We start from the raw sequence: 56,347 nt of genomic DNA, 5'->3' as shown, positions 1-56,347 counted from the left end.
ATGCTGCCGGTCGCCGAGCAGACCGACCCGCCGCTGACCACGATCCGTCAGGACATAGAGGAGATGGGCCGGCTGATGGCCGGGTTGTTGTTGCGTGGCCTCGACCGGCGCGGCGGCGGGCCGGGTGGGGACGGCGCCGGCGGCGCTCCGGGCGTGGGCGACGGGCCGTCCAGCGTGGTCCTGCCGACGACCCTGGTGCGGCGCGCGTCCGCGTGAGCGCCCCGCGCGCCACCGGTCAGGAGCCGCGCGTCACCGGTCAGGAGCCGACCGTCAGCGGTCAGGAGCCGACCGTCACCGTGAAGCGCCTCGGGTTTCCGTCGTACGCCGCCCCCGACACATCGGGCTGGCCGTCCGGGCGCACGTCGTCGTACGGGAACGCGTACCCGATCGGCGAGTTGGCGTGCACGACACGCGCCCAGTGGTTGGTCACGCCGCCCTGGTAGTAGTCGGCACCGGTCGCGCCGCCGGGCTGGTCGGGGTGGGTGAGCATGAGCGAGCGGTTGAAGCCGGCGGCGAGGCGGGCGAGCAGGGCCTTCTTGTCGTCGGGGTCACCGGGGTTGTTGGCGAACGGCCCGTGGTTGCAGGTTAAGATGTCCTTCGAGGTGGGTTTGACGAAGGTGTGGCCGCCGGTGAAGGCGAGCGTGTCACCGGTGACCCGGCCGGTGAACACCCCCCGGCCGCCCTGGAGGTCGATCCTCAGGTCGGTGCCGCGGTACTTGTCCCAGACCTGGTCGGCATAGGCGGTCCACAGTTCACGGAACGGCATCCGGTCCGGCTGGTCGAAGTACGGTGCCATCAGGTTCTGCGGGGAGATGACCCGCAGCACCTTTCCGTCGACGCGGACCACGAGCTGGTCCCAGGGCTGTTGGTCCTTCGCGGCCTGCGCCGTCAGGTCCGAGGCGATCCTGTCCACGGCGCCGCCGGGAAGCGGCGCGACCGTGTGCGTGGCGTCGCCCTCCAGCGTCAGCCCGATCGGCAGGGCGGTCACCAGGTCGACGTAGCTGATGTTCGCGTACAGCTGGGCGGAGTTGAAGGTGAACTCGCAGAACGACCAGGTCTTCTTGTAGTTGGGGTCCGCGGGCGTCGCGAACGCGGGCTCGACGAGGGCCGGGCCCGGGTTCAGGAAGAAGTCGAGGGTGTCGTCGCGCACGAAGTAGATCCGCGCGCCGAACATCTGCGGCAGCGTCAGCACCGTCGGCGCGGAACCCGCGGGTCCCAGCGGGATGGCGCAGTCGACGGGCAGCGGGGTCTGGGGTGCGGAGGGTGAGGCCGGCCGGTGGACGCTGCCGTCGGCCCGCAGCAGCATCCAGGCGCCCGTCGACTGCTCGTGTCCGGTGACGTAGGCGCGGACCGTGCCCGGCAACGAGGCGTTGCGCAGTGCGAGTTCGCAGGTGGCAGGGGCCGCCTGGGCGGCACCCCGGCCGAGGGCGCCGGCCCAGGCGGGGGAGGTGGCGGCGACGGCGGTTGAGGTCAGAAACACTCGGCGCGATATCACGAGTCGTCTCCTGGGGTGTGGGGGGGAGCGCAGGAAGGTCCGTGCCCGCGGGCTCCTGCGGTGTTCCACACTGTCTCCAGGGGAAGTTGAGGCGTCAAGGGTTATGACTGAGAGCGCTCTCAGGAATTCTCGGCCTTCAAGAGATGAAGGACGGCTCCCTCAAGCGTCAGTCCTGCCGCGGGGCGCTCCTGAGCACCGCGAAGCGCGCTCCGTAGGGGTCGGCGAGTCTGGCGACGCGGCCCACGCCCTCGAGGTCCGTCGGCGGCATCCGGAGGCTGCCGCCGAGCTCCTGTGCCCGGCTCACCGTGGCGTCCGTGTCCGTGACGTCGAAGTACGGCAACCAGTGGGCGGCGGACCGCGCCTCCGTGGGATCGTCGGCCAGGGGCACCAGTCCGCCGAACATGGAGTCGGCGCCCGCTCCCTCGGGGTTGACGCAGGTGTAGGTGCCGCCGGGGAAGGGCACCCCTTCGGTCTCCCAGCCGAGCACCCGGTGGTAGAAGGCGGCGGCACGGGCGATGTCCAGCGTGTGCAGCTCGACCCAGCACAGCGAGCCGGGGGCGCCGGCCACCTCGATGCCCGAGGTCCGGCCCGGCTGCCAGATGCCGAACGGCACGCCGGCCGGGTCGGCGAGGACGGCCATGTGGCCTTCTCCCATCACGTCCATGGGCCGGACGAGCACGCTGCCGCCGGCCTGCTCGGCCGCCTTCGCGGTGGCCTGCGCGTCGGGGCTCTGGAAGTAGACGGTCCAGGACGGCGGGCCCTGCTCGGGGGTGGTCCGCATGACGCCGGCAGCGGTCTCGCCGGAGAGCTGGAAGAAGCCGTAGCCGCCCGCCTCGGGGCCCGCCGACCGGAACCGCCAGCCGAAGAGACCGCCGTAGAAGGAGAGGGCGCCGTCGAGGTCGGAGGTGCCGACATCCAGCCAGTTCGGGGCGCCGTTGACGAAACGGGTGGTGAGCATGAGTGCCCTCCTCGAAGGTTCCCGTTGCCTGCAGTGCCGAGTCTCGCACCGCCCACTGCCAGGCGCCGCCGGAGCGGCACGACCGGGCCGAGTGACGTTCGGAGCAAGCGGATCCGGCTTCTCGCGGGCCGCCGCGCGCCGCCGTGCGTCCCCCGGTCGCCGGGGGCATCATCGAGAGTCGTACGACACGACGGCCGTACGACACGACGGCCGTACGACACGACGGCCGTACGGCACGGCGGTACGGGGCCACCGGAGGGGCGCGGCGGGCGAGCCGTTGATCCCGCGTTGATCGAACGTTTGTCGCCGCTCGGCACGATTCGGCCATGCACAGAGAAGCGATCACTGCGTCCGACATCGCCTGGCAGGAGCAGGCGCTGTGCGCGCAGACGGGGGCCGACTTCTTCTTTCCCGAGCCGGGCAGCTCGGTACGGGAGGCCAAGCGCATCTGCGGACTCTGCGGGATCCGTTCCGCATGTCTCGCCTACGCCCTGGAGAACGACGAACGGTTCGGCGTCTGGGGCGGGCTGTCCGAGAAGGAGCGGATGAACCTGCGGCGTACGCAGGGGTGCCGATGAGCGGGTGACCGCCTCCGGGCTCGTCCCGGAGCTGTCCCCGGGAGGTACGAGGGCCGGTCGTGGCCGTCCGCCCGGATGCGCCCCGCGGCCCGGGGGACGATGCTGGAGTCATGACCGGACGGGCCCCTGTCATCGTTCATCCGCCGTCGGGCACCGGCGGCCGCCGGGTCACGGCGCGCGGGGAGAGCCTGGGCGTGGCGTTCTCCGACGAGGACGTGATCGAGTTCCTCGGCCGGGCGGGACTGCCCGATGCCGAGGACCTGCTCGACGATCCGGCGTGGGTGAAGTGGCGCGGCGCGGACGCGCACCACTACGAGGCCGCGTAGGAGCTTCCCGGTGGCCGGGCGGGTGCCGCGGCGCCCCCGGCACGGCCGGACCGCCCACTGCGGTTCGCCCCGCTGGCCCGCCGCCCAGCCGCCCCGTCGGGCCGCCGTGCACCGCCGTGCCGCCCCCCGGGAGCCCGGCGCGACACCGTGGGAACCGGTGCGGCCACGGCCCCCGGCGGAGGGTGCGACGGAGGGTATGACGACGGCCCCGGACTACGCGCCGATCCGTGCCGCCATCCTGGCCTTGCGTGCCGCCAGCTTCTCGTCGAACTTCGCGGCCTCGGCGTCCAGCCCGCCCAGGAACCGGCCCAGTTCCTCCTGCGCCCGCCGGCCGTCGGGGCCGAGGCCGTCGATCTCCATGATCTTCAGGAAGCGGAGCACCGGCTGGAGCACGTCGTCGTGGTGGATCCGCAGGTTGTAGACCTCCCCGATCGCCATCTGGGCGGCCGCGCGCTCGAAGCCGGGAATGCCGTGACCTGGCATCCGGAAGTTCACCACGACGTCCCGGACGGCCTGCATGGTCACGTCGGGCGCGAGCTCGAACGCCGCCTTCAGCAGGTTCCGGTAGAACACCATGTGCAGGTTCTCGTCGGTCGCGATGCGGGCCAGCATCCGGTCGCAGACGGGATCGCCGGACTGGTGCCCGGTGTTGCGGTGCGAGATGCGGGTGGCCAGTTCCTGGAAGGAGACGTACGCCACGGAGTGCAGCATCGAGTGCCGGTTGTCCGACTCGAAGCCCTCGCTCATGTGGGCCATGCGGAACTGCTCCAGCCGGTCGGGGTCGACCGCGCGCGAGGCGAGCAGGTAGTCGCGCATCACGATGCCGTGCCGGCCCTCCTCGGCGGTCCAGCGGTGCACCCAGGTGCCCCAGGCGCCGTCACGGCCGAAGAGGGTGGCGATCTCGTGGTGGTAGCTGGGGAGGTTGTCCTCGGTCAGCAGGTTCACGACCAGTGCGGTCCGGCCGATCTCGGTGACCTTGGACTGGTTCTTCTCCCATGCCTCCCCGTCCTCGAAGAGGCCCGGGAAGTTGCGGCCGTCGCTCCAGGGGACGTACTCGTGCGGCATCCAGTCCTTGGCGACCGCCAGATGCCGGTTCAGCTCCGTCTCGACCACTTCTTCCAGCGCGCACAGCAGCCGCGTGTCGGTCCAGACGGAGGGGCTGCCGAGATGGGGAGAGGTGATCGTCACGGGAACTCCAGGGAGACGGCGAGGCAAGAGCGGGTGGCCGGCGAGCGGTGCCGGAAACTTACGGGATCGTAGGCTACGAAACCGTAGGTTACGAAGCCGTAGGTTAAGCGCGCTGTAAAGGCCGCTGATCAGCGGATGCCTGCCGGGAGCGGGGACGCGGCCGTACCGGTCGCCGGGATGCCGGTGATCCCGTGGATTCCGTGGATTCCGAGGTTCGGGACCGCGGGAGGAACGGTTCGGCGGATCAGGCGTACAACTCCCGCAGACGCACCGAGAGGCATGTCACACAGCCCTCGAGCTTCTCGAACTCGCCGATGTCCACCAGGACCGGTTCGTGCCCGAGGTCGGCGAGCAGCTCCGCCGTCTTCGGCGCACTGGCCGCCATGAGCAGTTTGCCGCCGCCCAGCAGCACGACGTGCGAGCCGGACTCCTCCGGCACCGGCAGGAAGCGGGGGAACAACGCGGGCTTGTCCACGAGCGGCACATGGCCGATGACCGTGCCGTCGGGCAGCGCGGTGACGGCCGACTTCAGGTGCAGCACCTTGGTGACGGGCACGGACACCACACGGGCGCCCAGCGGTTCGAAGACCGCGCGCACCTGCTGGACGGCGGCCGGGTTGGTGCGCCCGCTGCGGCCCACGTAGATCGTGTCGTCGATCTTCAGGACGTCGCCGCCGTCGAGCGTGCCCGGCTCCCAGATCCAGTTGACCGAACAGCCCAGCCGCGCCACGGCCTCCTCGACGCCCCCGGTCTCCTCGCGCCGCGACTCCGCGCCCGGCCGCGCGATGAGGGCGACGTTCTTGTACATCACCACGGTGTCCTCGACGAACACCGAGTCGGGGCAGTCGTCGGCCGGATCCACCTCGATCGTCTCCCAGCCGTGCGCACGCAGTGCCTCTGCGTACGCTTCCCACTGTTCGAGCGCGAGATCGACGTCGACCTTCTCGCGCTCGATGTGCGTCACCAGCCCCTCGGCGAGGCGTGGACTCGGACGGCGGATGAGGGCCTTCTTGCTGGGCACGTGGGACTCCGTCTCGGCTGATGCTGTCGCCCGCCATCATGCAGGGCCGATGCGCGCGGACAAAGCCCCGGGTTCGGGCTCCTTCCCGGGGACGGCCGGGCGCGGCTCGCCCACGGCGCCCCGTGCGCCGGACCACCCGTACGCCCGGGCGGTCCGGCACCTGCCACGGCGCGGGCCTGTCGCCGCGTCCCGTCCCTCGACGGCAGGGCCTACCGGGCGGCGGGACCGCCGAGGGCATCAGGTGTGGTCTCCCGGAACCCGCCGTCCAGCAGCAGCCAGCGCGTGACCCCGATCGACTCCAGGAAGGGCAGGTCGTGGCCGGCCACGATCAGCGCGCCCTGGTACGACTCCAGGGCCGTGACGAGCTGCCGCACACTCGCCAGGTCGAGGTTGTTCGTCGGTTCGTCCAGCATCAGCAACTGCGGCGCCGGCTCCGCGAGCATCAGCGCGGCCAGGGCGGCGCGGAAGCGTTCGCCGCCCGACAGCGTCCCGGCCGGCTGGTCGGCCCGCGCGCCACGGAACAGGAAGCGGGCCAGACGCGCCCGGATCCGGTTGTTGGTGGCTCCCGGGGCGAACCGGGCCACGTTCTCCGCGACCGTGAGGCCGTCGTCGAGGACGTCCAGCCGCTGTGGCAGGAAACGCAGCGGCACGTGCGCCGTGACCTCGCCCGCCACCGGCTCCAGCTCGCCCGCGATCGTGCGCAGCAGCGTGGTCTTGCCCGCGCCGTTGCGTCCGACGAGCGCGATCCGCTCCGGGCCGTGCACGTCGAAGCCGCCCTCGAGGCGGGCACCGTACGTCAGCCGCAGGTCCCGCAGCGTCAGGACGGACCGACCCGGCGGCACCGCCGTGTGGGGCAGGTCGACACGGATCTCGTCGTCGTCCCGTACCGCCTCGACCGCCTCGTCGAGTCGCTCCCTCGCCTCGGCGAGCCGCTCCTCGTGCAGGATGCGGTGCTTGCCCGCGGACTCCTGGGCCGCACGTTTCCGCCCGCCCATGACGATCTTCGGTTCGCGCCTGCTGTCCCACATCTTCTGGCCGTACCGCTTGCGGCGGGCCAACTTGACCTGGGCTTCGGCCAGCTCGCGCTTCTGCCTGCGCAGGTCGGACTCGGCGACGCGCACCATGCGCTCGGCCGCCTCCTGCTCGACGCCCAGGGCCTCCTCGTACGCGGAGAAGGTGCCGCCGAACCAGGTGACCTCCCCGGCGCGCAGATCCGCGACCTGGTCGACCAGATCGAGGAGTTCACGGTCATGGCTGACCACGACCATCACGCCCGTCCATGCCTCGACCGCCGCGTACAGCCGCCGGCGGGCGTACAGGTCGAGATTGTTGGTCGGCTCGTCCAGCAGCAGCACGTCCGGGCGCCGCAGCAGCAGCGCGGCCAGCCGCAGCAGGACGGACTCGCCGCCGGAGACCTCGCCGATCGTGCGGTCCAGACCGATGTGGCCCAGGCCCAGTTCGCCGAGCATCGCCTCGGCGCGCTCCTCCACGTCCCAGTCGTCGCCGACGGCCGCGAAGTGCTCCTCGGCCGCGTCGCCCGCCTCGATGGCGTGCAGCGCGGCGCGCCGCGCGGCGATGCCGAGCGCCTCGTCGACCCGCAGGGTGGTGTCGAGCGTGATGTTCTGCGGCAGGTAGCCGATCTCGCCGTGGACGTGCACGGTGCCGTCGGACGGGGTGAGTTCACCCGCGATCAGTTTCAGCAGGGTGGACTTTCCCGCTCCGTTGACGCCGACGAGGCCGGTCCTGCCGGAGCCGAAGGCGATCTGGAGGCCGTCGAAGACACGGGTGCCGTCGGGCCAGGAGAAGGACAGGGACGTACAGGTGAGGGAAGGTGAAGGTGACATGCGGGCCTCGCGACTGCTCGGAACGGGCGGGGGCGACGCGTAGGAGACACCGCAGAGGGCGACGGTCCGCTGGGAGGACGGGTCCTGCACCGGGGGACGGCTCGAATGCCGAGGTCGCACGCAACGCACACGGACGCGAACAGCGCCGTGTGACGCGGTGTCTCAAGACCTCAGACGAGCAACGTCCTTCTCCCCTCGGCGGCGACAGAACCGCTGTACACCGTAGGAAGGGGCCCGAGGGGTGTCAACGCATTAACGTGGTCGGCGGCCGGGGCGTGTCCGCGGCCGCCGAGGCGAGCCCGGACCGGCCGAGCACGCCCGACCGTGCAAGGAGACCCCGTGCCCGACGGCTCCCCCTCGCTGGCCGCGCTGCTCTATCTGCTGGCCTGGGACACCACCAGGCTCAGGCTGAGCGGCGCGGCCCGGCTCGCGCACCTGGTGCGGGCCGGCGCGCTCACCGAACTGGCCCAGCGCGGGCTGCTCGTCGACGTGGACGGCGTCGCCACCCCGGCGGACCCCGACGCCCGCACCGGCGACCCCGTACTCGACGGTCTTCTGGAACTGGTCGAGGAGTCCCGGCCCCGCCGCTGGAAGACCTGGGTCACCCTGCGCGCCGGCGTCACCCTCGACGCCGTCCGCGCCCAGCTCACCGCGGGCGGCTGGCTGCGGACCGGGAAGAAGCGGATGCTCGGGGTCTTCCCGTCCGTGGAGTACGAGCTGGAGCGGGTGCCGCAGGTGGAGGCGCTGCAGCGGGAGGTGCGGCAGGTGATCGAGGGCCCGGTGCCCGTCACGGAGGTCTCCGACCGCGACGCCGCCCTCGCGGCCCTGGCCGCGGCGGCCGAACTGGGCACGGTCGTGACCGCCGCCGACCGCAAGCGCCACAAGGAGCGCATCGAGGCGCTGACGGAGCGCGGCGGCGCCGCCGCACCGGCGCTGCGGAAGGTCGTCCACGAGGTGCGCACGGCCGTGGTCGTCGCGGCGACGGCCGGCGGGGCGGGGGCGACGGCCGGCAGCTGACGCCGACGGTGCGGAGAGGGCCGCCTCCGCCTCACGCACCGGCCGGATGTCCGCCGGCCGGCGCCCGGCGCACGCCGGCCGAGGAGGCCGGCGCCTCCGCCGTCGCCACGACCGGCGCCGGGTCAGCCCACGGGGGGCTCAACGGGCTGCCGGGCGCCGCACGTCACCCCCTGCGGGGCGCGTCCGGCCGCCGAGCGGCCGCGTCCGGCCGGCCTTCAGCAGGCGTCCCGGATCAACTCGGCCAGGTCGCGGTCGAGGTCCACGTGCAGATGCTCCACACCGACGGGCACCAGCTCCGTGGTCCGCTCCAGGAAGCGCCGGACCTCGTCGGAGTGGACGTGCACCACGGCCGTGCCCTCCGGGGCGTGGAACTCCAGGACGGTGCGGTCGTAGCCGTACGGCCGCACCCGCACGTCGCCGTGGCCCTCCGGGCCCTCCAGGCCCGCCGTGAGCAACTCGCGGGCGAACGTCCAGCAGACCTCCACGCCTTCCAGGGTGGCCGGGGCCGGGAAGGTCATGCGGACGGCGAACGGGTCGCGCCGGTCGTAGTGGAGCATGGCCGGAATGCGCGGCATCCGCGGCGCGGCGGCGACGAGGCGGGCCTCCACGGGCTGCTCGATGACGGTGGACAACGCCTTGCTCCCTTGCGACGGCTGGACGGGCTGGGTGCGGATGCGGCCGGGCACTTGAAGAGACGATGGATCGAGCCAATCCGTGCACATGAAACTCGAGTGACCTCTGTCACCGAGACCATGTCTACGGGCGATCCGCGGTGACGGGCGGCCCCGTCCCGGGATCACCGGGATCACCGGGATCACCGGGATCACCGGGATCACCGGGATCACCGGGACACCGAGGAGGACACCGGGAACGGGCGTACGGTTCCCGGGCGAGGCCGTCTGGACGGCATCGGGGGAGTGGGCTAGCTTCGCGCGCCATGACGGGCATGGAGAACACGAGACGTACGGCTCGGACGGTCGCCGCGGGTCTGTGCGCGGCGGCGCTCCTCGCGCTGCCGGCGCCCGCGCAGGCCCACGGGCCGCAGCGGCCGGTGCCGCACTGGCAGATCAAGGACAGCGGCACGGACGTACGCTTCCGTGGTCTGTCGGCGGTCGGCCGGGACACCGCGTGGCTGGCCGGATCCAAGGGCACCGTGTTGCGCACCACCGACGCCGGCGCCCACTGGCGGGACGTCTCCCCGCCGGGCGCCGCGGACCTGGAGCTGCGCGACGTCGAGGCGTTCGACGCGCGGCACGCGGTGGTCCTGGCCGTCGGCGAGGGCGAGGCGTCCCGGGTGCTGCGCACCGACGACGGGGGCGCCACCTGGACCGAGGCGTTCCGCAACACCGACGCCAGGGCCTTCTACGACTGCCTCGCGTTCTTCGACCGGCGCCACGGTCTCGCGGTGAGCGACCCGGTCGACGGCCGGTTCCGCATCCTGTCCACCGGCGACGGCGGCCGCACCTGGACCGTCCTGCCCGGCGAGGGGATGCCCGCCGCCCAGGACGGCGAGGCCGGCTTCGCGGCCGGCGGCCAGTGCCTGGTCGCCTCGGGCCCGCACGACGTGTGGCTCGCCACCGGCGGCGGCGCACGCGCGCGTGTGCTGCACTCCGCCGACCGCGGACTGACCTGGACCGCCTCCGACACGCCGGTTCCGGCGGGCGATCCGGCGCGGGGCGTGTTCGCCGTCGCCTTCCGCGACCGCACGCACGGTCTCGCGGTCGGCGGGGACTACCGCGCCGGCCTGCCGTCACCCCGGGCCGCGGCGGTCAGCGGGAACGGCGGCCGCACCTGGGCGCCCGCCGCATCGCCCCCGCCCGCCTACCGTTCCGGGGTCACCTGGCTGCCGGGCAGCCGCACCGCCGCGCTCGCCGTCGGCCCCACCGGCACGGATCTGACCACGGACGGCGGCCGCACCTGGAGGACCGTCGACACGGGCTCGTACGACACCGTGGACTGCGCCCCCGACCGTGGGTGCTGGGCAGCCGGGGAACAGGGGCGCGTGGCGCGCCTGGAGCCCTGAGACCTGCGGCCGCGGGGCGACGTCGCGCACGCCGGCACGGTGATCCCGGTCAGAACGGGTACTCGACGGTCCCGCACCCCGAAAGGAAGTGACCGGCCATGCCACGCGGCTCCAGCCCGAAGCGGGAACGCCAGTACGAGCACATCAAGGAGAGCGCCCTCGACCGCGGAGAGGGCAAGCAGCGCGCCGAGGAGATCGCCGCGCGGACCGTGAACAAGGAGCGCGCCCGCTCCGGCGAGTCCAAGACCGCGAGCCGCACGTCCACGCAGGACATGTCGTCCGGCAAGCGGGGCGGCCAGCGCTCGGGGAAGGGCGCGCAGGGGCCCACGTACGACCAGCTGTACGAGGAGGCGAAGCGGCGCAACATCCGCGGCCGCTCGGACATGAACAAGAGCGAACTGCGGCGCGCGCTGGGCGGTAAGTGACGGCGGACCGCGGGGTCGTACGCTCGACATCGCCATGACGACCGTACACATCCCCGCGGGCTGGCCCGCGACCGAAGACGAAGCCCGCGCCGTGCAGGACGAGTTGCGCGGCAGGGTCATCCTCGACGAACCGGGGCCGCCGCCCGGGACCGGCACCGTGACGGGGGTCGACGTCGCCTACGACGACGAACGGGGCGTGGTCGCGGCGGCAGCCGTCGCACTGGACGCGGCCACGCTCGGCCGGATCGCCGAGGCCACCGCCGTCGGAGAGGTCTCCTTCCCCTACGTGCCCGGTTTGCTGGCCTTCCGTGAGATCCCCACCGTGCTGGCCGCCCTGGCGGCCCTGGACCGCGACCCGGGCCTGGTCGTCTGCGACGGCTACGGCCTCGCCCACCCGCGCCGGTTCGGTCTCGCCTGCCACCTCGGCGTCCTCACCGGGCTGCCCACCATCGGTGTCGCCAAGAACCCCTTCACCTCCACCTACCAGGAGCCCGACGCGCCGCGCGGCAGCAGCAGTCCCCTGCTCGCGGAGGGCGAGGAGGTCGGCCGGGCCCTGCGCACCCGGGCGGGCGTCAAGCCGGTCTTCGTCTCCGTGGGCCACCGGGTCGGCATCGACAACGCCTGCGCGCACACCCTCGCGCTCGCCCCGAAGTACCGCATCCCCGAGACCACGCGGCACGCCGACGCCCTGTGCCGGCTGGCCCTGCGGGCCGCCGTCGGCCGGACGGGCACCCCGGGCTGACCCGGCGCCCGACGTCCCGTCCCGGGGTGCCCGGGCCCGCTGAGGCCCGCTGAGCACCCGTACTGAGTACCCGTACTGAGTACCCGTACGGATGTGGCGGTGGCGTCGCATCGGCAGGCTGGGCCCATGACGACGCACCGTTCCGCCAAGGCCATGAGCAACCCCGCCCAGCCCGTCGAGCGCGCCGTGACGGCCGCGCTCCTGCTCGCCGTGATCGCCAGGCTCGCCTGGATCGGCGGGATGATCTACACCGTCCTGGGGTGACGGTTCCGGTGGCCCGGCGGGCGACGTTCGCCGTGTCGGGGCACCGGGAGCCCTACCGCAGGGCGGCCACCCGGAAGGTGATGCCGGCCGCGCGGAGGCGCTCGATGAGCGCGTTGCCCATCGCCTGTGCCGTGGTGACCTGGCCGGACGTGTGCGGCAGATCGTCGAGGGCGAGGGACAGGGCCGACTCGGCGAACATCTTCGCCGTCTCGTCGTACCCCGGGTCACCGCCCGAGACCTCCGTGAACACCCGCCGGCCGCCGCCCTCGCCCACGAACCGCACCGTGAACCAGCTCTTCGCCCGCTTCTCGGGTCCCGGCCCCTCCCCGGGCCTGAGCCGGTCCGACAGCCATCGCCGCGCGGGTGGCACCTGTGCTGCCGTGAACAGCGCGCCGACGGCCGCGACCCCTCCCAGGGCGTACGGCAGGGTCTCGACCGCCGCGTAGTGCCGGTAGCGGAAGTCGGGGCCGTAGCGCTCCAGCACCCGCGCCGACCGGCGTACCACCTGCGGGTCGATGGTGGGCAGCGGCAGCGCCCAGGTCCCCACCTCCGCCGCGTACCTGGGCGCGCCGAGCGGCGCCCGCGCCCGCCGCCCCAGCAGCCGGGGCTCGTGGCGGGTGCGGTCGCGGGCCGCGGCCATCATCTGCGGGCCGCGCGCGAACTGGCCGAGCGCGGAGGCGAACGTGCCGCCCGAGAACATCGCCCGCGAACGGACGTATCCGTCGACCGTGAGCGGCACCCCTTCGGGCAACTGCTGCACGGTGAAGTACACCCCCAGGTCATGGGGCACCGAGTCGAAGCCGCAGGAGTGCACGAGCCGTGCCCCCGTCTCCCGCGCGCGGGCGTCGTGCCGCACGTACATGAGGTCCACGAATTCGGGTTCGCCGGTCAGGTCCAGGTAGTCGGTGCCCGCGTCGGCGCAGGCGGCCACCAGTTCCTCGCCGTACTTCAGATAGGGCCCGACGGTGGTGGCCAGCACGCGCCCCTGGTGGGCGAGGGCGGCCAGCGACTCCGGGTCCCGGGCGTCCGCCCGGAGCAGGCCGGGCCGGTTACCGCCCGCGAGCCGTTCCCGCAGCCGCTCCAGCTTCCGGGGGCTGCGGCCCGCGATCGCCCAGCGCAGTCCCTCGGGCGCGTGCGCGGCGAGGTAGTGCGCGGTCAGCGCGCCCACGAAACCGGTGGCCCCGAAGAGCACGATGTCGTACGCGCGATCCGCTCTCAGCCTGTCCATGACACCTCTCCGCCCAGCGCCGTTGCCGGGCCCGAGGCTAGCGCGAGGCGGCGGCCGACGGGCGGTGAGGTCGGCGTGGCAGCACCCGGCCACCCCCGCTCCCCCCCTTTGTCTGTGGTATGAGACGGTTTGACGGCGGGAATTCGACTAAGCGCTTGCTCGTTCGGGTCTTGCCCGCGCTGCAACCTGTTCTTAACATCACTGATGTCACATCAGTTGTGTCACAGAGAGCTTGGGGGCTTGATGACAGGTCCAGGGACGCCGGGGCGCGGCCCGCTCGCCGGCGTGCGCGTCATCGAGCTTGCGGGCATCGGGCCCGGCCCGTTCGCCGCGATGCTCCTTGCCGACCTGGGCGCCGACGTGGTGCGCGTGGACCGGCCGGACGCCTCGGGGCTCGCCATCGATCCGGAGTACGACGTCACCAACCGCAACAAGCGCTCGGTCGTCGTCGACCTGAAGGCCCAGGACGGCCCGGCCCGCGTCCTGGACCTGGTCGAGCGTGCCGACATCCTCGTCGAGGGCTACCGCCCCGGCGTCGCGGAACGCCTCGGCGTCGGCCCCGAGAGCTGTCATGCCCGCAACCCGAGACTCGTGTACGGCCGCATGACCGGCTGGGGCCAGGAGGGTCCGCTCGCCCCGCGCGCCGGACACGACATCGCGTACATCGCACCCACCGGCACGCTCGGCCTGATCGGTGACCCCGACGCGCCGCCCGCGATCCCCGCCAACCTCGTCGGCGACTTCGCGGGCGGCTCGCTCTACCTGGTCGTCGGCGTCCTCGCCGCCCTCCACCACGCGCGGGGGACGGGCACCGGACAGGTCGTGGACGCGGCCATCGTCGACGGCGCGGCGCACCTGGCCTCGATGATCCACGGCATGCTCGCCGCCGGCAGCTGGCAGGACCGGCGGGGCGCCAACCTCCTGGACGGCGGCTGCCCCTTCTACGGCACCTACGAGACGGCCGACGGCCGGTACATGGCGGTCGGCGCCCTGGAGCGGCAGTTCTTCGAGGAGTTCGTGGAGCTGCTGGGCATCGGGCACCTGGCCCCGGCCCGCAAGGACGTCGCCCGCTGGGCGGAACTGCGCGAGGCGGTCGCGGCCCGCTTCAGGACGCGCACACGGGACGAGTGGACCGCCGTCTTCGAGGGCACCGACGCGTGCGTCGCGCCCGTCCTCTCGCTCCGCGAGGCCCCGGCACACCCCCACCTCGCCGCCCGCGGCACGTTCGTCGACCACGGCGGCATCACCCAGCCGGCGCCGGCGCCGCGTTTCTCGGGCACCCGCACGTCGGTACGCAGCGGACCCGCGCAGCCCGGCGCCGACACCGCCGACGTCGCACGGGACTGGGACGTGCCCCGGCTCCTCGAGGACGGTGCCTGATGAAGCCGCCGACCCCGGCCGGCCGCGAGCACGCGGCGCCGGGGACCACCGCGCCGCGGCCCGCGGTCCGAAAGCGTCGAGAACCGGCTCCCAGGAGGGCGTGCACGACATGAAGCGGCAGATCTTCACCGCCGACCACGAGGCGTTCCGCGAGACGGTGCGCACCTTCCTCGCCAAGGAGGTGCTGCCGCACTACGAGCAGTGGGAGAAGGACGGCATCGCCACCCGCGACGCCTGGCGGGCGGCCGGGAAGCAGGGCCTGCTCGGGCTCGCCGTGCCGGAGGAGTACGGCGGCGGCGGCACCCCCGACTTCCGCTACAGCGCGGTCCTCGTGGAGGAGTTCACCCGTGCGGGGGCCTCCGGGCTCGCGCTCGGGCTGCACAACGACATCATCGGGCCCTATCTGACGGGTCTCGCCACCGAGGAGCAGAAGCGGCGCTGGCTGCCCGGCTTCTGCGACGGCTCGATCATCACCGCCATCGCCATGACCGAGCCGGGCGCGGGCTCCGACCTCCAGGGCATCAGGACCCGTGCCGAGGACAGGGGCGACCACTGGCTGCTCAACGGCTCCAAGACCTTCATCTCCAACGGGATCCTCGCCGACCTGGTGATCGTCGTGGCCCGGACGACCCCCGAGGGCGGGGCGCACGGGCTGTCGCTGCTCGTCGTCGAGCGGGGCATGGAAGGCTTCGAACGCGGGCGCAATCTGGACAAGATCGGCCAGAAGGCGCAGGACACGGCCGAGCTGTTCTTCCACGACGTGCGCGTCCCCAAGGAGAACCTGCTCGGCGAGCTCAACGGCGCCTTCGTGCACCTGATGACGAACCTCGCCCAGGAGCGGCTGAACATCGCCGTAGCCGGGATCGCCGCCGCCGAGCACCTGCTGGAGATCACCACCGAGTACGTCAAGGAGCGCGAGGCGTTCGGAAGGCCCCTCGCCAGACTCCAGCACATCCGCTTCGAGATAGCCGAGATGGCGACCGAGTGCGCCGTCACCCGCGCCTTCCTCGACCGCTGCGTCACCGACCACACGAACGGCGAACTCGACGCGGTGCACGCCTCCATGGCCAAGTGGTGGGCGACCGAACTGCAGAAGCGGGTCGCGGACCGCTGCCTGCAACTGCACGGCGGCTACGGCTACATGACGGAGCACCGCGTCGCCAGGGCCTTCACCGACGGCCGCATCCAGACCATCTACGGCGGGACCACCGAGATCATGAAGGAGATCATCGGTCGTTCCCTGCTCGGCTGACCCTCCCCGAAAGGCTTACCAGTGACCACCGAAGCGTACGTGTACGACGCGATCCGCACCCCGCGCGGGCGCGGCAAGGCCGGCGGCGCCCTGCACGGCACCAAGCCCATCGACCTCGTGGTGGGACTCATCCACGAGATGCGGCGGCGGTTCCCGGACCTCGACCCGGCCGCGATCGACGACATCGTCCTCGGCGTCGTCGGGCCGGTCGGTGACCAGGGCTCCGACATCGCCCGCATCGCCGCGATCGCCGCCGGTCTGCCCGACACGGTGGCCGGCGTCCAGGAGAACCGCTTCTGTGCGTCCGGTCTCGAGGCGGTCAACCTGGCCGCCGCCAAGGTCCGCTCCGGCTGGGAGGACCTGGTGCTCGCGGGCGGCGTCGAGTCGATGTCGCGGGTCCCCATGGCCTCGGACGGCGGCGCCTGGTTCGCCGACCCGATGACCAACATGGACACCAACTTCGTGCCGCAGGGCATCGGCGCCGACCTGATCGCCACGATCGAGGGCTTCTCCCGCAGGGACGTCGACGAGTACGCGGCGCTGTCCCAGGAGCGGGCCGCGACCGCCTGGAAGGAAGGCCGCTTCGACAAGTCCGTGGTGCCCGTGAAGGACCGCAGCGGACTCGTCGTCCTGGACCACGACGAGCACATGCGGCCCGGTACCACCGCCGACTCGCTCGCCAGGCTCAAGCCGTCCTTCGCGGACATCGGCGACCTGGGCGGCTTCGACGCCGTGGCGCTGCAGAAGTACCACTGGATCGAGCAGATCGACCATGTGCACCACGCGGGCAACTCCTCCGGCATCGTCGACGGGGCGTCGCTCGTCGCCATCGGCTCCAAGGAGGTCGGCGAGCGCTACGGACTGCGGCCGCGGGCCCGGATCGTGGCGGGCGCGGTGTCCGGCTCCGAGCCGACCATCATGCTGACCGGACCGGCTCCCGCGACGCGCAAGGCGCTCGCCAAGGCCGGGCTGACGATCGACGACATCGACCTGGTCGAGATCAACGAAGCGTTCGCCGCGGTCGTCCTGCGCTTCGCGAAGGACATGGGGCTGCCGCTCGACAAGATCAACGTCAACGGCGGCGCCATCGCGCTGGGTCACCCGCTCGGCGCGACCGGTGCGATGATCCTCGGCACACTGGTGGACGAGCTGGAGCGGCAGGACAAGCGGTACGGGCTGGCCACGCTGTGCGTGGGCGGCGGCATGGGCATCGCCACCGTCGTCGAGCGCCTCTGACCTTCCCCAACGGATCCTACGGAGCACCCCTGATGAGCACTGAGTCCACGACCATCCGCTGGGAGCAGGACGACACCGGCATCGTCACCCTCGTTCTCGACGACCCCAACCAGTCCGCGAACACCATGAACCAGGCGTTCAAGGAGTCCATCGCGGCGATCGCCGAGCGCGCCGAGGCCGAGAAGGACTCCATCCGCGGCGTCATCTACACCTCCGCCAAGAAGACGTTCTTCGCGGGCGGAGACCTGAAGGACATGATGAAGGCCGGCCCCGAGGACGCCCAGCAGGCGTTCGAGACGGGTGTGGCGATCAAGAACTCCCTGCGCCGCATCGAGACCCTCGGCAAGCCGGTCGTCGCCGCCATCAACGGGGCGGCCCTGGGCGGCGGCTACGAGATCGCGCTCGCCTGCCACCACCGCATCGCCCTCGACGCCCCCGGCTCCAAGATCGGCCTTCCGGAGGTCACGCTCGGCCTGCTCCCCGCGGGCGGCGGCGTCACCCGCACCGTACGCCTGATGGGCATCGCCGACGCCCTGCTGAAGGTGCTCCTCCAGGGCACCCAGTACTCGCCGCGGCGTGCCCAGGAGAACGGCCTGGTGCACGAGCTGGCCGCCACCCGCGAGGAGATGCTGGACAAGGCCCGCGCCTTCATCGACGCCAACCCGGTCTCGCAGCAGCCCTGGGACAAGCCGGGCTACCGGATCCCGGGCGGTACGCCGTCCAACCCGAAGTTCGCCGCCAACCTGCCCGCCTTCCCGGCCAACCTGAGGAAGCAGCTGGGCGGCGCGCCCTACCCCGCCCCGCGCAACATCCTCGCGGCGGCCGTGGAGGGCTCCCAGGTCGACTTCGAGACCGCCCTGACCATCGAGGCCCGCTACTTCACCGAGCTGGTCACCGGCCAGACGGCGAAGAACATGATCCAGGCGTTCTTCTTCGACCTCCAGGCCGTCAACTCCGGCGCCAACCGGCCCAAGGGGGTCGAGCCGCGCCAGGTCCGCAAGGTCGCCGTCCTCGGCGCCGGGATGATGGGCGCGGGCATCGCCTACTCGTGCGCCCGCGCGGGCATCGAGGTCGTCCTCAAGGACGTGTCCGCCCAGGCGGCCGCCAAGGGGAAGAACTACTCCGAGAAGCTGTGTGCCAAGGCGGTCGCGAAGGGGCGTACGACCCAGGAGAAGGCGGACGCGCTGCTCGCCCGCATCACCCCCACCGCGGAGGCCGCCGACCTCGCGGGCTGCGACGCCGTGATCGAGGCCGTCTTCGAGGACCCGGCGCTCAAGCACAAGGTGTTCCAGGAGATCGAGCACATCGTCGAGCCCGACGCGCTGCTGTGCTCCAACACCTCCACCCTGCCGATCAGCGTGCTCGCCGAGGGTGTGGAGCGGCAGGCCGACTTCATCGGCCTGCACTTCTTCTCGCCCGTCGACAAGATGCCGCTCGTCGAGATCATCAAGGGGGAGCGGACCGGCGAGGAGGCCCTGGCGCGCGCCTTTGACCTGGTCCGGCAGATCAACAAGACGCCGATCGTCGTCAACGACTCGCGCGGCTTCTTCACCTCGCGGGTCATCGGCCACTTCATCAACGAGGGCGTCGCGATGGTGGGCGAGGGCATCGAGCCCGCGTCCGTGGAGCAGGCGGCCGCGCAGGCGGGCTACCCCGCCAAGGTGCTCTCCCTCATGGACGAGCTGACGCTCACCCTGCCCCGCAAGATCCGCAACGAGACCAGGCGGGCCGTCGAGGAGGCGGGCGGCACCTGGACCACGCATCCGGCCGAGGCCGTCATCGACCGCATGGTCGACGAGTTCGGCCGCACCGGGCGCAGCGGCGGCGCGGGCTTCTACGAGTACGGCGAGGACGGCAGGCGCGGCCGGCTGTGGCCGGGCCTGCGCGAGCACTTCACCAAGCCGGGCCACGAGATCCCCTTCGAGGACATGCAGGAGCGCATGCTGTTCTCCGAGGCGCTGGACACCGTCCGGCTGCTGGAGGAGGGCGTGCTCACGTCCGTCGCCGACGCCAACATCGGCTCGATCTTCGGGATCGGCTTCCCGGGCTGGACCGGTGGCGTCCTGCAGTACATCAACGGCTACGAGGGCGGCCTTCCCGGGTTCGTGGCCCGCGCGCGGGAACTCGCCGAGCGGTACGGCGAGCGGTTCACGCCGCCCGCGTTGCTGGTGGAGAAGGCGGAGAAGGGCGAGCGGTTCACCGACGCGCGCTGACGCCTCGCGCGGGTACCCGCGGCGGTCTCTCGAGCACCGCTGCGGGTACCCGGCCGGTCCGGGACTCCGGTGCGGGTACCCGGCCGGTCCGGGAACTCCGGTGCGGGTACCCCGCCGGGTCAGGACTCCGGTGCGGGCCGTGCGTCCGTCAGCCACTCCCGCAGCTCCTGCTTCAAGGAGCGCTGGAACGTGGTGAGCAGGGCCTGGACCACCAGGGGATGCATGTGCGCGGACAGGGACTTCACGGCCGTGGCGTCGCGTTCGGCCACCGCGTCCCGGAACAGCTGCGACAACTCGCGGGCCGCCGCGCGCGAGTGCTCGATGAGGACGTCGCGCGCGGCGAGGATCGACTCCAGGGCCAGGGGCACGTCGAGGAGCTGGACGCCGAGCCGCAGCAGGCCCGGATCCACACGGAACGCCCCCTCCCGGCGCACCACCACGTTCATCGCGCCCAGCCGCTCCAGATCCTCCTCGCCGAGCGGCCGCCCCGCGTGCCGCTCCAGCTCCTCGTGCGTCATGGTCCGCGCCGCGTCCGGCGCCCAGGACGCCACGACGGCGCGGTGCAGGGCGAGCTCCCGGGCGCTCAGGTCCGCCGGCAGCTGCTGCAGATGGCGCTCGATCGCGGCCAGCGTCATGCCCTGGTGCTGCAACTCCTCGATGAGCGCCAGCCGGGCCAGGTGCTCGGGCCCGTAGTGACCCACCCTCCGGGGGCCGATCACGGGCGGCGGGAGCAGACCCCTGCTGCTGTAGAAGCGGACGGTGCGGACCGTGACGCCGGCCCGCGCGGCCAACTCGTCGACGGTGAGCGTCGGCTCCTCGGTCTCGGTCGTCATGTTCAGCAGTATCGCTGTCTCACCAGTAGTGTGAAACCTCATCGGCGCCCGTCGGACGAGGCGCGGGGCGCCGGCGACGGTGCACGGCCACGGGGAGGAGCCGGGATGAGCGGCGACATCGACGTCCTCGTACTGGGAGGAGCGGGCGTCGACACCGTCGTGTACGTCCCCGAGCTGCCCCTGCCGTACGCCGACAGCTACATGATCCGGTCGGGGATCAGCACCAGGGCCGGGCAGACCGGCGACTTCGTGGCACTCGGCCTGAGCGCCCTGGGCCTGCGCACACACCACCTCGACATGATCGGCGACGACCCCGAGGGCGCCCTCGTCCGCGCGCTGCACCGCGACCGCGGCATCCCGTTCACCGCGGTGCCGCAGCCCGCCGGCACCAAGCGGGCCGTGAACCTCGTCGGCCCGGACGGCAGACGGCTGTCCCTGTACGACACGACCCGCTCCCGGGAGACGGACCGGCTGCCCGATCCGGTGGTCCGGTCCCTGGCCCGGGCGAGCCGCCACGTCCACGTCGCCATCACCCACCCGTGCGCCCACGCGCTGCCCGCGCTGCGCGGGACCGGCGTGAGCGTGTCGACCGACCTCCACGACTGGGACGGTGCGAACCCCTACCACGAGCCGTTCGCGTACGCGGCGGACGTCGTCTTCCTGTCCGCGGCCGCGCTCGCCGACCCGGAGCGCACCATGCGCCGCATCGCCGGGCGGGGCCGGGCCCAGACGGTCGTCGCCACGGCCGGGGCCGAGGGCGCGTACCTCCTGGTCGACGGCGAGCTGACCCGGGTACCGCCCGTCACGCCGCCCGCCCCGGTGGTGGACTCCAACGGGGCGGGCGACGCCTTCGCCGCCGGTTTCCTCTTCGGCCGCCTGCGCGGCGAGCCACCGCCGCGCTGCGCCCTGTACGGCGCGGTGGCAGGGGCGCACGCCTGCACGGTGCCGTCCACGGAGGCGGACGCGATCGGCCGCGAGGAACTGCTCGCCCGGGCGGCCGGGGCGGAGGCCGACCTCTGCTGACGTGACGTCAGGGACCGGCCGTCAGGCCGGCGGTCCGGGGGGATCAGCCCCCGTGCACGTCGTTCGTCGCCGCGATCTGCTTCCAGGACCTCGGCCGGGTCACGGCGGCGGACGTCCGCGCGAGGGACACGGCACGGGCCGCGGACACCGCGGGCTTGGACGGCTGGAACAGCCAGGTGTCGAAGAGCGCGCCCAGCGGTTTCCCGGACACCTTCTCCGCGTACGTGCGGAAGTCCGCGACCGAGGCGTTGCCGTAGGCGTGCTCCTTCGGCCAGCCCTTCAGGACGGCGAAGAACGCGTCGTCGCCGACCTCGTTGCGCAGCGCCTGGACGGCGAGCGCGCCCCGGTCGTAGACCGCGATGTCGAACTGGTCGTCCGGGCCCGGGTCACCCGGCGCGACCGTCCAGAACGGGTCGTCGGCCGGGTGCGAGGCGTACACGTAGTCGGCCAGTTCCTGCGTGGTGCCCTCACCCTCGTGCTCGGACCACAGCCATTGCGCGTACCGGGCGAAGCCCTCGTTGATCCAGATGTCCTTCCAGCCCTTGAGCGACACGTCGTCGCCGTACCACTGGTGTGCCAGCTCGTGCACGACGACGGACGTGTTGGAGCCGTTCGCGAACTGCTTCGGGCTGTAGTACACGCGGGTCTGGGTCTCCAGCGCGTACCCCGTGGTCGTGTCGGGCACGTACCCGCCGGCCGAGCTGAAGGGGTACGGCCCGAAGTAGCCGGTCAGCCAGTCGACGAGTTCCCCGGTCCGCTCCACACTCGCCCGGGCCGCCCCGTCGTTGTCGCCGAGGTCCTTGCTGTAGGCGTTGATCACCGGCACGCCGCCCTCCGAGGTGCCGGTCGTGATGTCGAACCGCCCGATCGCGAGCGTGGCGAGGTACGTCGCCTGCGGCTTGCCGGACCGCCAGGCGTAGCGGGTCCAGCCGAGCCTGGACGTCGTCGACTGCAGCGTGCCGTTGGAGATCGCCTGGGTACCGTCCGGCACGGCCACCGACACGTCGTAGGTCGCCTTGTCGCTCGGGTGGTCGTTGCTGGGGAACCACCACCACGCCGACTCGGGCTCGTCCGCCGCGACCGCGCCGTCCGGGGTGCGGTGCCAGGTGGTGAAGCCGTACGCGCTCTTCGTGGACGGCACCCCCGAGTAGCGGACCACGACGGTGACCGGCGTGCCCTTCCGCAGCGGGGCGGCGGGAGTGATCTCCAGCTCGTGCTGACCGGACGTGGCGAAGGCCGCCTTCGCGCCGTTCACCCGCACCTCGCTGACGTCCAGCAGGAAGTCCAGGTCGAAGCGGGAGAGATCCTGCGTGGCGGTGGCCAGGACGGTCGCCGTGCCCTCCAGTTCGTCCGTCCGCGGCTGGTACTTCAGCCGCAGGTCGTAGTGCGAGACGTCGTATCCGCCGTTGCCGTAGTACGGGTAGTAGGGGTCGCCGACACCCGGGGCACCGGGCTGGTAGGCGGCGGCCGATGCCGGGATCGCCAGCATCAGGGAGGCCGCCGCGAGCGCACCCGGGGCGATGAGCCTGCGATGCACGAGAACTCCAAGTCGTAGGGGCACGAGGTCCGTTCGGAGCCTATTCAGACCCGGTGACCCCGGGCGTGTCCATGGCCACCGCCGTCACACGATCGCCATCCGGCCGACAGGGGCGCGGCCGTCCGGCGGCGCCCGGTCCGCCGTTCCGGGCGCCCCGTCAGATGCCCTCTTCTGCGGCGGAGTTGACCCCTGTAGCGTCCCGTGCATGCCGACACGCACGCGCTTCACGACCTGGAGACCGCTCGCGGCGGCGGCCACGGCCGCACTCCTGGCCGCCTTCCTCACCCCGGCGGCCGCCCACGGGGCGCCACGGGAGAGCCGGCCCGTCTACTCGTACGAGAACGCCCTGCGCGAAGCCGTCTGGGTGGACACCGGCCTCGACGGTGACGGCGACGGGCTGAGAGACCGGGTGGCCGTCGACATCGTCCGGCCGCGCGAACCCGCCGCCCAGGGCCGGAAGATACCCGTGATCATGGACGCCAGCCCGTACTACTCCTGCTGCGGGCGCGGCAACGAGAGCCAGACGAAGACCTACGACGCCAGCGGCCGCATCGTGCGGATGCCCCTGTTCTACGACAACTACTTCGTGCCCCGCGGCTACGCGTTCGTCGGCGTCGACCTGGCCGGAACCAGTCGCTCCGACGGCTGTGTGGACGTCGGCGGCCGCTCCGACATCCAGTCGGCCAAGGCCGTGATCGACTGGCTGAACGGCCGGGCCGACGGCTACACCACCCGGACCGGGACCGTGCGGGCCAGGGCCACCTGGACCGACGGCACCACCGGCATGATCGGCAAGAGCTGGGACGGCACCATCGCCAACGGCGTCGCCGCCACCGGCGTCGAGGGCCTGAAGACCATCGTGCCGATCAGCGCCATCTCCTCCTGGTACGACTACTACTTCGCCAAGGGCGCCCCGCTGTACGACTCCGGGCCCGACTGGCTCTCCGACTACGTCGACAGCCCGGACGCCCGCGCCCACTGCGCCGCCGTACAGCGCCGGCTCGTCGACGGAGCGCCGCGCACCGGTGACTGGACACCGCTGTGGACCGGGCGCGACTACGTGAAGGACGCGCGCAAGGTCCGGGCGAGCGTCTTCCTCGTGCACGGCATGCAGGACCTCAATGTGCGCACCAAGCACCTCGGCCAGTGGTGGGACGCGCTCGCGAAGCACGGCGTAGAGCGCAAGATCTGGCTCTCCCAGACCGGTCATGTCGATCCCTTCGACTACCGGCGCGGGGAGTGGGTGGACACCCTGCACCGCTGGTTCGACCACGAACTCCTCGGCTACGACAACGGCATCGACCGCGAGCCCATGGCCGACATCGAACGCCACCCGGACCAGTGGGTGACGTCCGCCCTCTGGCCGCCGAGGGCCACGGCGGCGACGACGCTGCGTCCCGGCCGGGGCGCCCGGGCCGGCGTGGGCACCCTGGGCCTCCGCCCTCACCGCGGCACGGAGACCTTCACCGACGACCCGGGGCTGAGCGAGACCGACTGGGCCGCGCACGCGGACGTGCCCACCGCGGACAAGGCCGGGTTCCTCACCCCGCCCCTGACGAGGGACCTGCGGGTGTCGGGCTCCTCCAGGGTGACCCTCACCGTCACCCCGTCCACCTCTTCCGCCCATCTCTCCGCCGTGCTGGCCGACCTCGGCCCGGACACCGTCCGCGACTACGCCGACTCCGGCGAGGGCATCACCACGCTCACGGACCGCACCTGCTGGGGCGCGAGCACGGCCGGTGACAGCGCCTGCTACAAGGTCACCCGGGCGAAGACGGCCGACGTCGCGTCCACGGTCTTCAGCCGCGGCTGGGCCGACCTCGGACACCACGCCTCGGACGGGAAGGGCGTCCCGCTCACCCCGGGCACGGCGTACACGATCACGCTCGACCTGGCCGCCACCGACCATGTCGTCCCGAAGGGCCACCGGCTCGCGCTGATCATCGCGGGTACCGACAAGGACCTCATCGATCCTCCGCCGAGCACCCCCACCCTGACGGTCGGCCTGGCCCGCACGGCGGCCCGGGTGCCGTTCGTCGGAGGGGCCGCCGCGTTCGCGCGGGCCGTCGCCGGGGCCGCCACCGCACCCGGGGCCACCCGCCTCGACGGTGTGCGGACCCCGGGCACCGTCCACCGGGTTCCCTGACCCGGGGACGACGCGGCACCCGCCGGGACCGACCCGGCGGTGCGGCCGCTCAGGCGGCCGGGCGCGCCAGCCCGGCCGCCTCGCGCGCGCAGCCCCACGCCACCGTGATCCCCGCCCCGCCGTGCCCGTAGTTGTGCACCAGGACTCCGCCGCCGGCCAGCGGTACCCGCTCCAGCCGGACGGCGTCCCGGACCGGCCGCAGCCCCACCCGGTGGCTCAGCACCCGGGCGCCCGCTATCTCCGGCCGTACCGCCGCGCACCGCGCCACGATCTCCTCGGCCGTCCGCGGATCGGGCGTCAGCGACCAGACGTCCTCCTCGGCGGTGCCGCCCAGGATCAGCCCGTCGGGCTGCGGGAAGAAGTACGTGCTCACATCCACCGTGTGGTCCACCGACGTCAGCCAGGTGGTGATCCCGGGGTTCTCCACCACGACGAGCTGACCGCGCACCGGACGCACCAGCGGGTCCGGGACCAGTTCGCGGGCGGCCAGGCCCGTGCAGTTGACCACGACGGGCGCCTGAGCGGCCGGTTCCGCCAGATCCGCGACGGTCCGCTCCTCGATCCGCCCGCCGGCCCGCAGCAGCCGTTCACCGAGCCACGGCAGGTAGGTGCCCATGTCGACCAGGGGGAGCCGGGCCCACAGACCCGTCCCGGCGTACTCGGCGTCCGTCGAGGCCCTGAGGCCCTCGATCTCCGACGCCCACGGCCCGAGGTCGTCCAGCCGCGTCTCCCCGTGCACCCCCTCGACCATGCGTACGCCCGTCTCCTCGGGCCGCAGTGCCAGCTCCTCGTACACGGCAAGGGAGTCCAGGGCCCATGGGCCCGCCAGGGACTCCGGTTCGATCCGGTACGGCCACCACAGCGCTCCCGCGACCGCCGAGGTCGTCCGCCCGGCGGGCTCGCGCGACCACACCCGGACGCGCCGACCGCTCTCCGCCAGGACGATCGCCGTCGTCAGCCCGATGACGCCGCCGCCCACCACGATCACATCAGCGCTCTGGTCTCTCTCCACCCGGGGACGGTAGCGGAATGTCGGCTGCCGTGCTCACATCACTGCGGGTGTGGGAATACTCACAGCATGTCTGCCGCGTACGCGACCTTCGGCCTGGCACCGGCGATGCGTGCCGGTGGCCTCCTCGCCAACGGTGACTACCAACTGCACCGCGACTTCCTGGACTTCGTCGTCGACGGGCGCCCCCTGCTGCTCCGGCTCTCCGACCTGGACGCAGTGTCCCCGCTCGCCTCCGACATACCGCCCGCCATCTTCACCGCGCAGGTGCGCAGCCTCCTGCTGGAGGCCGACGCCCCGCTGGAGGGCGGCCGCTACGTCCTCTACGGCTGCCCGGACTGCCAGGACCTGGCCTGCGGGGCCGTCACCGCGGTCATCGAGCGGGACGGCGACGACGTCGTGTGGCGGGACTTCGCCTGGCAGACCGACGAGCAGGTGGACCTGGAATTCGACGGCTACCACGGGATGGGGCCGTTCCGCTTCCGGGGCGAGGAGTACCGCCGTGCCCTCGACGCGCTGCTCGACGGCGGCTCGGCCGGGCGGCGACGGGTCCTGCTGATCGGGGCGCGCGTCGCCGCCCTCGCCAAGCTCGCCGCCGCACTGCGCACCATCGGCGTCGGGGCGGAGATCGCACAGGACACCACCGACGTGCCCGACGACGAACTGCGCACCTACGGCGCGGTGGTCTTCGGCCGGGCGGTCGGCGCGCGGGAGCGTGCCGCCGTACGGCGGGCCTTCACGCACGCCGGCGTCGACGTGGCGTACATCGACGGGCTCGCACCGATCATTCCCCTCCTCGTCTCCCAGATCGAGCACGCCCTGGACCGCGGCTCCGCACACCGGCACCGCCTCACCCGCCTGACCGCCTCCGACGGCGCGGCGCACATCGAGGTCACCTCCGCCTGCCGGGTCCGCGTCACCACCTACCGTCGAGACCGCCTGCACCGCCTCCACACCCACGAGATCCTCGACGAGGTCCTGGGGCCGGGCCGCCATCGCGTCGCCCTCGATCCCGGAGCGGCGAAGGAATCCGCCTTCGTGGTGGCCAGGACGTCGGGGAGCGTGCTGGTGGCCGAGGTGGCGCACTGAGCGCCCGGCCGGGCCCGTCCGGTCCGCCGGGCCCGCGCCGCGCTCGTTAGGATCGGCGGTCTGATGACTGCCACCCTCGTCGCCAAGAACCTCGCCGCCGGGCACGGCGACCGCTCGCTCTTCTCCGGGCTCGACCTCGTCGTCGCACCCGGTGACGTGGTCGGGCTCGTCGGTGCCAACGGCGCCGGCAAGTCCACCCTGCTGCGGATCCTCGCCGGCCTGCTCGCCCCGGAGCAGGGGGAACTGCTGCTGTCACCGCCCACCGCGACGGTCGGGCATCTGCCGCAGGAGCCGGAACGGCGGCCGGGCGAGACGGTGCGGCAGTTCCTGGCCCGCCGCACCGGCGTGGCGGAGGCCCAGCAGGTGATGGACGAGGCCACGCAGGGCCTCGTCGACGGACGGCCGGGTGCCGACGACGCGTACGCGCTGAGCCTGGAGCGCTGGCTCGGTCTCGGGGGCGCCGACCTCGACGAGCGTGCGGAGGACGTCGTCGGCTCGCTCGGCCTCACCGTGGGCCTCGACCAGCCGATGACGTCGCTCTCCGGCGGGCAGGCGGCCCGCGCCGGGCTGGCCTCGCTGCTGCTGTCCCGCTATGACGTCTTCCTGCTCGACGAGCCGACCAACGACCTGGACCTGGACGGCCTGGAGCGGCTGGAGCGGTTCGTCGGCGGGCTGCGGGCCGGGACGGTCGTCGTCAGCCACGACCGCGAGTTCCTCACCCGCACGGTCACGAAGGTCCTCGAACTGGACCTGGCACAGGGGCGGATCAACCTCTACGGCGGCGGATACACGGCCTACCTGGAGGAGCGCGAGAGGTCACGCCGGCACGCCCGAGAGGACTACGAGGAGTACGCCGACAGGAAGTCCGCCCTCCAGGACCGCTCCCGGATGCAGCGGGCCTGGATGGACAAGGGCGTGCGGAACGCGCGGCGCAAGGCGGGCAGCGACAACGACAAGATCGGCCGCAAGTTCCGCAGCGAGGCCAGTGAGAAGCAGGCCGCGAAGGCCCGGCAGACCCAGCGCATGATCGAGCGCCTCGAGGTCGTCGAGGAACCCCGCAAGGAGTGGGAGCTGCGCATGGAGATCGCGGCCGCCCCGCGCTCCGGTGCGGTGGTCGCGAGCCTGCGGGACGCCGAAGTACGGCGCGGGGACTTCACGTTCGGGCCGGTGTCGCTGCAGATCGACTGGGCGGACCGGGTAGCGGTGACGGGCGCGAACGGTGCGGGCAAGTCGACCCTGCTCGGCGCGCTGCTGGGCCGGGTCCCGTTGGACGCGGGCCATGCCGCCCTGGGCTCGGGCGTCCTGGTCGGCGAGGTCGACCAGGCCCGCCGGCTGTTCCACGGCCCGGAGCCCCTGCTGGACGCGTTCAGTGCGGCGGTCCCCGGCACGGAACCGGTCGAGGTGCGCACGCTGCTGGCCAAGTTCGGCCTCAAGACGGACCATGTGCTGCGTCCGGCGGCGACCCTCTCTCCCGGCGAGCGGACGAGGGCCGCCCTGGCGCTGCTGCAGGGCAGGGGTGTGAACCTGCTGGTCCTGGACGAGCCGACCAACCACCTCGACCTGCCGGCCATCGAACAGCTGGAATCGGCTCTGGACTGCTACGAGGGCACGCTGCTCCTGGTCACCCACGACCGCCGGATGCTGGACGCGGTGCGGGTGAGCCGCCGACTGGAGGTGGCGGACGGCAAGGTGACCGAACGCGGATGACCGAACGCGGGTGACCGGGCGCTCTGCCCGGCTTCCCCGGCGGCATGTTCCGGCCGGGCCCGGACCCGGCCGGAACATGCCGCCGGGCCCGGACCCGGATGTTCAGCGGCGGCCGTTCTTCTGGTCGAGCAGACCCGCGCGGCGCAGCGCGTCGGCCATCGCGCTGTTCGCCGGCGGGGGCGCCTGACGTGAGCCGCGGTCACCGCCGCGCGCCTGCCGCTGCCGTTGTCCCTGCTGCCCCTGCCCCTGCCCCTGTCCCTGACGCTGTTGCCCCTGCCGCTGCTGGGGCGGCCGTCCACCCCCGCGCTGACCCTGTGCCGCGGCCTCGTCGTCCAGCCGCAGCGTCAGCGAGATCCGCTTGCGCGGGATGTCGACGTCCAGCACCTTCACCTTGACGATGTCGCCGGGCTTCACCACGTCCCGCGGGTCCTTGACGAATGTCTTCGACATGGCGGACACATGCACCAGGCCGTCCTGGTGGACACCGATGTCCACGAACGCGCCGAAGGCGGCGACGTTCGTGACGACGCCCTCCAGGACCATCCCGGACGACAGGTCGGAGATCTTCTCGACGCCCTCCTTGAAGGTCGCCGTCCTGAACGCCGGGCGGGGGTCGCGCCCCGGCTTCTCCAGCTCCTTGAGGATGTCGGTCACCGTCGGCAGCCCGAACGTCTCGTCCACGAAGTCGGTCGCCTTCAGCGAGCGCAGCACCGACGTGTTGCCGATGAGGGAGGCCACCTCCTGGCCCGTGGTCTTCACCATGCGCCGGACCACCGGGTACGCCTCCGGGTGCACGCTGGACGCGTCCAGCGGATCGGCGCCGCCCCGGATCCGCAGGAAGCCCGCACACTGCTCGTACGCCTTCGGGCCGAGCCGCGCCACGCCCTTCAGTTCCGCGCGGGACCTGAACGGGCCGTTGGCGTCGCGGTGCGCCACGATGTTCTCGGCGAGACCCGAGGAGATGCCGGAGACCCGGGCGAGCAGCGGGGCCGACGCCGTGTTGACGTCCACGCCCACGCCGTTCACACAGTCCTCGACCACCGCGTCCAGGGAGCGCGACAGCTTCACCTCGGACAGGTCGTGCTGATACTGGCCGACGCCGATGGACTTCGGGTCGATCTTCACCAGCTCGGCGAGCGGGTCCTGGAGGCGGCGGGCGATGGAGACCGCGCCGCGCAGCGACACATCCATGTCGGGCAGCTCCTGCGAGGCGAACGCCGACGCGGAGTACACCGACGCGCCCGCCTCCGAGACCATCACCTTCGTGAGCTTCAGCTCCGGGTGCCTGGTGATGAGATCACCGGCGAGCTTGTCGGTCTCGCGGGAGGCGGTGCCGTTGCCGATCGCGACCAGCTCGACCGCGTGCTCCCGGGCGAGACGCGCCAGTTTGGCGATCGCCTCGTCCCACCTGTTGGCCGGCACGTGCGGGTGGATGACGTCCGTGGCCACCACCTTGCCGGTCGCGTCCACCACGGCCACCTTCACGCCCGTCCGGAAACCGGGATCCAGGCCCAGCGTCGCGCGGGTGCCGGCCGGGGCGGCGAGCAGCAGGTCCCGCAGGTTCGCCGCGAACACCGCCACCGCCTCGTCCTCGGCGGCCGTCCGCAGGCGCAGCCGCAGGTCGATGCCGAGGTGCACGAGGAGGCGGGTGCGCCAGGCCCAGCGGACGGTGTCCCTCAGCCACGCGTCGGCGGCACGGCCGCGGTCGGTGATCCCGAAGCGGTGCGCCACCGTCTGCTCGTACGACGACGGCCCGTCCGTGGGCTCCTCCGGCTCCAGGACGAGGTCCAGGACCTCCTCCTTCTCGCCGCGCAGCATGGCGAGGACGCGGTGCGAGGGCAGCTCGGTGAAGGGCTCGGCGAAGTCGAAGTAGTCGGCGAACTTGGCGCCCGCCTCCTCCTTGCCCTCGCGCACCTTGGCGACGAGACGCCCGCGCACCCACATCCGCTCGCGCAGCTCACCGATGAGGTCGGCGTCCTCGGAGAACCGCTCGGTGAGGATCGCCCGGGCGCCGTCGAGCGCGGCCTGCGGATCGGCCACCCCCTTGTCCGGGTCGACGAAGGCGGCGGCCGCGGCGAGCGGTGCGACCGAGGGGTCGTCGAGCAGGCCCTCGGCCAGCGGCTGAAGCCCCGCCTCGCGGGCGATCTGCGCCTTGGTGCGCCGCTTCGGCTTGTACGGCAGGTAGATGTCCTCCAGGCGCGCCTTGGTCTCGGCGCCCCGGATCTGCGCCTCGAGCTCCTCGGTCAGCTTGCCCTGCTCGCGCACCGACTCCAGGATCGCCGTGCGCCGCTCCTCCAGCTCCCGCAGATAGCGCAGCCGCTCCTCGAGCGTGCGCAGCTGCGCATCGTCGAGCATCTCGGTCGCTTCCTTGCGGTAGCGGGCGATGAAGGGCACCGTCGAACCGCCGTCGAGCAGTTCGACCGCGGCCCTCACCTGCCGCTCCCGTACGCCGAGTTCCTCGGCGATCCTGCCTTCGATGGACCCTACGAGGGGTGTCGTCACGATCCCGTACCGCCTTCTCCACTGAGGTTGCGCGGCAATTGTGGCAGGTGACACCGACAACCGGGGGCCAGGGCGGGTCTCGGGGCGACACGGAGCGGTCGGCGGACTCCGCCGCCCCGCGGGACGAGCCCCTCAGGCCCGGCGGGCGCCACGCCGTGTCGAGGCCGGTGCCCCGCCGAACAGCCGGGCGAGGGCCCGGAAGGGCAGGGCCACGACCGTGGCGACGGCGCCGCCGATCCGGCGCAGTACGTCTGCGATCGCACGGAACACGAGTCTCCCCTTTCGTCCCCCCGGCATGCTTCCGGGACGACCTCCGGGTACCTCAGCTCTTCCCGATCATGCCTTCGGGAAAGGCACCGGCCGCGAGCGCGGTGGTCAGCAGCCCGCCCGCAAGTTCCGTGAGCCGCTCGACGCCCGCGGCGCCGAGGTGTTCGTACGGGGCCCGGTCGAGGAAGTCCGTCTCCGCCTCGATCCCCGCGCGCAGGGCCGCACCCTTCTCGGTCAACTCGCCCTCCGCGTCGAGCAGGCCCCGCCCGCGCAGCCGCTCGGTCGCCGCGTCCCAGTGCTCGCGGCTCCAGCCGCGGGTGGCGAGCGCCCACTTCGGGGCCATGCCCTTGCCGGTCGCGGTGTGGGTCGCCAGCGCCTCCAGCGGGTCGAGTTCCGCGTGCAGCAGCACCGCGAGATGACCGTCGCCGCGGTGCTCGCGCAGCAGGGTGGCCGCATGCCAGAACGCCAGGTGCGGCTCGTCGGGCACCGGCAGATCGGCGTGGGCGGCGTACAGGGGGCGCGCGTGCGGGGTGCACGCCTCGGCCGCGCGCAGCGCGAGTTCCGCCGCCTCGGCCATCTCCTTGGAGGCGACGGCCTCCTCGCCCAGCAGCCGCCGCAGCGTCGCGTCGACGGCCCGCAGGCGGGCCGCCAGCACCACCTCGGGGGAGGCGGTCTCCCACACGGCGGGCACATGCCGTGCCACCAGCCGGCGCCGGAAGTTGAAGAACGTCGCCGTCACGACGCCCGGGCCCACCGGGCCCAGGGCGGCGGCCCGCACCGCGAAGTAGGCGGCCCGCTGGTCGGCGACGCCCACGGCGGCCAGTTCCCTTTCCAGGTCCGGGGAGAAGTAGTGCGTCGAGTGCAGCTGATTGATCACGTTGTGGCAGCGCCGGCCGGCGCGCTCGGGCAGGGCAGGGGTCATGCCCGGCAGGGTACCGACTGGTTGGTACGTCGGGAAGACCGGACCGCCGGCGGTACGCTCCGCAGCCGCCCTACGACGCGGTACGGCCCCGAGCGGGTCCGCTGGACGCGAGGTCCCCGCACAAGGTGCCCGCGCACCCCGTCGAGGAGTTCCGCGCCGGGCGCCGCCTCATCCCGACGCGACCCAGGTGAACCGTGGGGCCCTGCGCTCCAGGAACGCGGCGACGCCCTCCGCGGTGTCACCGCTGCCGCGCGCCTGCTCGGCCCAGTACGCGTCCCGGTCCGTCCGGCCGTTCGCGAACTCCTTGGCCGCGGCCTGCGTCAACTGAGAGCGGGTGGCCAGCACGCGTGTGAAGTCCGCCACGCGCTTGCCCAGTTCCCCCTCCGGCAGCACCTCGTCGACCAGACCCGTCCGCAGTGCCCGCTCCGCGTCGATCAACTCTCCTGAGAACAGCAGGTACTTGGCCGTGCCGGGACCGGCCAGGGCCACCAGCCGGCGGGTGGCGGCGGCCGGGTAGACGATCCCCAGCTTGGCCGGCGTCACCCCGAACAGCGCGCCCTCCTCCGCGAACCGGAGGTCGCAGGCCGCAGCGAGCTGCGACCCACCGCCCACGCAGTGCCCGCGGATCGCCGCCAGCGTCGGCTTCGGGAAGGCGGCCAGCGCCTCCTCGGCCTCCACGGCCAGGGCCTGGGCCGTCCCCGGCGACTCCCGCAGTGTGGAGATGTCGGCGCCCGCGCAGAACGTCCCGCCCTCCCCGGTGAGCACCAGCACCCGGACCGCCGGGGCGGCGGCCAGGCCGGCGAGCAGCGGTGGCAGCGCCCCCCACATGCCGGCCGTCATGGCGTTGCGCCTGGCCGGATGGTGGATGACGACGGTCGCGACCCCGTCGGTGACACTGTGCAGCAGCTGCGGATCCATGCGTCGGATGGTATCCGCACCCTCCATGCTCCCGATCAAGAAGGGGCGGGGGAACGGACGGGAGGGCCGGTGGCCAAACCCGTACAACCCGAAGAGTTCCGAAGTCGGCCGGGCGGCGGCCCGGAGCGGTCACACAACTGACGGCGTCATACGCCAACGGTCAGATGTCGTCGATACCGGCTGACTTGTGTTCAGTCTTGCGGTACGGACCAGCGCATTCCCAACACTCGACCTGTGGTGACGATCGAGCGCAAGGGCGGCGAGCGGACGATGGAGAACCGAGGGCGAGGGTATGGCCCGCGCCCTGAGGACGCAGGCAACGGGCCGGACGGCGGCAGACCGACGGGACCGCTGCCGTACGAGGGTGTGTGGCGGTTCACCGCCGCCGCCGTGGACGCCTCGGTGCCGCAGGCCCGGCACGCCGTACGCGATCTGCTCGCCCGCCAGGGCGTGCCCGTCTCGGACGACACCGTGCAGGCGCTGCTGCTGATCGTCTCCGAGCTGGTCACCAACGCCGTCCGGCACGCGGCGCTGCTGTCGCCGATGCTGGCGGTGGAGGTCGCCGTCGGCCCCGAGTGGGTGCGGGTGGCGGTGGAGGACGACCACCCCTACCGTCCGAGCGCCCTGGAGACGGACCACGGCCGCACCGGCGGCCGGGGCCTGCTCCTGGTCCGTGAGATCACCAGGGAGGCGGGCGGCGTGTGCGACGTGGAGCACACGGCGAGCGGCGGCAAGGTGATCTGGGCCGCCCTGCCGCTCAAGCCCGTGGGGGTCGGCTGAGTCCGTCCGGCCCCGTGGACCGGACGGACCCCGGGGTCACCAGCCCGCGGACGGGCCCGTCAGCTCCCTGATCGCCGGCCGTGCCGCGTCCAGGACCGTCATGAACCACGACGAGAACGTGTCCTTGGCATGCCGCTCCGCCAGCTCCGCGGCGGTCACGAAGGCCGTCGCCCCGACCTCCTCCGGGTCCGGGCGCACGGGGGACTGCACCAGGCCGACGAAGAGATGGTTGTACTCCTGCTCCACCAGGCCGGAGTCCGGGTCCGGGTGGTTGTAGCGCACCGTGCCCGCCTCGGCGAGCAGCGAGGGGGAGACCCCCAGCTCCTCGTGCGTCCGCCGGGCCGCCGCGGCGAACGGCGCCTCGCCCGGGTAGGGGTGGCCGCAGCAGGTGTTCGACCAGACTCCGGGGGAGTGGTACTTGCCCAGGGCCCGCTGCTGGAGCAGCAGCCGGCCGTGGTCGTCGAACAGGAACACCGAGAACGCCCGGTGCAACTGCCCCGGCGGCTGGTGGGCGGCGAGCTTCTCCGCCGTGCCGATCGTGGTGCCGCCCTCGTCGACCAGCTCCAGCAAGATCGCGTCAACGGTGCCGTTCGACGAACGGTGCGTCGCGGTGGCAGGTGTGATCGGCATACCCATCCTTCGCCTCGGTTGTCCAGCCCAAGTCTGCCGTACGCATCCGGCACTCCCGGCGCTTCGCGACTCCCCGCATGTCCCGCCCCGTCCGCCGGGACGGGCCGCACGGCCCTCACGGAACAGACGCCGGAAGCGGCCGGATACCTGATCGTTTCCCGGTGTCGCCGAAGGGGAACCGTCCGCCGGGCAGGAGCGACCACCGGACGGACCGTCCGGCCCCGGCCCCGGCCCCGGCGCTGCTCCCGCTCCCGCTCCCGCTTCGGCTTCCGCTCCGGCTTCCGCTCCGGCTCCCGCTTCGGCTTTCGACGCCTCGCCCGGCGACCGGTCGTCCGTCGGGCGCGCCTCACCCCCGGTGGTGCAGCCGCCAGCCGCGCCAGGCCGACTCCACCATCTCGCGCACCCCGTGCCGCGCGCGCCGGCTCAGCTCCCGCTCGGCCGGCGCGGGCGACGCCACCGCGCGCGGGGCGTCGCCGGGACGCCGCGGCTCTGGGACGCCCTCGGGGAGCCGTCCGGGCACCCCGGCCGAGAGGTCGTCGAGGACGAGGACGCGCTCACCCTCCGCGGCCATCGCCCGTGCCACGTGCGCACCGATGTATCCGGCCCCGCCGGTGATCGGCCACATCATGGCACCTCACCCTACGACCGTCGGGCCGCCCGACAGTCGTGATGCCGTGAATGCGGTGGTCTGGGGCCGGTGGTTTGTGGCGTGCCCCCGCGATCCCCGATGATGATCGCGGCAGCGGCCGCCCAGACCGGGTTGATCGGCCCGTGAACGGGTGGTGAACACCGCCTTCCAGGTATCCGATAGCCTCTGCCGACATGCCGTCCGGCCCCTGTCCCGGGCGCCCCACACCACACACATGACCGGCGCCCGTGGGCGTCGGGACCCAGGGAGTGAGTTCGTCTGTCGACCGCCATCCTCACCGGCCAGCCGGTCCCCGGATCGTCGCTCGAGGGCGATCTGCGGTCCCTCGGCTTCGACGTGCGGGTCGCCACCGACGCCGGTGACGCAGAGACACTCCTCGCCGCCGTGCCCGCGAACGAGCGGGTCGCGATCGTCGACACCCGGTTCGTGGGCCATCTGCACGCGCTGCGGCTCGGCCTCACCGATCCCCGCTTCCCGGCCGCTGCCCTGCCCGGCGCCGTCACCGCCCAGCCCGCCGCGCGGCGGGCACTGACCCGGGTCCTCGCCCGCGAGAGCTCCATGGCGACCGGCGGCGCGACCGTCGTCACCGGCGACCTCGCCGAACGCATCACCGAGGCCCTCGACGCCGACGGCGTCCCCGTGCACCGCCCCGAACTCGGCACGCTGGTCGCCGTCGTCCCCGCCGACCCCCAGGCCCGCAACGAGGCCCGCCAGGCGGTCCTGGCCGTCGACGACGAGGCCGTGCGCCTGCGCGGCGCCGTCAAGGCGCGCGACGGCTTCTTCACCACGCACTTCATCAGCCCGTACTCGCGCCACCTGGCCCGCTGGTGCGCCCGCCGCGGGCTGACCCCCAACCAGGTCACCACCGCCTCGCTGCTCACCGCCCTGATCGCGGCCGGCTGCGCGGCCACCGGCACCCGCGGCGGCTTCGTCGCCGCCGGCGTCCTCCTCATCCTCTCCTTCGTCCTCGACTGCACCGACGGCCAGCTCGCCCGCTACTCCCTGCAGTACTCGACGCTCGGCGCCTGGCTCGACGCCACGTTCGACCGCGCCAAGGAGTACGCCTACTACGCCGGCCTCGCCCTCGGCGCGGCACGCGGCGGGGACGACGTCTGGGCGCTCGCGCTCGGTGCCATGGTGCTGCAGACCTGCCGGCACGTCGTCGACTTCTCCTTCAACGAGGCGAACCACGACGCGACCGCCAACACCAGCCCCACCGCGGCCCTTTCGGACCGGCTCGACGCCGTCGGCTGGACGGTCTGGGTGCGCCGGATGATCGTCCTGCCGATCGGCGAGCGCTGGGCGATGATCGCCGTCCTGACGGCGGCCACCACCCCCCGCATCACCTTCTACGCGCTGCTCATCGGCTGCGCGTTCGCGGCCACGTACACCACGGCGGGCCGAGTGCTGCGGTCGGTGACGCGCAAGGCGCGCCGCACCGACCGGGCCGCGCAGGCACTGGCGGACCTGGCCGACAGCGGGCCGCTGGCCGAACTGCTGGCGGCCGTACTGCCCGGCAAGGCCCGTGGCACGGCCTTCCTCAGCGCTGCCGGCGGCGCTCTCCTGGTGGTGCTCGCGGCCTGGGCCTTCGGGCCCTCCTGGCAGCTCGTCCTGTGCGCCGGCATCTCCGTCCTGCTGGCAGCCGAAGCCGTCTCCCACCCCCTCAAGAGCGCGCTCGACTGGCTCGTCCCCCCGTTCTTCCGCGCCGCCGAATACGGCACCGTCCTGGTACTGGCGGCCCGAGCGGACGTGAACGGAGCGCTTCCGGCGGCTTTCGGGCTGGTGGCCGCGGTCGCCTACCATCACTACGACACGGTGTACCGCATCCGCGGCGACGCCGGGGCGCCACCGCACTGGCTGGTGCGCGCGACCGGGGGACACGAAGGCCGGACGCTGCTGGTCACGGTGCTGGCCACGCTGCTCACCGCAGCACAGTTCAAGGTCGCGCTCACGGCCCTCGCCGGGTACGTGGCCCTGCTGGTGCTCGCCGAGAGCATCCGCTTCTGGGTGGCCGCTCACCGAGCCGGCGCGCCCGCCGTACACGACGAAGGAGAACCCGCATGATCGGCCTCGTGCTGGCGGCCGGCGCCGGACGGCGTCTGCGCCCCTACACCGACACCCTGCCCAAGGCCCTGGTGCCGGTGGGACCCGCGGGCACGGAAGACGGCCCCACGGTCCTGGACCTCACGCTCGGCAACTTCGCCGAGGTGGGTCTGACCGAGGCCGCGGTCATCGTCGGCTACCGCAAGGAGGCCGTGTACGAGCGCAAGGCGGCCCTCGAACGGAAGTACGGCCTCAAGCTCACCCTCATCGACAACGACAAGGCCGAGGAGTGGAACAACGCCTACTCCCTGTGGTGCGGCCGTGACGTGCTCGAGGAGGGTGTGATCCTGGCCAACGGGGACACGGTGCACCCGGTCTCCGTGGAGAAGACGCTGCTGGCGGCCCGCGGTGACGGCAGGAGGATCATCCTCGCCCTCGACACGGTGAAGGATCTCGCCGACGAGGAGATGAAGGTCGTCGTGGACCCCGGCAAGGGTGTCCGGAGGATCACCAAGCTGATGGAGCCGTCCGAGGCGACCGGCGAGTACATCGGCGTCACCCTCATCGAGGGCGACGCCGCCGCCGACCTCGCCGACGCCCTGCGGACGGTCTGGGAGACCGACCCGCAGCAGTTCTACGAGCACGGCTACCAGGAGCTGGTCGACCGCGGCTGCACGATCGACGTGGCGCCGATCGGCGACGTCCCGTGGGTCGAGATCGACAACCACGACGACCTGGCCCGGGGACGGGAGATCGCGTGCCGGTACTGACGCGGCTCATTCCCTCGCCGGTCGTCGTCGACATCCGCCCGGGTGCCCTGGACGACCTGGCCTCCGTGCTCGAGGACGAGCGCATCTCGCACTCGGGCAAGCTGGCCGTCGCGGTCAGCGGCGGCTCCGGGGCCCGGCTGCGCGCACGTCTCGCCCCGGCCCTGCCCGGCGCCAGCTGGTACGAGGTCGGCGGCGGCACCCTCGACGACGCGGTCCGGCTGGCCGACGCCATGCGGTCCGGGCACTACGACGCGGTCGTGGGCCTGGGCGGCGGCAAGATCATCGACTGCGCCAAGTTCGCCGCCGCGCGCATCGGCCTGCCCCTGGTCGCGGTGCCCACGAACCTCGCGCACGACGGCCTGTGCTCGCCGGTCGCGACGCTCGACAACGACGCCGGCCGCGGCTCGTACGGCGTGCCCAACCCCATCGCGGTCGTCATCGACCTGGACGTCATCCGCGAGGCCCCGGTCCGGTTCGTGCGCGCCGGCATCGGCGACGCCCTGTCCAACATCTCCGCGATCGCGGACTGGGAGCTGGCCCACCGCGTCAACGGCGAGAAGATCGACGGCCTCGCCGCCGCGATGGCCCGCCAGGCGGGCGAGGCGGTGCTGCGCCACCCCGGAGGCATCGGCGACAACGGTTTCCTCCAGGTGCTGGCCGAGGCGCTGGTCCTCACCGGCATCGCCATGTCGGTGTCGGGCGATTCACGCCCCGCGTCGGGCGCCTGCCACGAGATCAACCACGCCTTCGACCTCCTCTTCCCCAAGCGCGCGGCGAGCCACGGCGAGCAGTGCGGCCTGGGGGCCGCCTTCGCCATGTACCTGCGCGGGGCCCACGAGGAGTCGGTGAACATGGCGCAGGTGCTGCGCCGCCACGGGCTGCCCGTGCTGCCGGAGGAGATCGGTTTCACGACGGACGAGTTCGTCCAGGTCGTGGAGTTCGCCCCGCAGACCCGGCCCGGCCGCTACACGATCCTCGAACACCTCGACCTGAAGACCGACCAGATCAAGGACACATACGCCGACTATGTCAAGGCCATCGGTAGCTGAACTGCGTCCCGTCGTCCACCCCGCGGGAGTGAAGGACCGGCGCAGCGGTGAGCACTGGGCGGGACGCCTCTACATGCGGGAGATCTCGCTGCGGGTGGACCGTTATCTGGTCGGCACCAGGGTCACACCCAACCAGCTGACCTACCTGATGACCGTCTTCGGCGTCCTCGCCGCCCCGGCGCTGCTGGTGCCGGGCGTGGCGGGCGCCGTGCTCGGCGTGCTGATGGTCCAGCTCTACCTGCTGCTCGACTGCGTGGACGGCGAGATAGCCCGCTGGAAGAAGCAGTTCTCGCTCGGCGGGGTGTACCTCGACCGGGTCGGCGCCTACCTGTGCGACGCCGCGGTCCTGGTCGGCTTCGGCCTGCGCGCCGCCGACCTGTGGGGCCCGGGGCGGATCGACTGGCTGTGGGCCTTCCTCGGCACCCTCGCGGCCCTCGGCGCCGTGCTGATCAAGGCCGAGACCGACCTGGTGGGCGTGGCCCGTCACCAGGGCGGGCTGCCGCCGGTCAAGGAGGCGGCGTCCGAGCCGCGCTCGTCCGGCATGGCGCTGGCCCGCAGGGCCGCCGCGGCGCTGAAGTTCCACCGGCTCGTGCTCGGGATCGAGGCGTCGCTGCTGATCCTGCTCCTGGCGGTCCTGGACACGGTCCGGGGAGACCTGTTCTTCTCCCGGCTCGGGGTCGCGGTGCTCGCCGGCATCGCGCTGCTGCAGACGCTGCTGCACCTTGTCTCCATCCTCGCGTCCAGCAGGCTGAAGTGAGCGGGGCCACCAAAGTCGGGGCCGTCGTCATCACGATGGGCAACCGGCCGGCCGAGCTCCGCGCCCTCCTCGACTCGGTGGCCGAGCAGGACGGCGACCCCGTCGAGGTGGTCGTGGTCGGCAACGGCTCGCCCGTCCCGGACGTCACGGAGTACTCATCGCTCGTCCGGACGGTGGAGCTGCCCGAGAACCTCGGCATCCCCGGCGGCCGCAACGTCGGCATCGAAGCCTTCCGCTCCAAGGACACCGACGGCTACGACGTCGATGTGCTGCTGTTCCTGGACGACGACGGCCTCCTCGCCCGCACCGACACCGCCGACCTGTGCCGCCGGGCCTTCGCCGCCGACCCCGATCTCGGGATCGTCAGCTTCCGCATCGCCGACCCCGACACCGGGCAGACCCAGCGCCGGCACGTGCCGCGGCTGCGCGCCTCCGACCCGATGCGCTCGTCGCGGGTCACCACCTTCCTCGGTGGCGCCAACGCCGTCCGCACGGCGGTCTTCACCGAGGTCGGGGGGTTGCCGGACGAGTTCTTCTACGCCCATGAGGAGACCGACCTGGCCTGGCGGGCGCTGGACGCGGGCTGGATGATCGACTACCGGTCCGACATGGTCCTGTACCACCCGACGACCGCCCCTTCCCGGCACGCGGTCTACCACCGTATGGTCGCCCGCAACCGGGTGTGGCTGGCCCGCCGCAACCTTCCCGCCCTCCTCGTCCCCGTCTACCTGGGCGTCTGGATGCTCCTCACGCTGCTGCGCCGGCCCTCGCGGGCTGCCCTGAAGGCGTGGTTCGGCGGGTTCGGTGAGGGCTGGACGGCCCCGTGCGGCGCCCGGCGTCCCATGAAGTGGCGTACGGTGTGGCGGCTGACCCGACTGGGCCGGCCTCCGGTCATCTGACAAGCTCGGTAGTCGGAACCACGCGGACGGGACCCATCACCCGGCTCCCGGCCGTACGCGGGCGGACCGCGCATCCCGAACACGGAGAGTTTGCCAACCTGTGAGTGATACAACGCACGGCGGTGTCGCGGTGAGCGCCCCGTCACCCGATGAGGGACTGACAGCCGCCGAACTGGCCGCCAAGTACGGGCTCTCGGTCAGCGGAGCCCGGCCCGGGCTCGTCGAGTACGTCCGCCAGCTGTGGGGACGGCGCCACTTCATCCTCGCCTTCTCCCAGGCGAAGCTCACCGCCCAGTACAGCCAGGCCAGGCTCGGCCAGCTGTGGCAGGTCGCCACCCCGCTGCTGAACGCTTTCGTGTACTTCGTGATCTTCGGGCTGATCCTGAAGGCCGGACGGGGCATGACGACCGGCACGTACATCCCGTTCCTGGTGACCGGCATCTTCGTCTTCACCTTCACCCAGAACTCGCTCATGGCCGGCGTGCGGGCGATCTCCGGCAACCTGGGCCTGGTGCGTGCGCTGCACTTCCCGCGCGCCTCCCTGCCCGTCTCGTTCGCGCTGCAGCAGCTCCAGCAGCTGCTCTTCTCGATGGTCGTGCTGTTCGCCGTGGCGGTGGGATTCGGCAACTATCCGGGCCTGTCCTGGCTGCTGATCGTCCCGATTCTGGCGCTGCAGTTCTGCTTCAACACGGGTCTCGCCCTCATCGTGGCGCGCATGGGTGCCAAGACCCCGGACCTCGCCCAGCTGATGCCGTTCATCCTGCGGACCTGGATGTACGCCTCCGGTGTGATGTTCTCCCTCCACACCATGCTGGCGGGCCGTCCGGCATGGGTCGTCCACGCGCTGCAGGTGAACCCGGCGGCCGTCTACATGGACCTGATGCGCTTCGCGCTCATCGACGACTACGTCGCCGAGAACCTCACACCGCACGTCTGGGCCGTCGCCCTGTTCTGGGCCGTCGTCGTGCTCGCCGGCGGGTTCGTGTACTTCTGGCGGGCGGAGGAGAGGTACGGCCGTGGCTGAGCAGGAGACCGGGGCCAGGGTGCCCACCGTCATCGCCGACGACCTGCACATCGTCTACCGCGTCAACGGCGCCAAGACGGGCAAGGGCAGCGCGACCGCCGCCCTCAGCCGCATCCTGAGGCGCGGCGGCGAGCGCGGGGTGCGCACGGTGCACGCGGTCCGGGGCGTCTCGTTCGTCGCCTACCGCGGCGAGGCCATCGGACTGATCGGCTCGAACGGCTCCGGCAAGTCCACGCTGCTGCGGGCCGTCGCCGGCCTGCTGCCCGCGGAGCGGGGCAGGGTCTACACCGACGGCCAGCCGTCCCTGCTCGGGGTGAACGCGGCGCTGATGAACGACCTGACGGGCGAGCGGAACGTCATTCTGGGCGGCCTCGCGATGGGCATGTCCCGCGAGGAGATCAACGCCCGCTACGAGGAGATCGTCGACTTCTCCGGCATCAACGAGAAGGGCGACTTCATCACGCTGCCCATGCGCACCTACTCCTCCGGCATGGCGGCGCGGCTGCGGTTCTCCATCGCGGCCGCCAAGAACCACGACGTCCTGCTCATCGACGAGGCTCTCGCCACCGGCGACCGCAAGTTCCAGATACGGTCCGAGGAGCGCATCCGGGAGCTGCGCAAGGAGGCCGGCACGGTGTTTCTGGTCAGTCACAGCAACAAGTCGATCAGGGACACCTGCGACCGCGTCCTGTGGCTGGAGCGCGGCGAGCTGCGGATGGACGGCCCGACCGACGAGGTCATCAGGGAGTACGAGAAGTTCACGGGGAAGTAGGCCGCCGTCGCCCGGGGCCCCGCCGGAACCTTCCGGCGGGGCCCCGAGTCTGCAAAGGAAGCGCCAACTCCCGTATGTCTTAGGAATCTTGACGCCAATCGGTGTGTTGTTGTGATGCGCAGGACACCCCGACGGAGCGTGCTGCGTTGTACAACGTAAGCTGTACCGGTGCTGATTCGCGGCAAGTGGGTCGATAATGCCCCACACCCTCATACCTGCCGCGCTGTGCGGACAGCCGGGCGGCGTGTCCGAAATAGGATGTAATGGGTCAGCGGTGTAGAACGGGAGATGTGACGGCAATGGCTACGGAAAGTCTCCAGCTCCGCGAGGCATGTGCCGTCTCCGCGCCGGGCGGCGAACGGTGACCGACGCCGCGACGACGGGTACCGGTGACCCGGAGCGCGCCACCCTCGACAAGGCCGCGGACGAGAACTTCCCCGTGGCGCCGTTCTTCCTGCCCAGGGCGTGGCGCGCCGACCTGATGGCCGTCTACGGTTTCGCGCGCCTCGTCGACGACATCGGTGACGGCGACCTCGCCCCCGGCGGCGCCGACGCCCGCCTTCTGGGCGTGCCGCCCGACGAGGCCGAGGACCGCCTGCTCCTCCTCGACGCCTTCGAGGCGGACCTGCGCAGGGTCTTCGAGGCCACGCCCCGCCACCCGCTGCTCCGCCGCCTGCAGCCCACGGTGCGGCGCGCCGGCCTCACCCCCGAGCCGTTCCTCGGTCTGATCGCGGCCAACCGCCAGGACCAGCTCGTCACGCGGTACGAGACCTACGACGACCTCCTCGCCTACTGCGAACTGTCCGCCAATCCGGTCGGCCGGCTCGTCCTGGCCGTCACCGGCACCTCCACCCCCGAGCGTGTACGGCGCTCGGACGCGATCTGCACGGCGCTGCAGATCGTCGAACACCTTCAGGACGTCGCGGAGGACCTCCGCCGCGACCGCATCTATCTGCCTGCCGAGGACATGAAGCACTTCCATGTCCAGGAGACGGATCTCGCCACGAAAACAGCAGGCGCATCGGTGCGCGCGCTGGTTGCATACGAAGCAGAACGCGCCCGCGATCTCCTGAATGAAGGCGCCCCCCTTGTGGGTAGCGTCCACGGCAGGCTGAGGCTGCTGCTCGCGGGGTTCGTGGCGGGAGGGCGAGCGGCGATCCGTGCGATCGCCGCCGCCGAATACGACGTACTTCCCGGCCCGCCCAAGCCCCGCAAGCTCCGGTTGCTGCGTGAGGCGGGCGTGACTCTGCGAGGAGAGGGGTGATCCGGACCGTGGAGTCTCCACCACACGTGTCCCCACCGGTACTCGCCGCGTACAGCTACTGCGAGGCCGTGACCGGGCAGCAGGCCCGGAACTTCGCGTACGGCATCAGGCTCCTGCCGGCGCCGAAGCGCCGCGCGATGTCGGCGCTCTACGCGTTCTCCCGGCGTGTCGACGACATCGGCGACGGCGCGCTCCCGGCGGAGGTCAAGACGGCGCGGCTCGAGCGGACCAGGTCGCTGCTCGCCCGGGTCCGTGACGGGGACGTCGCCGAGGACGACACCGATCCGGTCGCGGTCGCCCTCACCCACGCCGCCCGGCACTTCCCGATCCCGCTCGGGGGCCTGGACGAACTCATCGACGGCGTCCTCATGGACGTACGCGGCGAGACCTACGAGACCTGGGACGATCTGAAGGTCTACTGCCGGTGTGTGGCCGGGGCCATCGGACGGCTCTCGCTCGGCGTGTTCGGCACCACGCCCGGGGCGCACAGCACCGAGCGCGCGCCGGAGTACGCCGACACGCTCGGGCTCGCGCTGCAACTCACCAACATCCTCCGCGACGTCCGCGAGGACGCCGAGGGCGGGCGGACCTATCTGCCCGCCGACGACCTCGCCAAATTCGGCTGCTCGGCCGGGTTCTCCGGAGCAACACCACCCGAGGGCTCCGACTTCGCGGGCCTCGTGCACTTCGAAGTGCGTCGGGCCCGCACCCTTTTCGCGGAGGGCTACCGGCTGCTTCCCCTGCTCGACCGGCGCAGCGGCGCCTGTGTCGCCGCGATGGCGGGCATCTACCGCCGGCTCCTCGACCGCATCGAGCACGATCCGCGGGCCGTGCTGCGCGGCCGTGTCTCGCTGCCCGGACGCGAGAAGGCGTACGTGGCCGTGCGCGGCCTGTCGGGCCTCGACGCCCGGCACGTGTCCCGGCGGACCGTCAGGAGGCATGCCTGATGGACAATCCGGTCCAAGGTGACTCCACCGTCGAAAAGCGGCACGCAACCCTCCGGTGCGGCGCGGCGTCCCTGAGTGCGACGGCCTGCCGTGCATCGTTCAAGCACCACGGCGGACCGGCAGGGGAGGAAGCGCCATGAGCGGCGGCACACAACCGGAGGACCGGGCGTCCGACGCCCCGGGCCGCCGCATGACGCCGTCCGCTCCCGGGACGTCCGCCGTGGTGGTCGGCGCGGGCCTCGCCGGGATCACGGCCGCGCTCGCGCTCGCCGACGCGGGAGTGCGGGTCACCCTGCTGGAAGGGCGGCCGCGGCTGGGCGGTCTCGCCTTCTCCTTCCGGCGCGGCGACCTCACCGTCGACAACGGCCAGCACGTGTATCTGCGCTGCTGCACCGCGTACCGCTGGTTCCTCGACCGCATCGACGCGACCGCGCTCGCACCCCTGCAGGATCGTCTCGACGTGCCCGTTCTCGACGCGAACGGTACTCCCGGACGACGGCTCGGCAGACTGCGGCGCGATGCGCTGCCCGTGCCGCTGCATCTCGGACGCAGTCTGGCCACCTACCCCCATCTCTCGCTCGCCGAGCGGGCCGCGGTCGGGCGTGCCGCGCTGGCGCTCCGAGCACTCGACCTCAGGGACCCCGCGCTCGACGCGCAGGACTTCGGCAGCTGGCTGGCCGCGCACGGCCAGTCGGCGCGTGCCGTCGAGGCGCTGTGGGACCTCGTCGGGGTCGCCACCCTCAACGCGGCGGCCTGCGACGCCTCGCTCGGGCTCGCCGCGATGGTGTTCAAGACGGGTCTGCTGTCCGCCCCGGGCGCGGCCGACATCGGCTGGGCACGCGTCCCCCTGGGCGAGCTGCACGACCGGCTGGCCCGCAAGGCGCTCGACTCCGCGGGCGTCCGCACCGAGGTCCGTACACGCGTCACCTCCATCTCCCCCTACGGGAACGGGCGCTGGAGCGTTCAGGTTCCCGGCGAGCGCATCGAGGCCGACGCCGTGGTCCTCGCCGTGCCGCAGCGCGAGGCCCACGATCTGCTGCCCGCCGGAGCCCTGCGCGACCCCGGACGCCTGCTCGAGATCGGCACCGCGCCGATCCTCAACATCCACGTGGTCTACGACCGCACCGTGCTCACCCGGCCCTTCTTCGCCGCGCTCGGCTCTCCGGTGCAGTGGGTCTTCGACCGCACCGAGGCATCCGGGCTGTCGAGGGGCGGGCCCGAAGGGCCTCCGTACGAGGGCGGTGGCGGGCGACGGGTGGGCCAGTACCTCGCGCTGTCGCAGTCGGCCGCGCAGGACGAGATCGACGAGCCCGTCGCCGCGCTGCGCGAGCGCTATCTCCCGGAACTCCGGCGGCTGCTGCCCGCCGCGCGCGACGCCGAGGTGAAGGACTTCTTCGTGACCCGGGAGCGCACCGCGACGTTCGCCCCCACCCCCGGCGTCGGGCGGCTGCGGCCCGGCGCCCGCACCGAGGCACCCGGCCTCTACCTGGCCGGAGCGTGGACCGCCACAGGGTGGCCCGCGACCATGGAGAGTGCGGTCCGCAGTGGAGTCGGTGCGGCGGTCGCCGCGCTGAACGCCCTGGGCCGGTCCGATGCCCACCTCCTCGACCTCTTCGAGGAGGCGGCATGAGCGTCGACCTGCAGGGGACAGGCCCCCGCACCCCCGGTACCGCAACAAGAGGAGAGACTGTGCCCACTGTGCCCCCGGCCGAGACGGCTGCCGACGCGGTGGAGGTGTCCGCGCTCCTGGAGCGCGGCCGGACCCTGGCCACCCCGGTGCTGCGGGCGGCCGTCGACCGCCTGGCACCGCCCATGGACACCGTCGCCGCCTACCACTTCGGCTGGATCGACGCCCAGGGCAATCCCGCGGACGGCGACGGCGGCAAGGCCGTGCGCCCCGCGCTGGCCCTGCTCTCCGCCCAGGCCGCGGGCAGGGCTCCCGAGGTGGGCGTGCCCGGCGCGGTCGCGGTCGAGCTGGTGCACAACTTCTCGCTGCTGCACGACGACCTGATGGACGGCGACGAACAGCGCCGCCACCGCGACACCGTCTGGAAGGTGCACGGTCCGGCCCAGGCGATCCTGGTCGGCGACGCCCTGTTCGCCCTGGCGAACGAGATCCTGCTGGAACTCGGCACCGCGGAGGCCGGCCGCGCCGCCCGCCGGCTGACCACCGCCACGCGCGCCCTGATCGACGGTCAGGCCCAGGACATCTCCTACGAGCACCGCGACCGTGTCAGCGTCGCGGAATGCCAGGAGATGGAGGGCAACAAGACCGGCGCCCTGCTGGCCTGCGCCTCCTCCATCGGTGCGGTACTGGGCGGCGCCGACGACCGCACCGCCGACATCCTGGAGAAGTACGGCTACCACCTCGGCCTCGCCTTCCAGGCCGTCGACGACCTCCTCGGCATCTGGGGCGACCCGGAGGCCACCGGCAAGCAGACCTGGAGCGATCTGCGCCAGCGCAAGAAGTCCCTGCCCGTGGTGGCGGCGCTGGCGGCGGGCGGGCCCGCCTCCGAGCGGCTCGGCGGGATCCTCGCCGAGGACGCCAAGAGCAGCGACTTCGAGAACTTCTCCGAGGAGGAGTTCGCCGCGCGGGCCGCGCTGATCGAGGAGGCGGGCGGCCGCGACTGGACCGCCCAGGAGGCGCGCCGCCAGCACGCGATCGCCGTCGAGGCCCTGGACGCCGTCCGGATGCCCCCGGAGGTGCGCGCCCGGTTCACGGCACTCGCCGACTTCGTCGTCGTACGGAAGAGATGATCATTATCGGTCGAAGACACCTCGCGTAGTCGCCGGCCGGTGCCTTTCCCGGCTCGTGTTCCGCTCGGGCCGGGAACCCCCTCGCGGACGCGCACCGGCCGACGGCGGACCCACAGCAGACGCACCGCTTGCACGACTGCACGAAGGGGAAGCCATGACAGCGACGACCGACGGAAGCACCGGGGCCCTGCCACCCCGCGCCGCCTCGGCCAGCGAAACCAACGAACCACTCCCGGACGCGGCCGGGACCGTCGGCACACGAGAGACCGCTGTGCGCGCCGTGCAGCGTGCGACGGACTTCCTGCTCGCCCGCCAGGACGCCCAGGGCTGGTGGAAGGGCGACCTGGACACGAACGTCACGATGGACGCCGAGGACCTGCTGCTCCGTCAGTTCCTGGGCATCCGGGACGAGAAGACCACCCACGCGGCAGCCCTGTTCATCCGCGGCGAGCAGCGCGAGGACGGCACCTGGGCCACCTTCTACGGCGGACCGGGCGAACTGTCCGCCACCATCGAGGCGTACGTCGCCCTGCGCCTGGCCGGTGACGCGCCGGACCAGCCCCACATGGCCAAGGCGTCGGCGTGGATCCGCGAGCAGGGCGGCATCGCCGCCTCCCGGGTCTTCACCCGCATCTGGCTCGCCCTGTTCGGCTGGTGGAAGTGGGAGGACCTGCCCGAACTCCCCCCGGAACTCATCTACTTCCCGAAGTGGATGCCGCTGAACATCTACGACTTCGGGTGCTGGGCGCGGCAGACCATCGTGCCCCTCACCATCGTGTCGGCCAAGCGCCCGGTGCGGCCCGCACCGTTCCCGCTCGACGAACTGCACACCGACCCGGGCGACCCCGGTCCGGTCAGGCCGCGGGCTCCGCTGGCGAGTTGGGACGGCGTCTTCCAGCGCCTCGACAAGGGACTGCACCGGTTCCGCAAGGTCGCACCGCGCCGGCTGCGCAGGGCCGCCATGAACACCGCGGCCCGCTGGATCATCGAGCGGCAGGAGAACGACGGGTGCTGGGGCGGGATCCAGCCGCCCGCGGTGTACTCGATCATCGCCCTGCACCTGCTCGGCTACGACCTCCAGCACCCCGTCATGCGGGAGGGGGTGGCGTCGCTCGACCGCTTCGCCGTGTGGCGCGAGGACGGCGCCCGCATGATCGAGGCGTGCCAGTCCCCGGTGTGGGACACCTGCCTCGCCACCATCGCACTGGCCGACGCCGGCGTGCCCGCCGACCATCCGCAGCTGGTGAAGGCCGCGGAGTGGATGCTCGGCGAGCAGATCGACCGGTCCGGCGACTGGGCGGTGCGCAGGCCGGGGCTGCCGCCGGGCGGCTGGGCGTTCGAGTTCCACAACGACAACTACCCCGACATCGACGACACCGCCGAGGTCGTCCTCGCACTGCGCCGCGTCAGGCACCCCGACCCGGAGCGGGTCGAGAGAGCGGTCGGCCGCGGCGTGCGGTGGAACCTCGGCATGCAGTCGAAGAACGGGGCATGGGGCGCCTTCGACGTCGACAACACCAGCGCCTTCCCCAACCGGCTGCCCTTCTGCGACTTCGGTGAGGTCATCGACCCGCCGTCCGCCGACGTCACCGCGCACGTCGTCGAGATGCTCGCGGTCGAGGGCCTCTCCCACGACCCGCGCACGCGCCGCGGCATCGAGTGGCTGCTGGCCGAGCAGGAGCCCGACGGCTCCTGGTTCGGGCGCTGGGGCGTCAACTACGTCTACGGCACCGGCTCGGTGGTGCCCGCGCTGATCGCCGCCGGCATCCCGGGGTCGCACCCGGCGATCCGCCGGGCGGTCGCCTGGCTGGAGGACGTGCAGAACGACGACGGCGGCTGGGGCGAGGACCTGCGCTCCTACCAGGACGCCAAGGCGTGGAGCGGCCGCGGCGCCTCCACCGCCTCGCAGACGGGGTGGGCGCTGCTCGCGCTGCTGGCGGCGGGCGAGAGCGACTCCAAGGCCGTGGAACGCGGCATCGGGTTCCTCGCCCAGACCCAGAACGAGGACGGTTCCTGGGACGAACCGTACTTCACCGGCACCGGCTTCCCCTGGGACTTCTCCATCAACTACCACCTCTACCGGCAGGTCTTCCCGCTCACCGCGCTCGGCCGCTACGTCCACGGCGAGCCGTTCGCCGAGGGCAAGGGGAGCTGATGAGCCAGAAGCCCGAGCCGGCACCGCTGCTGATCGCCTGCGCGCTCGGCATCGAGCACATCGCCCTGCGCAGCGGCGGTCAGAGCGGCGCCGACGGGCCCGTCACCCTGCTCCGTACGGGCATGGGGCCCCGGGCCGCCGAGCGATCGGTCACCCGGGCGCTCGGCGACCCGGCCCACACCCGGGCGGCCGTCCTCGCCACGGGTTTCTGCGCGGGCCTCGCCCCCGGAATGCACCCCGGCGACCTGGTCGTCGCCGAGGAGGCCCGGGACCCCCGCGGCACCACGCCCTGCGTCGGCACAGACCTGCTCGTCAAGGAGCTCATGCGCACCGTCCCGGGGCGCACCGTCCACACCGGGCCGCTCATCGGCTCGGACCGCATCGTCCGCGGTCACCGGCGTGCGCACCTGCTGGCGACCGGCGCCATCGCCGCCGACATGGAGTCGGCCGCGACGCTGCACACCGCCGTGCGCACGGGTGACCGCCCGGTTGCGGCCGTCCGGGTGGTCGTGGACGCTCCAGAGCATGAACTCGTCCGGATCGGCACCTTGCGCGGTGGAATATCAGCTTTCCGCGTTCTCCGTGCCGTCCTTCCCGCTTTCTTTGAATGGCACCGATCCTTGCTGCTCCCCAGGAGGTGAGCCAGATGGCCATGCCGCTGCGCCAGTCCATCAAGGTGGCGACCTATCTTTTCGAACAGAAGCTGCGCAGGCGGGACAAGTTTCCGCTCATCGTCGAGCTGGAACCGCTCTTCGCCTGCAATCTGAAGTGCGAGGGCTGCGGCAAGATCCAGCACCCGGCCGGGGTGCTGAAACAGCGCATGCCGGTGGCCCAGGCGGTGGGGGCGGTCCTGGAGTCCGGTGCGCCGATGGTGTCGATCGCGGGCGGCGAGCCGCTGATGCATCCGCAGATCGACGAGATCGTGCGGCAGTTGGTGGCCCGCAGGAAGTATGTGTTCCTGTGCACCAACGCCCTGTTGCTGCGCAAGAAGATGGACCTGTTCAAGCCGTCGCCGTACTTCGCGTTCGCCGTGCACATCGACGGCCTGCGGGAGCGGCACGACGAGTCGGTGGCGAAGGAAGGTGTGTTCGACGAGGCCGTGGCGGCCATCAAGGAGGCAAAGCGCCGCGGCTTCCGGGTCACCACCAACTCGACCTTCTTCAACACCGACACCCCGCAGACCGTCGTCGAGGTGCTCAACTTCCTCAACGACGAGCTGAAGGTCGACGAGATGATGATCTCGCCCGCCTACGCCTACGAGAAGGCGCCCGACCAGGAGCACTTCCTGGGCGTGGAACAGACCCGCGAACTGTTCAAGAAGGCGTTCTCCGGCGGCAACCGGCGCCGCTGGCGGCTCAACCACTCGCCGTTGTTCCTCGACTTCCTCGAGGGCAAGGTCGACTTCCCCTGCACTGCCTGGGCGATCCCCAACTACTCGCTCTTCGGCTGGCAGCGCCCCTGCTACCTGATGAGCGACGGGTACGTGCCGACGTACCGGGAACTGATCGAGAAGACCGACTGGGACAAGTACGGCCGCGGCAAGGACCCTCGCTGCGCCAACTGCATGGCGCACTGCGGTTACGAGCCCACCGCCGTCCTCGCCACCATGGGCTCCCTCAAGGAGTCCCTGCGGGCCGTGCGGGAGACCGTCTCCGGGGACAACGGGTGACGCCATGACCGCCATTTCCCTGGGCGTCCCCGAGGTACCGGTCCGGCCGATCGCGACGCGTCGCGCCTCGCGGCGGATCCATGTCGGACCGGTGGCGGTCGGGGGCGGGGCCCCGGTGTCGGTGCAGTCGATGACGACGACGCGCACGTCGGACATCGGCGCCACGTTGCAGCAGATCGCCGAACTCACCGCGTCCGGCTGCCAGATCGTCCGCGTCGCCTGCCCCACGCAGGACGACGCGGACGCCCTCGCGACGATCGCGCGCAAGTCGCAGATCCCGGTGATCGCCGACATCCACTTCCAGCCGAAGTACGTGTTCGCGGCGATCGAGGCGGGCTGTGCGGCCGTCCGCGTCAACCCGGGCAACATCAAGCAGTTCGACGACAAGGTCAGGGAGATCGCGAAGGCGGCGAAGGACCACGGCACTCCGATCCGGATCGGGGTCAACGCGGGTTCGCTGGACAGGCGGCTGCTGCAGAAGTACGGCAGGGCCACCCCGGAGGCGCTCGTCGAGTCCGCCCTGTGGGAGGCGTCGCTGTTCGAGGAGCACGACTTCCGGGACATCAAGATCTCCGTCAAGCACAACGACCCGGTCGTGATGGTCAACGCCTACCGCCTGCTCGCCGAGCAGTGCGACTACCCGCTGCACCTGGGTGTGACGGAGGCCGGACCCGCCTTCCAGGGCACGATCAAGTCGGCCGTCGCCTTCGGCGCGCTGCTGTCGCAGGGCATCGGCGACACGATCCGCGTCTCGCTGTCCGCGCCTCCCGTGGAGGAGGTCAAGGTCGGCACCCGGATCCTCGAGTCGCTGGGCCTTCGGCAGCGGCGTCTGGAGATCGTCTCCTGTCCTTCGTGCGGCCGCGCCCAGGTCGACGTCTACAAGCTGGCCGAGGAGGTCACGGCGGGCCTGGAGGGCATGCGGGTGCCGCTGCGGGTCGCGGTCATGGGCTGCGTGGTCAACGGCCCCGGCGAGGCGAGGGAGGCCGACCTGGGAGTGGCCTCCGGCAACGGCAAGGGCCAGATCTTCGTCAAGGGCCAGGTCATCAAGACCGTCCCCGAGTCGCAGATCGTGGAGACCCTGATCGAGGAGGCCATGAAGATCGCCGAGCAGATGGAGCAGGAGGGCGCCGGCGCGGGAGAGCCGGCCGTCACCGTGAGCTGAACAGCACGGACCGAGAGGGGGCCGAGCGTGACGATTCTGGAGACCATCCGGCAACCACGCGACCTGAAGGCGCTGTCCGAGGCGCAGTTGAATCAACTGGCCGTCGAGATCAGGGAGTTCCTGGTCCATGCGGTCGCCAGGACCGGTGGTCACCTGGGGCCCAATCTGGGGGTGGTGGAACTGTCCATCGCGCTCCACCGGGCCTTCGAGTCACCGGTCGACCGCATCCTGTGGGACACCGGCCATCAGAGCTATGTGCACAAGCTCCTGACGGGGCGTCAGGACTTCTCCAAGCTGCGCGGCAAGGGAGGACTGTCCGGCTACCCCTCGCGCGAGGAGTCCGAGCACGACATCATCGAGAACAGCCACGCGTCCACCGCGCTCGGCTGGGCCGACGGACTCGCCAAGGCCCGCCAGGTGCAGGGGGAGAAGGGCCATGTCGTCGCGGTGATCGGCGACGGCGCGCTGACCGGGGGCATGGCGTGGGAGGCGCTGAACAACATCGCCGCCGCCAAGGACCGCCCGCTGATCATCGTGGTCAACGACAACGAGCGCTCGTACGCGCCGACCATCGGCGGCCTCGCCAACCACCTCGCCGCCCTGCGCACCACCGACGGCTACGAGAAGGCGCTCGCCTGGGGCAAGGACGTGCTGCAGCGCACGCCCGTCGTCGGCAACACCCTCTACGAGGCCCTGCACGGCGCGAAGAAGGGCTTCAAGGACGCGTTCGCGCCGCAGGGCCTGTTCGAGGACCTGGGCCTGAAGTACGTCGGCCCGATCGACGGACACGACATCCGGGCCGTCGAGTCGGCGCTGCGCCGCGCCAAGCGTTTCCACGGCCCGGTGCTGATCCACTGCCTCACCGAGAAGGGCCGCGGCTACGAGCCGGCGCTCGCCCACGAGGAGGACCACTTCCACACCGTCGGCGTGATGGACCCGCTGACCTGCGAGCCCCTCGCCCCGTCCGGCGGCCCGTCGTGGACCTCGGTGTTCGGCGACGAGATCCTGCGGATCGGCGAGGAGCGCGAGGACGTCGTGGCGATCACGGCGGCCATGCTGCACCCGGTGGGCCTGGCCAAGTTCGCCGAGCGGTTCCCCGACCGGGTGTGGGACGTGGGGATAGCGGAGCAGCACGCGGCGGTGTCCGCCGCCGGACTCGCGACCGGCGGACTGCATCCCGTCGTCGCCGTCTACGCGACCTTCCTCAACCGGGCCTTCGACCAGCTCCTGATGGACGTCGCCCTGCACCGCTGCGGGGTCACGTTCGTCCTGGACCGGGCCGGGGTCACGGGCGTGGACGGGCCCTCGCACAACGGCATGTGGGACATGTCGGTCCTGCAGGTCGTCCCCGGCCTCAGGATCGCGGCGCCGCGCGACGCCGACCAGCTGCGGGCGCAGCTGCGCGAGGCGGTCGCGGTCGACGACGCGCCGACCCTGGTCCGCTTCCCGAAGGAATCGGTGGGCCCCGCTCTCCCCGCGGTGGACCGGGTGGGCGGCCTGGACGTCCTGCACCGCGCCGACCGGCCCGAGGTGCTCCTGGTCGCCGTCGGTGTGATGGCACCCGTCTGCCTCCAGGCGGCGGACCTGCTTCAGGCCCGGGGCATCGGCTGCACGGTCGTCGACCCGCGGTGGGTCAAGCCCGTCGACCCCTCGCTGCCCGGGCTGGCCGCCGAGCATCGGATCGTCGCCGTGGTCGAGGACAACAGCCGGTCCGCCGGCGTCGGTTCCGCCGTCGCGCTGGCGCTCGGGGACGCCGATGTCGACGTACCGGTGCGGCGGTTCGGCATCCCCGAGCAGTTCCTCGCGCACGCCAAGCGCGGCGAGGTGCTCGCCGACATCGGTCTCACACCCGTCGAGATCGCCGGGCGGATCAGCGCCTGCCTGGTGCCCCGGCAGGCGACGTCCACCCCGTCGCGGCGCCCGGCAGGCTCCCCCGAGCTCTTCGAACGGGGGGCACCCCCACTGGCCGCGACCGCCGAGGATGAGCCGTCCAAGGAGACAAAGCAATGACCACCCAGTCCGGGAACCGGGAGTTCGACCTCGGCGCGCTCCTGGCCGAGCGCGGGGCCGAGCGCTACGAGCTGCACGCGAAGTACCTCAACCACCAGCTTCCGCGCATGCTGCACACCATCGGCTTCGACAAGGTCTACGAGCGGGCCGAGGGCGCCCACTTCTGGGACGCGGACGGCAACGACCACCTGGACATGCTGGCCGGGTTCGGGGTGATGGGCCTGGGCCGCCACCACCCCGTCGTCCGCCGGGCGCTGCACGACGTGCTGGACGCGCAGCTCGCCGACCTCACCCGCTTCGACTGCCAGCCGCTGCCCGGACTGCTGGCGGAGCGGCTGCTCGGCCACAGCCCGCACCTGGACCGGGTGTTCTTCGGCAACAGCGGGACGGAGGCGGTGGAGACCGCACTGAAGTTCGCCAGGTACGCCACCGGCAAGCCGCGGATCCTCTACTGTGCCCACGCCTTCCACGGACTGACCACCGGTTCCCTGTCCGTGAACGGCGAGTCGGGCTTCCGCGACGGCTTCGCCCCGCTGCTGCCCGACACCGCGGTTCCGCTCGGCGACCTCGACGCGCTCGCCCGGGAGCTGGCCCAGGGAGACGTGGCGGCGCTCATCGTCGAGCCGATCCAGGGCAAGGGCGTCCACGAGACCCCGCCCGGCTATCTGGCGGCCGCCCAGGAGCTGTTGCACCGGCACAAGGCGCTGCTGATCGCGGACGAGGTGCAGACCGGCCTCGGCCGAACGGGTGACTTCTACGCCTATCAGCACGAGAACGGCGTGGAGCCGGACCTGGTGTGCGTGGCGAAGGCGCTCTCCGGCGGCTATGTGCCGGTCGGTGCCACCCTCGGCAAGGAGTGGATCTTCAAGAAGGTCTACTCGTCCATGGACCGGGTGCTCGTGCACTCGGCGAGCTTCGGATCCAACGCGCAGGCGATGGCGGCGGGCCTAGCGGTCCTCTCCGTCATGGAGAACGACCAGATCGTGGCGAACGTCCGCGCCGTCGGGGAGCAGCTGAAGTCCCGGCTGGCGGCGCTCGTCGACAAGTACGAGCTGCTCAGCGACGTCCGCGGCCGGGGCCTGATGATCGGGATCGAGTTCGGCCGGCCCAGCTCGCTGCGGCTGCGCAGCCGGTGGGCCATGCTCCAGGCCGCCCGCAAGGGCCTGTTCGCGCAGATGGTCGTGGTGCCCCTGCTGCAACGGCACCGGATCCTCACCCAGGTCTCCGGCGACCATCTGGAAGTGATCAAGCTGATTCCGCCACTGATCATCAGTGAGAAGGACGTCGACCGGTTCGTGGAGGCGTTCACCGCGGTCATGGACGACGCGCACGGTGGCGGGCTCATGTGGGACTTCGGGAAAACGCTGATCAAACAGGCCGTGGCGAACCGCTAGCGGCCGTCAGCCATCGTGATCTTGCCTCATGGGTAAAAAATTTGCCTGAGAGGCAAGACTCGGGCTGAATGGAGGGATGAGCCCTCCCGAAGAGGCCGGACCCGGGCCGGCCGAGGACCTGTTCGTCGTCGCGCCCCAGCTGCGCGCGCTGCGTCGCCGCGCCTCGCTCACCCTGGAGGCCGCGGCCCGCGACGCGGGGCTCTCGCCCGCGCATCTCTCCCGCCTCGAGACCGGGCAGCGCCAGCCCTCGCTGCCGATGCTACTCGCGCTCGCGCGTGTGTACGGCACGACGGTTTCCGAACTGCTGGGCGAGACCGTCGCCGACCGCGCCGCGGTCGTGCGCGCCGCCGACACGGAGCCCACCAGGGCGGGCGGCTGGACGTACTGGCAGGCGGGCGCGCCGGGCCGCGGGATGCAGGCCCTCCGTGTCCACGTCCCCTTCGGCCCCCAGGCCGACATCGTGCGCGTCCACC

The 56,347-nt window shown here is 72.2% G+C and carries 52 protein-coding genes (2 of these 52 cut by a window edge); 36 read left to right on the top strand and 16 right to left on the bottom strand.

Features of this window, described 5'->3' with window-relative positions:
• A protein-coding gene (locus ACFYMU_RS15880) for a LacI family DNA-binding transcriptional regulator (RefSeq protein WP_388373113.1) crosses the window boundary here: on the top strand, nt 1-216 show its end. Its footprint begins 849 nt before the window's first position; only the last 216 of its 1,065 coding nucleotides appear in the window; its start codon lies off the left edge, out of view; the stop codon is at nt 214-216.
• Between the two features lie 61 nt (nt 217-277).
• Here the strand turns inward: ACFYMU_RS15880 and ACFYMU_RS15875 are convergent, their stop codons facing one another.
• Nucleotides 278-1,495, bottom strand: coding sequence for a glycoside hydrolase family 64 protein (locus ACFYMU_RS15875; protein ID WP_388373111.1), 1,218 nt, complete (start codon nt 1,493-1,495; stop codon nt 278-280).
• Nucleotides 1,496-1,661: 166 nt separating this feature from the next.
• Nucleotides 1,662-2,453, bottom strand: a complete 792-nt coding sequence (locus ACFYMU_RS15870) for a VOC family protein (RefSeq protein WP_388373109.1) — start codon at nt 2,451-2,453, stop codon at nt 1,662-1,664.
• Nucleotides 2,454-2,779: 326 nt separating this feature from the next.
• Between ACFYMU_RS15870 and ACFYMU_RS15865 the strand changes: the two genes are divergently transcribed.
• Both ACFYMU_RS15865 and ACFYMU_RS15860 read left to right on the top strand, forming a co-directional pair.
• A complete protein-coding gene (locus ACFYMU_RS15865; protein ID WP_388373107.1) occupies nt 2,780-3,031 on the top strand; it encodes a WhiB family transcriptional regulator in 252 nt (83 codons plus the stop codon).
• 110 nt (nt 3,032-3,141) lie between these two features.
• Nucleotides 3,142-3,357: a hypothetical protein gene (locus ACFYMU_RS15860; protein WP_388373106.1), complete on the top strand. Its 216-nt coding sequence runs from the start codon at nt 3,142-3,144 to the stop codon at nt 3,355-3,357.
• Nucleotides 3,358-3,570: 213 nt separating this feature from the next.
• Here the strand turns inward: ACFYMU_RS15860 and ACFYMU_RS15855 are convergent, their stop codons facing one another.
• From ACFYMU_RS15855 to ACFYMU_RS15845, 3 genes are all read right to left on the bottom strand, one after another.
• Entirely contained in the window at nt 3,571-4,545 is a 975-nt protein-coding gene (locus tag ACFYMU_RS15855; RefSeq protein WP_388373104.1) for an acyl-ACP desaturase, read from the bottom strand.
• Nucleotides 4,546-4,789: 244 nt separating this feature from the next.
• Nucleotides 4,790-5,566 (bottom strand): dimethylargininase, encoded by a 777-nt coding sequence (gene ddaH, locus ACFYMU_RS15850; protein ID WP_388373102.1) that lies wholly within the window; start codon nt 5,564-5,566, stop codon nt 4,790-4,792.
• Between the two features lie 209 nt (nt 5,567-5,775).
• A complete protein-coding gene (locus tag ACFYMU_RS15845) occupies nt 5,776-7,410 on the bottom strand; it encodes an ABC-F family ATP-binding cassette domain-containing protein (protein WP_388373100.1) in 1,635 nt (544 codons plus the stop codon).
• A gap of 339 nt (nt 7,411-7,749) precedes the next feature.
• Between ACFYMU_RS15845 and ACFYMU_RS15840 the strand changes: the two genes are divergently transcribed.
• Entirely contained in the window at nt 7,750-8,427 is a 678-nt protein-coding gene (locus ACFYMU_RS15840) for a GPP34 family phosphoprotein (RefSeq protein WP_388373098.1), read from the top strand.
• 215 nt (nt 8,428-8,642) lie between these two features.
• On the opposite strand, the gene ACFYMU_RS15835 is transcribed toward ACFYMU_RS15840, so the two are convergent.
• On the bottom strand, nt 8,643-9,059 hold the full coding sequence (locus tag ACFYMU_RS15835; RefSeq protein ID WP_388373514.1) for an SsgA family sporulation/cell division regulator: 417 nt from the start codon (nt 9,057-9,059) through the stop codon (nt 8,643-8,645).
• A 314-nt stretch (nt 9,060-9,373) separates the two neighbouring features.
• On the opposite strand from ACFYMU_RS15835, the gene ACFYMU_RS15830 reads away from it, so the two are divergent.
• From ACFYMU_RS15830 to mmpA, 4 genes are all read left to right on the top strand, one after another.
• A complete protein-coding gene (locus ACFYMU_RS15830; protein ID WP_388373096.1) occupies nt 9,374-10,450 on the top strand; it encodes a WD40/YVTN/BNR-like repeat-containing protein in 1,077 nt (358 codons plus the stop codon).
• Nucleotides 10,451-10,548: 98 nt separating this feature from the next.
• Nucleotides 10,549-10,875, top strand: a complete 327-nt coding sequence (locus ACFYMU_RS15825; protein ID WP_388373094.1) for a plasmid stabilization protein — start codon at nt 10,549-10,551, stop codon at nt 10,873-10,875.
• A 34-nt stretch (nt 10,876-10,909) separates the two neighbouring features.
• A complete protein-coding gene (locus ACFYMU_RS15820) occupies nt 10,910-11,617 on the top strand; it encodes an endonuclease V (protein WP_388373092.1) in 708 nt (235 codons plus the stop codon).
• A gap of 126 nt (nt 11,618-11,743) precedes the next feature.
• Nucleotides 11,744-11,881: a morphogenic membrane protein MmpA gene (mmpA, locus tag ACFYMU_RS15815; protein ID WP_388373090.1), complete on the top strand. Its 138-nt coding sequence runs from the start codon at nt 11,744-11,746 to the stop codon at nt 11,879-11,881.
• A gap of 52 nt (nt 11,882-11,933) precedes the next feature.
• On the opposite strand, the gene ACFYMU_RS15810 is transcribed toward mmpA, so the two are convergent.
• Nucleotides 11,934-13,109, bottom strand: a complete 1,176-nt coding sequence (locus ACFYMU_RS15810) for a saccharopine dehydrogenase family protein (protein ID WP_388373088.1) — start codon at nt 13,107-13,109, stop codon at nt 11,934-11,936.
• Nucleotides 13,110-13,352: 243 nt separating this feature from the next.
• Between ACFYMU_RS15810 and ACFYMU_RS15805 the strand changes: the two genes are divergently transcribed.
• The 4 genes from ACFYMU_RS15805 (at nt 13,353) to ACFYMU_RS15790 (ending at nt 19,190) form a co-directional block, all read left to right on the top strand.
• A complete protein-coding gene (locus tag ACFYMU_RS15805; protein WP_388373086.1) occupies nt 13,353-14,489 on the top strand; it encodes a CaiB/BaiF CoA transferase family protein in 1,137 nt (378 codons plus the stop codon).
• 109 nt (nt 14,490-14,598) lie between these two features.
• Complete coding sequence (locus ACFYMU_RS15800) at nt 14,599-15,741, top strand: acyl-CoA dehydrogenase family protein (RefSeq protein ID WP_388373084.1); 1,143 nt, start codon at nt 14,599-14,601, stop codon at nt 15,739-15,741.
• A 21-nt stretch (nt 15,742-15,762) separates the two neighbouring features.
• Nucleotides 15,763-16,977, top strand: coding sequence for an acetyl-CoA C-acetyltransferase (locus ACFYMU_RS15795; RefSeq protein WP_388373082.1), 1,215 nt, complete (start codon nt 15,763-15,765; stop codon nt 16,975-16,977).
• Nucleotides 16,978-17,009: 32 nt separating this feature from the next.
• Nucleotides 17,010-19,190: a 3-hydroxyacyl-CoA dehydrogenase NAD-binding domain-containing protein gene (locus tag ACFYMU_RS15790; RefSeq protein ID WP_388373080.1), complete on the top strand. Its 2,181-nt coding sequence runs from the start codon at nt 17,010-17,012 to the stop codon at nt 19,188-19,190.
• Nucleotides 19,191-19,309: 119 nt separating this feature from the next.
• Here the strand turns inward: ACFYMU_RS15790 and ACFYMU_RS15785 are convergent, their stop codons facing one another.
• A complete protein-coding gene (locus ACFYMU_RS15785) occupies nt 19,310-20,023 on the bottom strand; it encodes a MerR family transcriptional regulator (protein ID WP_388373078.1) in 714 nt (237 codons plus the stop codon).
• Between the two features lie 105 nt (nt 20,024-20,128).
• Here ACFYMU_RS15785 and ACFYMU_RS15780 point away from each other — a divergent pair, with 105 nt between their 5' ends.
• Nucleotides 20,129-21,046: an adenosine kinase gene (locus tag ACFYMU_RS15780; RefSeq protein ID WP_388373076.1), complete on the top strand. Its 918-nt coding sequence runs from the start codon at nt 20,129-20,131 to the stop codon at nt 21,044-21,046.
• 43 nt (nt 21,047-21,089) lie between these two features.
• On the opposite strand, the gene ACFYMU_RS15775 is transcribed toward ACFYMU_RS15780, so the two are convergent.
• Nucleotides 21,090-22,583 (bottom strand): M1 family metallopeptidase, encoded by a 1,494-nt coding sequence (locus ACFYMU_RS15775; protein WP_388373074.1) that lies wholly within the window; start codon nt 22,581-22,583, stop codon nt 21,090-21,092.
• Nucleotides 22,584-22,788: 205 nt separating this feature from the next.
• Between ACFYMU_RS15775 and ACFYMU_RS15770 the strand changes: the two genes are divergently transcribed.
• Nucleotides 22,789-24,729, top strand: a complete 1,941-nt coding sequence (locus ACFYMU_RS15770; RefSeq protein WP_388373072.1) for a Xaa-Pro dipeptidyl-peptidase — start codon at nt 22,789-22,791, stop codon at nt 24,727-24,729.
• A gap of 49 nt (nt 24,730-24,778) precedes the next feature.
• Here the strand turns inward: ACFYMU_RS15770 and ACFYMU_RS15765 are convergent, their stop codons facing one another.
• Entirely contained in the window at nt 24,779-25,717 is a 939-nt protein-coding gene (locus ACFYMU_RS15765) for an FAD-dependent oxidoreductase (protein ID WP_388373513.1), read from the bottom strand.
• A gap of 90 nt (nt 25,718-25,807) precedes the next feature.
• On the opposite strand from ACFYMU_RS15765, the gene ACFYMU_RS15760 reads away from it, so the two are divergent.
• Nucleotides 25,808-26,827, top strand: coding sequence for an oxidoreductase (locus ACFYMU_RS15760; protein ID WP_388373070.1), 1,020 nt, complete (start codon nt 25,808-25,810; stop codon nt 26,825-26,827).
• Nucleotides 26,828-26,890: 63 nt separating this feature from the next.
• Nucleotides 26,891-28,534: an ABC-F family ATP-binding cassette domain-containing protein gene (locus ACFYMU_RS15755; protein ID WP_388373068.1), complete on the top strand. Its 1,644-nt coding sequence runs from the start codon at nt 26,891-26,893 to the stop codon at nt 28,532-28,534.
• A gap of 102 nt (nt 28,535-28,636) precedes the next feature.
• Here the strand turns inward: ACFYMU_RS15755 and ACFYMU_RS15750 are convergent, their stop codons facing one another.
• From ACFYMU_RS15750 to ACFYMU_RS15735, 4 genes are all read right to left on the bottom strand, one after another.
• Nucleotides 28,637-31,036, bottom strand: coding sequence for a Tex family protein (locus ACFYMU_RS15750; protein ID WP_388373066.1), 2,400 nt, complete (start codon nt 31,034-31,036; stop codon nt 28,637-28,639).
• 132 nt (nt 31,037-31,168) lie between these two features.
• The gene (locus ACFYMU_RS15745) at nt 31,169-31,306 is read right to left on the bottom strand and encodes an LPFR motif small protein (protein ID WP_388373064.1); all 138 of its coding nucleotides are present in this window, start codon (nt 31,304-31,306) and stop codon (nt 31,169-31,171) included.
• 52 nt (nt 31,307-31,358) lie between these two features.
• Nucleotides 31,359-32,225, bottom strand: coding sequence for a hypothetical protein (locus tag ACFYMU_RS15740; protein WP_388373062.1), 867 nt, complete (start codon nt 32,223-32,225; stop codon nt 31,359-31,361).
• Nucleotides 32,226-32,393: 168 nt separating this feature from the next.
• Nucleotides 32,394-33,143: an enoyl-CoA hydratase/isomerase family protein gene (locus tag ACFYMU_RS15735; RefSeq protein WP_388373060.1), complete on the bottom strand. Its 750-nt coding sequence runs from the start codon at nt 33,141-33,143 to the stop codon at nt 32,394-32,396.
• 270 nt (nt 33,144-33,413) lie between these two features.
• Here ACFYMU_RS15735 and ACFYMU_RS15730 point away from each other — a divergent pair, with 270 nt between their 5' ends.
• Nucleotides 33,414-33,923, top strand: a complete 510-nt coding sequence (locus tag ACFYMU_RS15730) for an ATP-binding protein (RefSeq protein WP_388373511.1) — start codon at nt 33,414-33,416, stop codon at nt 33,921-33,923.
• 36 nt (nt 33,924-33,959) lie between these two features.
• On the opposite strand, the gene idi is transcribed toward ACFYMU_RS15730, so the two are convergent.
• Entirely contained in the window at nt 33,960-34,553 is a 594-nt protein-coding gene (gene idi, locus ACFYMU_RS15725) for an isopentenyl-diphosphate Delta-isomerase (protein WP_388373058.1), read from the bottom strand.
• A gap of 346 nt (nt 34,554-34,899) precedes the next feature.
• Complete coding sequence (locus ACFYMU_RS15720; RefSeq protein WP_388373056.1) at nt 34,900-35,181, bottom strand: NAD-dependent epimerase/dehydratase family protein; 282 nt, start codon at nt 35,179-35,181, stop codon at nt 34,900-34,902.
• 279 nt (nt 35,182-35,460) lie between these two features.
• Here ACFYMU_RS15720 and ACFYMU_RS15715 point away from each other — a divergent pair, with 279 nt between their 5' ends.
• The 19 genes from ACFYMU_RS15715 to ACFYMU_RS15625 all read left to right on the top strand — a co-directional run.
• Nucleotides 35,461-37,266, top strand: coding sequence for a DUF5941 domain-containing protein (locus ACFYMU_RS15715; protein ID WP_388373510.1), 1,806 nt, complete (start codon nt 35,461-35,463; stop codon nt 37,264-37,266).
• Nucleotides 37,263-38,015, top strand: a complete 753-nt coding sequence (locus ACFYMU_RS15710; protein WP_388373054.1) for a sugar phosphate nucleotidyltransferase — start codon at nt 37,263-37,265, stop codon at nt 38,013-38,015. The genes ACFYMU_RS15715 and ACFYMU_RS15710 overlap by 4 nt, the downstream gene beginning before the upstream one ends.
• Nucleotides 38,003-39,064 carry an iron-containing alcohol dehydrogenase family protein gene (locus ACFYMU_RS15705; RefSeq protein ID WP_388373052.1) on the top strand — a complete coding sequence of 354 codons (1,062 nt, stop codon included), beginning with the start codon at nt 38,003-38,005 and terminating at the stop codon, nt 39,062-39,064. The genes ACFYMU_RS15710 and ACFYMU_RS15705 overlap by 13 nt, the downstream gene beginning before the upstream one ends.
• Nucleotides 39,042-39,821, top strand: coding sequence for a CDP-alcohol phosphatidyltransferase family protein (locus ACFYMU_RS15700; RefSeq protein WP_388373050.1), 780 nt, complete (start codon nt 39,042-39,044; stop codon nt 39,819-39,821). Before ACFYMU_RS15705 ends, ACFYMU_RS15700 begins: the two co-directional genes overlap by 23 nt.
• Nucleotides 39,822-39,856: 35 nt before the next feature.
• Nucleotides 39,857-40,720, top strand: coding sequence for a glycosyltransferase family 2 protein (locus ACFYMU_RS15695; RefSeq protein ID WP_388373508.1), 864 nt, complete (start codon nt 39,857-39,859; stop codon nt 40,718-40,720).
• 100 nt (nt 40,721-40,820) lie between these two features.
• On the top strand, nt 40,821-41,744 hold the full coding sequence (locus ACFYMU_RS15690; protein WP_388373048.1) for an ABC transporter permease: 924 nt from the start codon (nt 40,821-40,823) through the stop codon (nt 41,742-41,744).
• The gene (locus tag ACFYMU_RS15685; protein ID WP_388373046.1) at nt 41,737-42,516 is read left to right on the top strand and encodes an ABC transporter ATP-binding protein; all 780 of its coding nucleotides are present in this window, start codon (nt 41,737-41,739) and stop codon (nt 42,514-42,516) included. Before ACFYMU_RS15690 ends, ACFYMU_RS15685 begins: the two co-directional genes overlap by 8 nt.
• 331 nt (nt 42,517-42,847) lie before the next feature.
• The gene (gene hpnC, locus ACFYMU_RS15680) at nt 42,848-43,780 is read left to right on the top strand and encodes a squalene synthase HpnC (protein ID WP_388373044.1); all 933 of its coding nucleotides are present in this window, start codon (nt 42,848-42,850) and stop codon (nt 43,778-43,780) included.
• Nucleotides 43,777-44,727, top strand: a complete 951-nt coding sequence (gene hpnD / locus ACFYMU_RS15675; RefSeq protein WP_388373042.1) for a presqualene diphosphate synthase HpnD — start codon at nt 43,777-43,779, stop codon at nt 44,725-44,727. The genes hpnC and hpnD overlap by 4 nt, the downstream gene beginning before the upstream one ends.
• Nucleotides 44,727-44,867 (top strand): DUF6380 family protein, encoded by a 141-nt coding sequence (locus tag ACFYMU_RS15670; protein WP_388373040.1) that lies wholly within the window; start codon nt 44,727-44,729, stop codon nt 44,865-44,867. The genes hpnD and ACFYMU_RS15670 overlap by 1 nt, the downstream gene beginning before the upstream one ends.
• Nucleotides 44,864-46,357 carry a hydroxysqualene dehydroxylase HpnE gene (gene hpnE / locus ACFYMU_RS15665; protein WP_388373038.1) on the top strand — a complete coding sequence of 498 codons (1,494 nt, stop codon included), beginning with the start codon at nt 44,864-44,866 and terminating at the stop codon, nt 46,355-46,357. Before ACFYMU_RS15670 ends, hpnE begins: the two co-directional genes overlap by 4 nt.
• The gene (locus ACFYMU_RS15660) at nt 46,354-47,484 is read left to right on the top strand and encodes a polyprenyl synthetase family protein (RefSeq protein ID WP_388373036.1); all 1,131 of its coding nucleotides are present in this window, start codon (nt 46,354-46,356) and stop codon (nt 47,482-47,484) included. Before hpnE ends, ACFYMU_RS15660 begins: the two co-directional genes overlap by 4 nt.
• Nucleotides 47,485-47,638: 154 nt before the next feature.
• Complete coding sequence (shc, locus tag ACFYMU_RS15655; protein ID WP_388373034.1) at nt 47,639-49,639, top strand: squalene--hopene cyclase; 2,001 nt, start codon at nt 47,639-47,641, stop codon at nt 49,637-49,639.
• On the top strand, nt 49,639-50,280 hold the full coding sequence (locus ACFYMU_RS15650; RefSeq protein ID WP_388373032.1) for a 1-hydroxy-2-methyl-2-butenyl 4-diphosphate reductase: 642 nt from the start codon (nt 49,639-49,641) through the stop codon (nt 50,278-50,280). The genes shc and ACFYMU_RS15650 overlap by 1 nt, the downstream gene beginning before the upstream one ends.
• Before the next feature lie 5 nt (nt 50,281-50,285).
• Nucleotides 50,286-51,308 carry an adenosyl-hopene transferase HpnH gene (gene hpnH, locus ACFYMU_RS15645; protein ID WP_388373030.1) on the top strand — a complete coding sequence of 341 codons (1,023 nt, stop codon included), beginning with the start codon at nt 50,286-50,288 and terminating at the stop codon, nt 51,306-51,308.
• 4 nt (nt 51,309-51,312) lie between these two features.
• Nucleotides 51,313-52,470, top strand: a complete 1,158-nt coding sequence (gene ispG, locus ACFYMU_RS15640) for a flavodoxin-dependent (E)-4-hydroxy-3-methylbut-2-enyl-diphosphate synthase (protein ID WP_388373026.1) — start codon at nt 51,313-51,315, stop codon at nt 52,468-52,470.
• A gap of 27 nt (nt 52,471-52,497) precedes the next feature.
• Nucleotides 52,498-54,480, top strand: coding sequence for a 1-deoxy-D-xylulose-5-phosphate synthase (gene dxs / locus ACFYMU_RS15635; protein ID WP_388373024.1), 1,983 nt, complete (start codon nt 52,498-52,500; stop codon nt 54,478-54,480).
• On the top strand, nt 54,477-55,874 hold the full coding sequence (locus ACFYMU_RS15630) for an aspartate aminotransferase family protein (RefSeq protein WP_388373022.1): 1,398 nt from the start codon (nt 54,477-54,479) through the stop codon (nt 55,872-55,874). The genes dxs and ACFYMU_RS15630 overlap by 4 nt, the downstream gene beginning before the upstream one ends.
• A gap of 76 nt (nt 55,875-55,950) precedes the next feature.
• On the top strand, nt 55,951-56,347 hold the 5' portion of the coding sequence (locus tag ACFYMU_RS15625; RefSeq protein ID WP_388373020.1) for a helix-turn-helix domain-containing protein. It continues 224 nt past the right edge of the window; 397 of the gene's 621 nt are visible here — the first part of the coding sequence; it begins with the start codon at nt 55,951-55,953; its stop codon lies beyond the right edge, outside the window.

Origin of the sequence: Streptomyces sp. NPDC007264 (genome assembly GCF_042869095.1) — a bacterium.
GTDB lineage: Bacteria > Actinomycetota > Actinomycetes > Streptomycetales > Streptomycetaceae > Streptomyces.
The sequence above is the reverse complement of the archived record's forward strand: the minus strand, read 5'-3'. Positions and strand labels throughout refer to the sequence as shown.

What these genes read in the sequence shown, in the direction of transcription:
- ACFYMU_RS15870 (WP_388373109.1), bottom strand. Translation starts at nt 2,453, where the DNA reads ATGCTCACCACCCGTTTCGTCAACGGCGCCCCGAACTGGCTGGATGTC.
- ACFYMU_RS15865 (WP_388373107.1), top strand. Translation starts at nt 2,780, where the DNA reads ATGCACAGAGAAGCGATCACTGCGTCCGACATCGCCTGGCAGGAGCAG.
- ACFYMU_RS15860 (WP_388373106.1), top strand. Translation starts at nt 3,142, where the DNA reads ATGACCGGACGGGCCCCTGTCATCGTTCATCCGCCGTCGGGCACCGGC.
- ACFYMU_RS15845 (WP_388373100.1), bottom strand. Translation starts at nt 7,410, where the DNA reads ATGTCACCTTCACCTTCCCTCACCTGTACGTCCCTGTCCTTCTCCTGG.
- ACFYMU_RS15830 (WP_388373096.1), top strand. Translation starts at nt 9,374, where the DNA reads ATGGAGAACACGAGACGTACGGCTCGGACGGTCGCCGCGGGTCTGTGC.
- ACFYMU_RS15825 (WP_388373094.1), top strand. Translation starts at nt 10,549, where the DNA reads ATGCCACGCGGCTCCAGCCCGAAGCGGGAACGCCAGTACGAGCACATC.
- ACFYMU_RS15820 (WP_388373092.1), top strand. Translation starts at nt 10,910, where the DNA reads ATGACGACCGTACACATCCCCGCGGGCTGGCCCGCGACCGAAGACGAA.
- mmpA (WP_388373090.1), top strand. Translation starts at nt 11,744, where the DNA reads ATGACGACGCACCGTTCCGCCAAGGCCATGAGCAACCCCGCCCAGCCC.
- ACFYMU_RS15810 (WP_388373088.1), bottom strand. Translation starts at nt 13,109, where the DNA reads ATGGACAGGCTGAGAGCGGATCGCGCGTACGACATCGTGCTCTTCGGG.
- ACFYMU_RS15805 (WP_388373086.1), top strand. Translation starts at nt 13,353, where the DNA reads ATGACAGGTCCAGGGACGCCGGGGCGCGGCCCGCTCGCCGGCGTGCGC.
- ACFYMU_RS15800 (WP_388373084.1), top strand. Translation starts at nt 14,599, where the DNA reads ATGAAGCGGCAGATCTTCACCGCCGACCACGAGGCGTTCCGCGAGACG.
- ACFYMU_RS15790 (WP_388373080.1), top strand. Translation starts at nt 17,010, where the DNA reads ATGAGCACTGAGTCCACGACCATCCGCTGGGAGCAGGACGACACCGGC.
- ACFYMU_RS15785 (WP_388373078.1), bottom strand. Translation starts at nt 20,023, where the DNA reads ATGACGACCGAGACCGAGGAGCCGACGCTCACCGTCGACGAGTTGGCC.
- ACFYMU_RS15780 (WP_388373076.1), top strand. Translation starts at nt 20,129, where the DNA reads ATGAGCGGCGACATCGACGTCCTCGTACTGGGAGGAGCGGGCGTCGAC.
- ACFYMU_RS15770 (WP_388373072.1), top strand. Translation starts at nt 22,789, where the DNA reads ATGCCGACACGCACGCGCTTCACGACCTGGAGACCGCTCGCGGCGGCG.
- ACFYMU_RS15760 (WP_388373070.1), top strand. Translation starts at nt 25,808, where the DNA reads ATGTCTGCCGCGTACGCGACCTTCGGCCTGGCACCGGCGATGCGTGCC.
- ACFYMU_RS15755 (WP_388373068.1), top strand. Translation starts at nt 26,891, where the DNA reads ATGACTGCCACCCTCGTCGCCAAGAACCTCGCCGCCGGGCACGGCGAC.
- ACFYMU_RS15740 (WP_388373062.1), bottom strand. Translation starts at nt 32,225, where the DNA reads ATGACCCCTGCCCTGCCCGAGCGCGCCGGCCGGCGCTGCCACAACGTG.
- ACFYMU_RS15735 (WP_388373060.1), bottom strand. Translation starts at nt 33,143, where the DNA reads ATGGATCCGCAGCTGCTGCACAGTGTCACCGACGGGGTCGCGACCGTC.
- ACFYMU_RS15730 (WP_388373511.1), top strand. Translation starts at nt 33,414, where the DNA reads ATGGAGAACCGAGGGCGAGGGTATGGCCCGCGCCCTGAGGACGCAGGC.
- idi (WP_388373058.1), bottom strand. Translation starts at nt 34,553, where the DNA reads ATGCCGATCACACCTGCCACCGCGACGCACCGTTCGTCGAACGGCACC.
- ACFYMU_RS15720 (WP_388373056.1), bottom strand. Translation starts at nt 35,181, where the DNA reads ATGATGTGGCCGATCACCGGCGGGGCCGGATACATCGGTGCGCACGTG.
- ACFYMU_RS15710 (WP_388373054.1), top strand. Translation starts at nt 37,263, where the DNA reads ATGATCGGCCTCGTGCTGGCGGCCGGCGCCGGACGGCGTCTGCGCCCC.
- ACFYMU_RS15700 (WP_388373050.1), top strand. Translation starts at nt 39,042, where the DNA reads ATGTCAAGGCCATCGGTAGCTGAACTGCGTCCCGTCGTCCACCCCGCG.
- ACFYMU_RS15695 (WP_388373508.1), top strand. Translation starts at nt 39,857, where the DNA reads ATGGGCAACCGGCCGGCCGAGCTCCGCGCCCTCCTCGACTCGGTGGCC.
- hpnC (WP_388373044.1), top strand. Translation starts at nt 42,848, where the DNA reads ATGTGCCGTCTCCGCGCCGGGCGGCGAACGGTGACCGACGCCGCGACG.
- ACFYMU_RS15670 (WP_388373040.1), top strand. Translation starts at nt 44,727, where the DNA reads ATGGACAATCCGGTCCAAGGTGACTCCACCGTCGAAAAGCGGCACGCA.
- hpnE (WP_388373038.1), top strand. Translation starts at nt 44,864, where the DNA reads ATGAGCGGCGGCACACAACCGGAGGACCGGGCGTCCGACGCCCCGGGC.
- ACFYMU_RS15660 (WP_388373036.1), top strand. Translation starts at nt 46,354, where the DNA reads ATGAGCGTCGACCTGCAGGGGACAGGCCCCCGCACCCCCGGTACCGCA.
- shc (WP_388373034.1), top strand. Translation starts at nt 47,639, where the DNA reads ATGACAGCGACGACCGACGGAAGCACCGGGGCCCTGCCACCCCGCGCC.
- ACFYMU_RS15650 (WP_388373032.1), top strand. Translation starts at nt 49,639, where the DNA reads ATGAGCCAGAAGCCCGAGCCGGCACCGCTGCTGATCGCCTGCGCGCTC.
- hpnH (WP_388373030.1), top strand. Translation starts at nt 50,286, where the DNA reads ATGGCCATGCCGCTGCGCCAGTCCATCAAGGTGGCGACCTATCTTTTC.
- ispG (WP_388373026.1), top strand. Translation starts at nt 51,313, where the DNA reads ATGACCGCCATTTCCCTGGGCGTCCCCGAGGTACCGGTCCGGCCGATC.
- ACFYMU_RS15630 (WP_388373022.1), top strand. Translation starts at nt 54,477, where the DNA reads ATGACCACCCAGTCCGGGAACCGGGAGTTCGACCTCGGCGCGCTCCTG.